The organism is Streptococcus sp. CF8_Ac1-9, assembly GCF_024295565.1.
GTDB classification, from domain to species: domain Bacteria; phylum Bacillota; class Bacilli; order Lactobacillales; family Streptococcaceae; genus Streptococcus; species Streptococcus parasanguinis_X.
This window is the reverse complement of record NZ_JANCOY010000006.1, coordinates 1-57,671: the sequence shown is the minus strand read 5'-3', so window position 1 is coordinate 57,671 and position 57,671 is coordinate 1. Positions and strand designations below refer to the sequence as shown.

Below are 57,671 nucleotides of genomic sequence, written 5' to 3'. Positions count from 1 at the left end.
AACTTCTTGGCCAGCAATCGCACCGTCTCCGACTGCTGTCGTCACTTGACGCAAATCTTTTTGACGAACATCGCCAACCGCAAAAATACCTGGGACTGTGGTTCTCATATGATCATCCGTGACCACCCAGCCATTTTCATCTAAAATACCAAGTTCTGTCGCAAAATCACTGACAGGATCTAAACCGACATAGATAAAGACACCACCGAAGGCTTGCTCTCTAACCTCTCCTGTCTTCACATCTTTTAAAAGGACAGACGTTACTTTTTGTTCACCCTTAATTTCTTCAACAACCGTATTCCAAGCAAAGTGAATTTTATCATTGGCAAAGGCACGATCTTGAAGAACTTTTTGAGCACGCAATTGATCACGACGATGGGCAATGGTCACTGTTTTTGCAAACTGAGTCAAAAAGACAGCTTCTTCTACCGCAGAATCACCACCACCAACGACCAAGAGATCCTCATCTCTAAAGAAAGCTCCATCACAAACAGCACAGTAGGAAACCCCTCTACTATTTAGCTCCTCTTCACCAGGGACATTCAATGAACGGTGGTTAGACCCTGTTGCAATCACCACGGTTTTAGCTTCAAATTCCCCATCATCTGTGACAATCTTTTTGGTTGCTCCGTGGTCTTCGATGCGCTCTACCTGTCCAAACAAATGTTCCACACCAAGATTCTCTAAAGGCTCGAACATTTTTTCAGCCAAGTCTGGGCCACTAATATTCGCATAGCCAGGATAGTTTTCAATGTCAGACGTATTGTTCATTTGACCGCCTGGAATCCCTCTCTCAATTAATGCGACCTTTAAATTGCTTCGTGCTGCATAAAGGGCAGCAGTCATCCCTGCAGGACCTGCTCCAATAATCACTGTATCAAACATACTCAACCTCTTTCTGTTTTGTTGTAACCATTATAATTCTAACACGGTCTTTTTGCAATTATCGTGCTTGAAAGATAAACAAAATCCCTATGACCGCAAAGGTTAAAATAGGAATCGTCATGATATCAATTAAGAGGATATCATACAAATGGGCTTGTCGTTGCTTGGCTGTTTTATCTTTCTTCTTAAGGGCACGGTAGCCAATCCAAATACAAGAAGCGATCCCAACTAAAATCGTTGTCGTCACTAAACTTTGTAAATATAAGGACAATAATTTATTTAACATCACGACTCCAAATATTTTTACATTTTCAGAAAACAAACCCAGCTAGCATCGCCAGCTGAGTCTTACCTCTCCTCTATTATATCAAACATAGGTCCGTTTGTAACTAGCAAAGAATTCTTTTGTCCGTTCTTCTTTTGGATGTTGCATGATTTCCTCTGGTGTTCCAGATTCAATAATCCGTCCTTTATCCAAAAATAGGACCTTATCTGCTACTTGCGCTACAAAAGACATATCATGGCTGACCAGTACCATGGTTTGTCCTGATTTTGCTGCATTGGCAATGGATTTTTCAACTTCTCCAACCAATTCTGGATCCAAGGCCGAAGTCGGTTCATCCAGCAAAAGAACCTCTGGTTTCATGGCCAAGGCACGGGCCAAAGCCACCCGTTGTTTTTGTCCACCTGAGAGGTGACGAGGATAGTGATTTTCACGATCCGATAAGCCGACTTTTGCCAGTTCTTCTCGAGCAATTTTCGTTGCTTCTTGGTCGGATAAGCCCTTCACAACAATGAGCCCTTCTTTCACATTTTCAAGAGCTGTTTTTCTACCAAACAAATTAAACTGTTGGAACACCATGGCCAATTTTCTTCTTAAGGTCAAGATTTGATCTTGGGTAATGTGCTCAAAATCAACCTCGAAATCATCAATCTTAATTCTACCACTGTCTGGAGCTTCCAAATAGTTTAAACTGCGTAAGAAGGTTGATTTACCAGCTCCCGAAGACCCGATTAAGGCCACGACTTCCCCTTTTTGAATTTCCAAACTGAGATTATTTAAAACCTTTTGACCTGAAAATGTCTTTGATAATTCTGAAATATAAATCATTAGATCCGGACCTCCTGATCTGGTAAATCAATTGCTACGGGAGTCTCAATATCCAGTCGACGTTCAATGTGACGGCCTAGTATTTCAATGAGAATGTTCACAATCCAGTAAACAATCGATACCGTGATAAAGCGTTCAAAGTACTTCAAATCGCTCCCCCCAATAATCCGTGCTTGGGCAAAAATTTCAACTACACTGGCACTAAAGGCTAGCGAGGTCCCCTTGGTCAAGCCAATGAGAGAGTTGATTAAAGTAGGAGTTGCAACGACTGCTGCATTGGGAATAATAATCCGGCGATAAACTTGACGGTTGGTCATTCCAAGACTACGCGCTGCCTCAATTTCACCAGGATCCACTGATAAAATGGCTGCCCGGATGGTCTCACTCGCATAAGCCGCCTCATTAAAGGCAAGAGCCACAATTGCAAATAACTCAGCTGGAATGGCATTAATATTAAAAGCTGTTCCATAAGACTGATTGATCGCTTTTAAAATAAGAGGAATCCCATAATAGGTCAACATCAACTGAACCAACAAAGGAGTCCCCCGTAAAAAACTGACAAAAACAGCTTGAATCGGGTAAAGAATTCGTACACGATTAATTTTGACCAAAGCAAAAATCATGGCAAAAATAATTCCAAAAAATGCGCCTCCTAGGGCTAATAAAATCGTCACAGGCAATTTTCCTATGACAGCCGGAAATGCATCCAATACGGCTCTCAAACTAAACAGCTTGCTATCTGGAACGTGTTTTAAAAAGTCAGCATACCAGTTGGCAGCTAAAAGATTAGTTGTAAACATTTTTGTTACTTCCTTTCTCGAACATAAACATTCTATCACATTCACTATCGGAATTCCAAAAATTGCTACAGAAATAGAAAAATGATAGACTACTCAAATTTAGTCTATCATAATTTTAGACAAGTTCCTAATAGTTTTTCTTTATGGAGTTCATAAAGAAAATCTATGTTTTCTTCTGAACATGTGAAAGAAGGGGTTAGAAAGTTTGACGTTTGGCCTTTCGTTCCGCCCGACCACGCGCACGGTTTTCAGCTCGCTTAGCTTTTCTCCTCTTTTCATCAACTGCCCATTTGATTTTTTTCTTGTAGCCTGGTTTGATTTTTTTCTTTTTCTTCTTCACCAGACCAATCATTTCGATATCGAGTTTCTCTTGCTTTTTCTCACGATTGGCCCGTCTATCCCGATCATAAGTATCTTCAATAACCCCATTTTTCAACACTTTCGGTACGAAACGAATGCCCATTTTTTCTAGTTCACGGATATCTGAATCATCACTCGGTTGATAAAGAGTAATAGCGACACCTGGTAGACCATTGCGCCCTGTCCGACCGACACGGTGGACAAAGAAAGAAAGATCTTGTGGAATAGCATCGTTGATGACATGACTCACCCCTTCGATATCAATTCCACGAGCCGCTAAATCTGTGGCCACAATATACTCAAAATCAAGATTTTTAACCTGATTCATGATCCGTTTCCGTTCACGTGGTGGGATATCTCCGTGAATCTTTGCCACTTTCAATCCCTGAGCCACCAAATAGGCATGGAGATCATCTGCTCTCGTTTTGGTATTAACGAAAATCATGGCCAAATAAGGTTGCAAGGTCTTGGTCAATTGGTAAATTTGCTCATTTTTATCCCGACCCTTGGTGGAAACCAGCCAATTATCGATGGTATCTGAAATCACCGTCTTAGTCTTAATTTGCTCCATGACTGGGTTTGAGAGATATTTTTTCAAGAAAGGCTGCAATTTTTGCGGAATGGTGGCTGAAAAAACTAAAAATTGCAGTTGTTGCGGAAGACTTGAAGCAATCTTATCCACAGTAGACAAGAATCCCATGTCCAGTGTCATATCTGCCTCATCCACCACAAAAGTATGGGCCTTATGAATAGCCAGATCACCCGATGCAACCAGATCATAAATCCGGCCTGGAGTTCCAATCACGATATGTGGTTGTTTGACCTGCAGTTTTTCAATCTGACGGCTTTTATCCGTTCCTCCAACATAATTTACAATCCGAATCTCTTTTTCAGAATGACTAGCGATTTGACGAGCAGCTTGGTAAATTTGCGTCGCCAACTCCCGACTAGGAGCCGTGATGACCGCTTCTACTTGTTGGCTGTCTTCATTTAAGGTTTGAAAAATCGGCAAGAGGAAAGTATGGGTTTTCCCAGAACCTGTCTTTGACTCTCCTACCAAATCATTTCCAGCTAGGACAATCGGAATTAGTTTTTCCTGTACTTCGGTTGCTTCTCTAAAATTGATTTCTTTCAGTGCCTCTTGAATATAGGGCTTAAAATTAAACTCTGTAAATTTCATTTTCTCAGTTCCTTTCATGATCTCTATTATTATATCAGAAAAGCTGTCTTCTTGCCTCTCTTATGGGTCATTTTTCCTAACCAGCGAAGTCTCTCTGAGTCAGCAAAAAAACGATGGGCAAGCCCACCGTCGTTTTATAGGTAGAGAAGGACTAGAGTCACGACACTTGTCACCAAGGCAATGCTCCACATAAAGGCATCCACTTTCCATTCTGACCAGTTTTGCCCATTGCCAGAAAGGCCACCCAGTTCTAAATGATGGTGGAAAGGAGTCATTCGGAAAATCCGACGTCCTTCCCCGTAACGTTTCTTGGTCCATTTGAAATAGGTCACTTGTAGCATCACTGAACCTGTTTCAATGACATAGACCAGACCAATCAAGAGCAGCGTCCACTCGACATGCAAAGCCATTGACAAGGCTGCAAGCATCCCTCCAAGAGCTAGACTACCGACATCTCCCATAAAGATTTTAGCCGGCTTGTGGTTGAAGACAAAGAATCCTAGCAAGGCCCCAATCATACTCAAGGTGACAAAGAGAATGTCCCATTTCCCTTGCATATAGGCAATAAAGGAATAGGCACTCAGGCTAATGGCAACGGAGATGCTGGCTAATCCATCGATCCCATCTGTCAAATTGACAGCATTTGAGAAACCAACCAACCAAAATAAAGCAAAGAGAATGTAGAAATGGCCCAAGTAAAGTTCATATCCGAAAACATTCAAAAGGCTTCCTGCACCGTGGCGTTCAGAAAAAATATAGAAGATGATTCCACCAACAAGTTGAAGGGCCAATTTTTGTTTTGGGTTAAGACCTTCATTAATCTTACGAAAAACTTTTAAAAAGTCATCCAAAAATCCAACAATTCCATAAAGAATCAAGATAAATAGAATCAGTTGAACAGGGCGCGTGAAATTTCCAGTCAATACGGTAACGACAAAACTAACTAGAACGGCTGTAATGAGAAATACAACTCCACCCATTGTCGGAGTGCCAGCTTTCGCTTTGTGTTGTTTCACATCTTCGTGCATTTGTTGCCCAGAAATATGAGCACGATGGTAAAATCGAATAAAGGCTGGAATAGCAGCCACTGTTAATAGAAACGATACAAGGATCGTAGCAATATACATCTTAGTCTCCTAATGTTAACGTAATCTTTTTAGTTTTATTGAGTGAGGTGTTCATTTTGACACTTTGTTTAGTTACTTTCTTTCCACTACCTTTATAGGTAATCTCAATTCCAGTCCATTCTCCAAAGATGTCTGCATTTTTCTTGGTCCAACCATACATATCTGGAACCGCATCAAAGTCTTCTGTCAATAACAATACTTGTTGATTGGCTTTGACTTTAGAGCCAACATCCACAGACATCTTGCGGATATTTTTCCCAGTTCCTAGGACAATTGGTTGCACCAAATTGCGACGCAATTCCTCTGAATAAGCACCTGGGCTCAGATTTTGTTTCAGATTCAACTCCTTAGAGAGAGTTTCTACTGAAGGAATTTTGTAGGTCGTTTCTTTGGTCACATCATCCAACGTTGGTGCCTCTGATGTCAAATGCAATTCGTCTTTTAAAGCAACTGCATCTTCCAAAATAGGATTGACCAGTTCTTCCCAGCTGGTGGCTGAGAATTTCACTTCTGGTTGTTGGACCGTCACATACATGATGAATTCAGGATCTTCTGCAGGTGTCATGGCTACAACCGAGTTGATATAATCATTTTCTCCTTGCAAGTATCCTTGATCTGTCGCCATTTGGGCAGTCCCTGATTTCACCGCAACGATTTGACCGGGTACCTGAATGATGGGTCCATCACTGTACAAGGTTCCATACTCTGGATCTGTTCCGACGGTGATCATATAGTTCCGTGTCTGTTGCGCAGCTGATCCTGAAACTGGTTTTCCAACAACTTCTTTTTTTGATTTGCGGGCTGTGTCTGATTTTTTATCGTAAATGGCACTAATAAACTTCGGCTCTAACATTTGCCCATCATTAGCGATGGCACTAAAGGCCCGTAACATTTGAGTTTGACTGACGGAAATCCCTTGACCAAAGGCAGACATAGCTTGAGTAACATAGTTATCACCCGGAAGGCTTCCAAAACTCTCATCGCCCATGCCAAAACGGGTAGGGAGACCAAATTTGAAGCGGTGGAGGTAATTCATCCAGACGTTATTTCCCATCTTCTGCTCTAGCTTGGTCATCCCAATATTACTAGAATAGGCAAAGCCCTGTGCGATATTCATATAGCGACCTTCAGCCAGCCCCATATTGACATCCCAGTCACGGATGGTCGCATCTTTTACTTGTAGTTCGTTACTGTAGTATACTTCATTATAGGCTGGGAAAGTTCCATGATCAATCGCCGAAGCTAATAACATGACCTTCATCGTTGAACCCGGTTCATATTGATCTTGATAAAGGATGGTATTCCAGGTTTTCAAGTTTTTCAGATCCAGCCCTTGTTTGGTATCCGCATTATAGGAAGGACGTTGCGTTGTCGCAAGGATTTCACCTGTTTTTGCACTCACAAGAGTCGCACTAACATACTTTCCTTTTACTTTTTCTTGGAAAACATCCATACGTGTCTCAAGGTAGGTCTGCAATTCTGCTGAAATAGTCGTATAAACATCTTTTCCATCTTCTGTTTTGACAGAAACCTTATCTGAACCAGGAACGATATTGCCGTTTCGGTCTTTGTCATAGGTGATGACTCCATTTTGACCAGCGAGAATTCGATCGAGGGATTTCTCCATTCCTGATTGCCCCTTCAAGGTTTTATTCCCCTCTTTATCTTCTTGAAGAGAGGCCTGCCCTATAAATTGAGAGGCAAAAACTCCATTTTTATAGCTTCGATTTGGACTGGTTGTAAAGGCAACCCCTTCAATCTTCGCTGCTTCCATGGCCTCACGGATAGCTGTCATATTACTATAAGTAATGCCGTTTCCGTTCGATCCAAAAGAAACTTGTTTCAATTTCTTTTGCGACAACTGTTGAATGACGTAATCCTCATCCATCCCTAAGTACTGCTTAAAGATTTCTGCTACTTTTTTAAATTGGCTCTCTTCTACATAGAGGACTTTCCCAGTTGCTGATTTGTACTTTTTATCAATAACAGCATAAACGTTATAGGTCGTAGCATCTTCAGCAATTACTGCTCCATTTCGATCATAGATCGTTCCACGTTTTGCAGGAACAATAACCGTCTCCTCATGGACTTTTTTGGCTTGATCCGATAAGGTCACACCGAATTTTTTGTCAGTCCCAATAATCATTGCAAAATTAATCAGAAAGAGAAAAAAGAGGAAAATCGCCAGTACACTGAGATTTTTCCCAACTTGTTTTCGATTCTGATCCGGCAAGCGACGTTTCTTTATCGAATACCTGATTAAAAATTTTTTAAATTTATTCATCACTACTTGCACTCACTGTTTTTCGATTTTCTTTTTGCAGCTTCATTCCTTGGGAGCTAGCCAACTGTGATAAGCGGTCATAACGTGTTAATTCATTGACCTCTTGACGAACATCTGCCAATTCCGTCTTTTTGGCTTCTAGTTCCGTATTCAAATCAGTCAACTCACTCTGTACTTGTAAAATTCGTGTCTGCATAAAGACGATACTAATGGCTAAAATCACAGCTGTTAGGACAATCGACCCATAAAAAGCCTTTTCTACTCTAGAGAAACGGCGAAAGCGGTCTTGTAGTACCTGTGTTCTTGTTCTCTCATTTCTTGCTACCATATCAATTCCTCTTACTTGTGTATTTTTCGAGCAACCCGTAATTTTGCTGAATGAGATCGATTATTTTCCTCAAGCTCTTCTTCACTTGGCAAAATAGGTTTCCGGTTGACCAACTCCATCTTTGGTTTCAAATCATCTGGAATAAAGGGAAGCCCCTTTGGAACCTCAACTGTCGAAGCTTCTTTAAACAATTGTTTGGTCAATCGATCCTCTAACGAATGAAAGGTAATCACAGAAATACGACCATCGAGGGCCAACAAATCCATGGCTTGCTGAATTGATTCATCTGCAGCTCCCAGTTCATCATTGACTTCGATACGAATGGCTTGGAAAATCTGTTTAGCAGGATGGCCCTTTTTCTTGAGCTCCTTAGCTGGTTTAGCAGATTTAATAATCTCTGCTAATTCAGTCGTTGTTTCAATCGGTTTAATTGCTCGTGCTTGCTCAATTTTCCGCGCAATTTGCTTGGAAAATTTGTCCTCTCCATATTTGAAAAAAATACGGACTAGATCATGGTAATCGTAACTATTTACAACCTCATAGGCGGTCAAAGAAGCTTCTTGATTCATCCGCATGTCCAGTGGCGCATCTTTCTTGTAAGAAAATCCGCGTTCCCGTTCATCTAACTGAGGACTAGAGACACCTAGGTCATAACAGATTCCATCAATTTCAGTCACACCCAATTCATTTAGACGTTCCTTCAAATGACGAAAGTTATCCTTAATGAAGGTCACCATGCCTTTCTCGATGAATGGAGCTAAACGAATCTTAGCATTCTCAATTGCATGCTGATCTTGGTCAAAGGCATAAAGATGGCCCGATTCATTTAATTTTGTTAACAAATATTCGCTGTGGCCTGCCCCACCCAATGTGGCGTCTACATAGATCCCATCTGGCTTAACATCCAGCATATCGATCGTTTCATGAAGCAAAACCGTTACATGATGAAATTCTTTACTCATATCTTTACTATTTTACCACAAATGGGACCAAGATGCACTCCTGAAAGAAAATTCACTAACTAACCCTATCGGACCTTTTCAGATCCTACAAAATACTTAGAAAGGCTTGATTTCATTTGTTTCCTCTAGAATTTATGATACAATATTCTTATGAAAATAAGAAAACAGATTCTCATCCCACTTTTATTGGTCGATGCTATCGCTCTCTACTTTTTTCTAACCACTATTGAGGCTTGGATTTTTTGGCTTGCTGCCCTGATCCTAGTCGGTTCACTTTGGTGGTTCAAAAAAGCCATTCAAGGACAAAAAACAGAGATGGAAGAAAAATAATTTCTTCCATCTCTGTTTTTCTTTTAATCACTCCAAGAAATTTCTTAAAAAAAGCAAACTAGCTCTGAAATAAAAACTCACCTAAGGGTGAGTTTTGCGGTTTATTTACTATGTTTCCAATTGCTGTAAATCCCAAAAAGAATGATCCAGATGGTTGCTCCAATCGCTCCAATGTATGTTGATTCTTGCAAGAAGAGACAAACGAATACAAAGAGGAAGAAAACAATGGTCAATGGATTCAACACTTTATAGGCTGGCATGACAAAACCATCTGGCATAAATTCTTTCGATTTACGGTACTTAAGATGGGCAAGCATGGTCAAAATGTAAATAGCAATGTAGACACCAGAAGAAGAGGCCGTAATCAAGGCAAAGGCATCTGAGACACCTGGCAAGACATTGATAAAGGCAGAAACAGCAACCACAATCGCAGAAAAAATAATCGCGCGACTTGGAATCCCCATACGAGATAAGCTATTCAGTTTCAAACGATTCATCACTTTGCTGTTTGGTGTTTCTTTTGCAATCTGGTACAAGTGACGCCCTGTTGAATAGAGGGTGGAATTCAAGGAAGATGCAGCAGCTGTCAGTACAACAAAATTAATCAATCCTGCTGCCCACTTGATTCCAACCATCTGAAAGACCGTTACAAATGGTGATTTATTGACGGGAAGCTGTTGCCAAGGGAAAATAGCCATAATCGCCAACAAAGCCCCTACATAAAAGATTACAATTCGGATTGGAATTTCTTTAATGGCTTTTGGCAATACTTGGCGGGGATTAGCTGTTTCAGAAGTAGTAATTCCAACAAACTCGATCGCTTGATAAGCAAAGAAGACCATTTGGAAGGCCATGACGAACTTGACCCAACCATTTGGAAACATTTGAAAACCACTAGTAATATTGGTTAAACTAGCGTGTCCAGCTGGTGTTTCAAAATTCGTCGTCACCATAAAGATCCCTGTTGCGATCAAGGCTAAAATCGTGACAATCTTGATCATTCCAAACCAGAATTCAACCTCTCCAAAAACCTTCACAGCGATCAAGTTTACACAACTCAAAAGCGCTAAAAAGATAATTTGAATCTGCCAGGCTGGCCAATTTGGAAACCAAAGCTGGACATAGTTGGAAACAGCGGTGATCTCTGCCATTCCCAAAAATACCAAGGAGACCCAATAGGACCATCCTGAAAAATAACCCCAACCTTTTCCTAGATACTTGGTGATAAAGTTGATAAAGGTGTGTTGATCAGGGTCCATATAGAGCATTTCTCCGATCGCCCGCATCATCAAGTACATGAAGGCGCCAGTCAGCATATAGACTAAAATAATAGAGGGACCTGTCAAAGAAAGGGAACGACCAGCTCCAAGAAAGAGCCCTGTCCCGATGGTTCCTGCAATAGCGATCAGCTGAACATGCCGATTTTGCAGACCACGAACCATCCCATTTTCGGTTTCTTGACTAGGATGATGTTTTTTTGACATATGATTACTCCAATTCTTTTTCTGTACATTTTCAGAAAAGTATACTTCAAATTTTCACACAATCTACTATACCATGTTTTTAAAAATTGGTCAATCTGGTCCAGAATATTCTGAATTTTAAAGATACAAAAGAGTGCTGGAGTCTATTCCAGCACTCTTTTGATTATGAATTAGGATCATCGAGACTACGGCCATGCAAACCTTTTTCACGTTGCACTTGGCGTAGCTTCTCAGGTGTTACATCGTTACCTTCTTCATCCACAATTTTGATCCCTTCGATGTGGTGACGAACCGAACGACGATAACCTTCAATGTATTCTTCACGAAGTTTTGCTTGTTCCTCTGCTTCTTCAGGAGTCAAACCTTCTGTTTTTTTCTTTTTAGCCAGCTCATTGATCCGAGCGATTTTTTCAGGTGTCATAATAAAACCTACTTTCTACCTGTCATCAGGTACTTATTTTGTGTTCAATTGGTTGAAGGCTGCAACATTATTAGCTTTCGCTACAAGACCTGCAAGAAGGGCCAAACGGTTGTTTTTAACAGCCTCATCTTCTGCCATCACCATGGTATTGTCAAAGAAAGCATCAATGACTGGGCTCAGAGCAAAGAGTTGAGCCAATTTGTCGCTAGCTGAACCGGTCAATTCAAGCTCTTCAATCGCTTTAGCAAGGGCTTTTTCTTGATCATTTTCAAAGAGACTGGCATCGACTGCTACTGAAGCCTCTGCTTTTTCTGCCAAGTTGAAAGCACGTGAGAGGGATTCAACAGCTGCCTTGTAACCATCGGTCTTCGCAGCTTCTGAAAGAGCTTCAGCTGCTTCCAGCATATCAGCCACGACAAAGTTTGAACCAGCAAGAACAGCGTCTTTGATATCTTTTGGTGTGCGTCCCATCATCTTGTCCACACGCGCCTTGATGAAGTTGATGACTTCTACTTGATTGTCATAGGAAAGGCTATCAAATGAAAGTCCGTAAAGGCTGTCAATCAACTCATCCATAGGGATGTGCCAACCAAAGGCATCCAAGATACGAACAATCCCTTGTGTTGCACGACGAAGTGCATAAGGGTCATTGGAACCTGATGGAATCAAGCCAACTGAGAAGAAGGAAAGAAGGGTATCCAATTTATCTGCAAGGGCAAGAATGGCACCAACCTTAGTCTCTGGAAGGGCTCCGTCTGCTGAATCAGGAAGGTAGTGCTCACGGATAGCTCTCGCAACCGCAGCATCTTCACCAGCGAGAAGGGCGTATTTTTCACCCATGATTCCTTGCAATTCATCAAACTCACCGACCATACCCGTCAAGAGGTCAAATTTGTAGATTTCAGCTGCACGAGCGACGGCTGCCGTTTCTTCTGCAGTCAAACCAGCTTGCTCAGCTAGTGACGCTGCAATAACACCCGCACGCGCCATGTGTTCTGAAAGAGAACCAATTTTTTCATGGAAGGTCACGTTCGCCAATTTAGCAACGAGGTCTTCAATCTTCAATTTTTGGTCTTCACGCCAGAAGAATTCACCATCTTCAAGACGTGCCACCAAGACTTTTTCATTTCCTCGGATGACATTTTCCAAGTGCTCAGCGTTCCCATTACGGACGGAGATGAAGTTTGGTTTGAGCTGACCATCAAGGTCACGTACAACAAAGTACCGTTGGTGCGTTTCCATTGAGGTCACCAAAACTTCTTCTGGAACGTCCAAATATTTGGTGTCAAAACTTCCCATAAAGGCAGTTGGGTATTCGACCAAGTTCAAAACTTCATTCAAAAGTCCTTCTTCGATTTGGACCTGAACACCTTGATCTGCCTCGATAGCTTTGATTTGCTCACGAATCATGTTTTCACGTTCTTTGCTATCCGCAATCACGTAAACGGTACGAAGGTCTTCTTCATAAGAATCCGCATTAGTAATTTCTACTTCATGTCCAAGGAAACGGTGTCCACGGCTCACACGACCTGAGTGGATATCCAAGAAATCAAGGTCAAGCGCTTCGTCGCCCAAAAGAACGATCAAGGTGTGAACTGGGCGAATGTATTCAAATGTGTTGTTAGCCCAGTGCATGCTGACAGGGAAGGTCAATGAAGCAAGCACTTCTGGAACGCCAGCCAAGACTTCTTTAGCTGGTTTTCCAGCTTCGTGCTTCGTAACATAAACGTACTCTTCACCTTTGACTTCACGGAATTCGATATCGTCAACCGTCAAGCCTTTTCCACGGACGAATCCTTGAGCCGCTTTTGAGAAGTTTCCATCTGCATCCAAGGCGATTTTCTTAGAAGGTCCTTTAAAATCTTCAGTCAAATCAGATTGTTGATCTGCTAAACCAATCACACGGACAGCCAAACGGCGTGGTGTTGAGAAGGTTTGAATGCTTTCGTATGAAAGTCGGTTGTCATCCAAGAAGGCTGCCATTTTCTCACCGAGTTGTTTTTCACTTGGTGTGACAACGTAGGCTGGCAACTCTTCAAGTCCAAGTTCTACTAATAAGTTTTTTGTCATGTTTTTTCCTTTACAAAATTCTTCTTTTTGATAGGCACCTTAGGTACCAGGGACGTCGCTAACTAACTTTGTGAGGCTGTAGGGAAATCTTCTGTCTTCTTGACATCGATTTCCAACGGTCTCATCAAAGTGGATTTAGCCAACTGATTTTTGAACCTCACGTTTCAAAAATCCCCATATAGCAGTACGGCGGTGCCTATCCCTTTAGCAAGTCTCCGACTTGCCTCTGGGTTCCATATGGGCTCACTTTGTTTGCCCATTTTCCATTCTTGTAACTCTTTTTATTCTTCCTCTTCTGCTAGGAGTTTTGCGCGTGTGGCTTCGTCGAGAAGTGGGTAACCGAGTTTCTTGCGTTCTGCGACGAAGGTTTTGGCTACGACACGGGCCAAGTTACGGATGCGGGCAATGTAGCCGGCACGTTCTGTAACAGAAACAGCACCACGAGCGTCAAGCAAGTTAAAGGTATGCGAACATTTCAAAACGTAGTCATAGGCAGGGTGAACAAGACCCAATTCCAAAGCACGTCCTGCTTCTTTTTCAAATTTTTCGAAATTTTCAAGAAGCATATCTTGGTCAGAAACTTCAAAGCTGTATTTTGAGTGCTCGTATTCTGGTTGAAGGAAGATTTCTCCGTATTTAACACCTGGAGCCCACTCAATATCGTAAACAGAATCTACTTCTTGGATGTAAGAAGCCAAACGTTCCAAACCATAAGTAACCTCAGAAGTTACCGGACCAGTTGTCAAGCCACCAACTTGTTGGAAGTAGGTGAACTGAGTGATTTCCATACCGTCCAACCAAACTTCCCAACCAAGACCAGCTGAACCAGTTGATGGGTTTTCCCAGTTATCTTCAACGAAACGAATATCGTGTTCCAAAGGATTGATCCCCAATTTTTCCAATGATTCAAGGTAGAGCTCTTGGATGTTTGATGGTGATGGTTTCATCACCACTTGGAATTGGTGGTGTTGGTAAAGACGGTTTGGGTTTTCCCCGTAACGTCCATCTGCTGGACGACGTGATGGCTCTACATAAGCCGCATTCCATGGCTCAGGACCAATGGCACGAAGGAAGGTGTAAGGACTCATGGTTCCCGCACCTTTTTCATTATCATAAGCCTGCATCAGCATACAACCCTGGTCATTCCAGTATTGTTGCAAAGTCAAAATAATTTCTTGAAAGGTTAATTTCTTAGACATTAAATACTCCTTGATTTAAATGATTTCTTGCGACACGAGTCTGCCCCGTCGATTACACGAAGCAAGACGAGTTAGTACTGCGTCTAGCTCAGGCACCCTAGTGCTGAGCGTGTGGCAGTCCGACTGTAAGGAGATCTCTGCCACTGACGCAGTGGAAAGTCAATTTTTTAGACATGTTTTACTCCTTATTCATAAAGTTTCTTGTGACTTAGGACACAAAAAGAACCGTGTCTCTGCTCCTAAGTCTATGACCTAGGGGCGTCAGAAACGCGGTTCCACCCTAATTTATTACTTCATTTTATTTTACTTTACTCAGCTTTTTACTGAGAGAAAGCGCCACTTGCTTACTTTGCTCTACTTGGCTCTCACTATCCCAAGCTCGCTAGAAAAACGCCGTAAGCCCTTCTTTCTTGACTAGTATTATAACAGATTTTTAGTGACTTGTAAATTAAAATCCGCATGAAACAATCGTTTCATACGGATTTTAGGCTAACAAACAAGGTTGTTTTTCTTATGGACGTCTCGCAGCTTTTGGTTTTTTACCATGAAGTTTTTTCTTGGCATTCTTCAAGGCTGTCAAAGCATCTTTCACATCTTGTTGGCTTGCTCCTGGATTTGAAAGGATAGTTTGCGCATCCTTGAAGGCTGCTAGGTAAGCTTCTTTTTCTTCATTTCCAGCATAGATGAATTTAGCATTCTTTTCTTGGAACTTCAATTCTTCCTTGATGTATTTTTCAAGGCTTGAAAAATCAGTTGCTTTCCCGTTTAATTTTCCTTCCGCACGGCTAAGCTCAGCAAGTGCTTGATTGATTTGTTCTTGTTTCACAGTTGGATCAACTGCAAGCAAGGCAACTGTTTGGAAAGCACGATCGTAGTCGCGACGTACTTTTTCTTTGGCATTAGCATAACGACCCGTTTTAGTCGTAGCATCATAAGCTTGCATGGCTTCTTTCAAAGCCGCAACGTTTGAATCTTTCCCATCCAAAGCTTGGCTAGCAGCTTCAAGACTAGCTAGAGCTTGGTTGACTTGCTCTTGACTGACCTTGTTGGTCAAGGCTGCTTGGGCAGCTTGCAAGGCTTGATCATAGGCTTCCTTCTTATCCACACTGGCATTGAAGTATTGCGCTGTCTTTGTAACATCTGCTTGGTTGTTCAAAGCAGCTAAGAGATCCACTTTTGAGATCACTCCAATACGATAATTGTTGTTACGCCCTGCGACAACTGAGATCACTGGTGCTTCCTCAGCTAGTTCATAGCCTGTAGGAAGAGTTGCAACCAAGGTATATTGACCAGTCGCTACAGATTTACCAAAGCCATTTTTACCATATTTTTCAGCAGGCAAGACAAAGTTTTCACCATCTGCCCCTTTTAATACGATCGTAGCTGCTTTTGAAACCGGTTGATCAAAGCTGATGCTAACTGGTGCATATTCTAAAGTATTGGCAAGAAAAGCGATCGTTTGGAAACTATTATCTTCTGTCAAATCAAATTCTTGCGTCAAGCTGCTGACAAATTTCACTTCTGTACGATCATAAGTAAAGATTTCTGCAGTGTAATGACCAAAGTTCAAGAAGTTAATATCTTTTGTCTTGTCAACTGATACATATTGACCATTGCTATCTTTGATTCGGTAAACATACATAGTATCCAAAGCTTTGTTCGTTTTAGCGTCACGAACTGCGATTTGAATCCGACCACTATTTTGATCCCGAACTAAATCAGCTAGTGAAACATAATCTACGTTCCCCGCAAAGTCTTCTACATAGTAGTAGATATTCTTCTTATCGATGTTTTCAGGAAGATCGAAGCTACCATCTGTATTCGCTTTAATGACATGGTAATTTTCAAGGGCACGTGTCCCATTCTTATCATCACTAGTTTGGACCATCGTTCCTTGTTCATCAAATGGTGTGACATAAACTAGTTTTTCTGTCAAAATACCGCCTTCACCAACATCTTTGGCTTTACGTGCAACAAACTGTTGTGCTCCGTCTTTAAAGCGAATATAGCCAGATGTAATCACTGGTTTTTGAGTATCAACCCGAACCTTGAAGGTCGTTGATTGCTCCTCAGCTCCAGGAACCATTGGGGTATAATGGATGACATAATCATATAGACCATCTGCTACTGCATTCCCATTCGCATCAATACCATTCCAAGCAGTATTATCTAATGTGTAGCTGCGTGGATTCTTTTGGTCACCGTTGAAGAAGTTCTTACGATGGTCAGATGGAGTTCCTTCCCACAATGGATTTTTATGTTCCGTATCACTTGCTGCATAAACAGTTGCACGAAGGTTTTCAATGTTTCTAAGGGCAACTGTCTTGTATTCGACGAAATCTTTATTTCCATCTTCATTTGGTGAAATGGCAATGCGAACATTTCCGTTTTCATCTAGTTGAAGGGTGTGAGTTCCTTCTGCATTTTCGTCAATACCAAGGACTGTAATCCGACGACCGTCTCGTTTTCCTTGAGTGAGAAGGAAGTCATTTTGCTGGGTGACGAGTGCAGAAACATTCGCACTAGAAGAGATATTCAAATCTTTTGGAATATGGTAGTAGAATCCATCTTTTCCTTCACGAACCAAATCATAGACTGGCTTTTCAACAGCGGGAAGATTTTGGAATTCTCCCTTGAATCCCATAAATGGCAAGCTGACCACATCTCCATCATCAGCCGGATCAACAAAGCGAACAAATCCTTCAAGGAAATAGCCGTTTGGCATTTCTTTGCTCAATTCTTCTGTGAATTTACTTGTATCGACTTTCACCGTAACCGTTTCAGAGCTATGAGCTTTCACAGTTACTTCAGGCCAAGCTGTTTCAGTCAATTTACGTGGACGGAGGGTAAATTTACCATCCTTCACTTCATCTGTGTCAGTATTCACCAACATTTTCAAGGTACGATCGGTATCTGAAATATTGTGAACCGTAACATCAAAGGTAAAGCTATCTCCAACATTACCAAGAGTGACGCTTGGATAGTTGTTTTCACCGGTCACATACAAGTCTGTTGAAACGGCAGCTGCTGTGTCAACAACCCCTGCTCCCTGTTGACGAGGAGAAGTATAAGCACCCGTTTCTTTATTAACGTGTGGTTTAGCCGTAGACATGATCAAGGCTTTCACTGTTTCAGAAACTTGTTCTGGAGTTAATTCTGGATGGTTCTTCACAAGGTATTCTTTAACCAAGGCTGCAACACCTGCTACGTGAGGTGAGGCCATACTAGTACCACTCATATCCCCATAGGTATTGTCATTTAAAGAAGAGAAGATGTTCCCACCAGGTGCAGTGACATCTGGTTTCAACTGACCATCTGTTGTTACACCCCAGCTTGAGAAATCAGACAATTGGTCTGCTTCTGGAGATGGACGGTTGGCCATAGTATTGTTAAAGACAATTTTGTAGGAACCTGCCTTAAGAGCTTCCCCATAGCGTTTTGAAATAAAGACAGATGGAATTTTCTTAGCATCCCCATCAATTGACATTCCAAGGTTTGATCCTTCCACATTATTGTAGACCAAAGCCCCTACTGCACCATGATGGAGGGCATTAGCAATTTTTTCTGTGAATGGAATTTCTCCACGTTGAATAAGCGCTAATTTACCAGTAAGATCTAGATCTTTGAAATCATCTTCTTTCCCAAGACCAACAGATACATACTCATATTCTTTGCCTTTTTCAAAATCAGCATCTGCAGCAGATTTACTGTAATCAAATTTTCCGTTATCCGCTTCTGCATTGCCTTCCAAACCTTTGACTTCAAAAACTTCTGTTGTAATGATGTTGTTATTGATAGAAGCAACAGAGATAGAGTCCTCTACCGTTGATGGATTTCCAACCAAACCGTAATCTGGATTTTCTGCAGCTGGTCTTGAATAACCATTCCCAAAAGTATTGCTATTTCCTGCAGAAATTAAGACAGATACGCCTTTAGCGCGCGCTCGTTTAATGGCATCTACAATATCTGAATCCGCATTGACCGTAGAACCAGTCGTAGAGCCAAGACTCATGTTGATAGTATCTGCACCAAGAGCTACAGCATCATCAATTGCTTTTACATAAAGAGCAGATCCTGTTGTTTTTTGACGATCTGAAAAGACACGCATAAACATAACTTGCGCTTCTGGTGCTACACCATAGATCTTTTCACCGTTTCCTGCTTCTTTATCAGGATTCCCTGTTGCAATCCCTGTAACGTGCATCCCGTGAGAATCTCTTTCGGCCTCTTTGATATTGTCGGTACCATCAAAGTAGTCATAAGCGTAGACAACCTTGTCGTTGTACCATTTACCATAATCAATTCCTGCCGCTTTCTTAGCAGCTTCGATTTCTCCTTGGTTTTTAAACTTAGCTTTTGAAGGATCGGTAATCCGAAGAACCTCGTGGTTCACATCCAAGCCAGAGTCGATAACGGCGACAACCATCCCTTCCCCTTTATAACCTTGCTTCCAGGTTTGGGGAACAGTAATAATTTCGTCACTTTCGATGCTTTGAGGTTTTTCAGCTGCCTCATGGCGATTCGTTGTTTCTGAACTTGTCGCAGTAGCCACTGCTGTTGCTTTTTCTACAGGTTTTTCCGCTACTTCCGGTTTTGTTTCTGGAACAGTAGCTGCCTCTTTCGGAGCTTCTGTTTTTTCAACAAGAGCTGCTTCTGTTGCATTCGTTGTCTTTGCAGCAACTGTTGCTTCTTTTGCAACTTCTACTTTCTCACTAGCAACTGCTGTACTTGCTTCTGTTGCTTGTGAATGCTCTTCTTCAGCAGGTGCCTGTTGAGTAGTGGCTACAAGCTGTGTTCCAGCACTCGTTTGGCTGGCCGCTTGTTCTTCTGCACTCGCTTGTGCAGATCCAAATACCAAAACAGCCCCTAATAAAACTGAGGCTACACCAAATTTGTATTTTCTTAATGAAAAACGTTCTTGTCTATTCATAGAAACTCCCCTTTTATTTTAATAGTAACTATTATAACGCAAAATTATCTGAAAATTCATTCAAAAAACAAATTGTAACACAAATGTAACATTTACGAATATTACTAGCTATTAATTTATTTTCGTTCGGAAAATTGTAAATTAGAATGGGAAAGTATTATAGAACATCTGTTTTTGTTGTTGTTTTAAAATTATTTAATCATTGAAAGGATTTTAAAAACCGAGAACGAAACTGTCCTCGGTTTTTATTAATGAATAGAAATTCCCTTTTAAAAATCTTTGGTGTCCGGATCTGGTGCACCTGCTTCAACCGGAAGATGGCGAAGGAGTTCCACATCATCTGCTGTCAATTCAAAATCAAAGCAATTTAAATTACTCGCAATCCGCTCAGGTGTAACCGATTTGGGCAATGGAAGGAAACCTTCTTGCAAACTCCAAGCCAAGGCTAGTTGAGCGACGGTCTTTCCATATTTAGTAGCCATTTCTTTTACTTGTTCATTTTGGAACAATTCTCCTTGGCCAAAAGGTCCCCAAGCCTCTAGTAAAATGCCATGCTTGCGACTTGCTGCAATGGCTTCACTTTGGTAAACCCCAGGTGCTAGACGAATTTGGTTCACAGCCGGAATGACCCGAGCTGTTCCAAGGAGGGCTTCCAAATGATGAGGCAGAAAATTGCTAATACCAATAGCCCGAACCTTGCCAGCAGCTAGCATATCTTCCATTGCTCGCCAAACCTCAGCATTTCGTTGTTTCCAAGCATCATTTTCTCGAAGTGATTTTGGATTTGGCCAATGAATCAAATAAAGATCCACATAGTCCAAGCCTAGTTTCTCAAGAGACTCTTCCAAAGCAGCTTGAGCGTCTTCATAGGTGTGATGAGTATTCCAAAGTTTGGTGGTAATAAACAGGTCTTCGCGCGCAAGACCACTGTCTTTAATGGCCCGACCCACACTCTCTTCATTCTGATAAATCGCAGCTGTATCGATATGGCGATAACCTGCTTTTAAAGCAGCTAAGACAGCTTGATAGGCTTCTTCTCCATCCGCTGCTTTCCACGTCCCAAATCCCAATACAGGAATCTCCACCCCATTATTTAAACGATAATGATTCATTTTTTCTTTCCTTTCTTCGATTTCGGTTTCTTAGGCCCTCGAAGCTTAAGCTCTGGCTTAAAAATATTCTTCTTGGTTGGCTCCATCTTCTTGCTATAAAAACTATAGAGTAAAAATGCCCCACCAACGATCACAATAAAGATATTTTTTCTTACAATCCCATAGAGCAAGAAAAAAATTCCCATCAATAAAAAACGTATATCAATTGCCTTCATAAGCTACCTCACATTTCAATTCCCATTATAGCATGAAAAGACAGCATTCACAAAATTGCACTACCATCGGTAAACAAAAAGCCCCTCAAGACTGTTTAACCCCATGAATACGTCACAAAAACCTCTCTAGGTATGACCTAGAGAGGAAGTATTCTATCTTCGTTTCTTGAATCTAGTTAGTCGCCTGGTAACGTTTGACCCCATCGAGATAGGTCGCAACCAGATCCAAATTTTGATCAAGCACGATGAAGTCAGCATCATACCCTTCGCGAATTTGACCACAAACATCATCAATATGGACTGATTTTGCCGGATTGAGGCTGGCCATCATCACTGCTTCGTGAGGGTTAGCAATCCCCCACTCTACAACATTTTTTAATCCATCTTTCAATTTCAAGATTGAGCCAGCTAGATTACCAGTTGATTTCAAGCGAGCCGTCCCTTCAGCGACCACAACCGGGAATTCCCCAAGCATGTAGTCCCCGTCTTCTAAGCCCCCAGCTGTCATACAGTCAGTAATCAAGGCAACATTTTCTTTTCCTTTTTGTTTCATCAGGATATCACACGCTAGCGGATCCACGTGATGGCCATCACAGATCAACTCTGCTGTTGTATGAGGCAACTCATACATAGCACCAACCATACCGAGTTCACGGTGCGTCAAACCACGCATACCATTGTAGGCATGCACCCAGACACTCGCACCTGCATCTACCGCTTTTTTAGCTTCTTCAAAAGTTGCATTGGAGTGTCCCAAAGCAACAGTCACCCCTTCTCCTGTAATGGTCCGAACAAAGTCTTCTACACCTTCACGCTCAGGAGCAAGGGCAATCTTATTCAACAGACCATTGGCAGCTTTTTGCCAAGCCCGGAATTCTTCCATACTTGGATCCTTCATATAAGATGGGTTTTGAGCTCCCTTGTATTTTTCTGTAAAATAAGGTCCTTCAAAATAAATCCCGCGAATCTTGGCTCCTGTTGCTTCTTTGTATCGTGCACCGATATTTTCCGTTACTGCCAAAAGTTGTTCGTAAGAGGAAGTCAAGGTCGTAGGCAAAAAACTCGTAACCCCTGTACTCAAGAGACCTTCACTCATGGTATGGAGAGTGCCTTCGATATTGTTATCCATCACATCTACCCCACCAAATCCGTGAATATGGGTATCTACGAGGCCAGGCGCAATGCTGTAACCAGAATAATCCAGCACATCCGCACCTTCTGACAAGCTTTCCACATGTTTTCCAAACTTGCCATCAACGAGTTCCAAATAGCCTCCGCGGCGAACCCCATGTGGGTAATAAAATTGATCTGCTTTAATATATGTAGACATAAAATCGTCCTTTCCATTGTAGGAACTGTGTTCCATTTATATTCATACATATTATAACGCTTTCACTTCCATTTGTAAATGGTCTAGACCTATTTTTGAATAGAATCCAACAAAAAACAGAGTAAGCTTCCTACTTACTCTGTTTGACGTTCCTTAAATTTGCTCGATTTGTACTTTTTCAGCTAGATTCATGGCATGGTCTGCAACACGTGTATAGTGAGAAATGATATCAATAAAGTTCACTCCGGCTTGTGGCGTACATTCACCTTGGTTCAAACGACGAATATGAGTTTTCCGAAGTCTTTTCTCCAATTTTTCAATTGCCTCGTGACGTGCTACCAATTGGTTTGCAAGACTCACATCATTGTGCTCGATAGCTTTCAAAGCATCCTCTACAAATTGATGGGTTTGGTTGTAAATATCTTCCAATTCAGCCAAGGCCGCTTCTGAAAAGACCACTTTCTTACGAATTAAATAATCGGTCAGATTGATCAAGGCTTCCGCGTGATCTCCAATCCGCTCCAAATCCCGTGAAGAATCCAAGATATTGGTGAGAACTTCACTTTCTCTCGGACTCAAGGCTTCACTTGACAAACGAATCAGGTAGCGAGTCAAATCATCATCGATGGTATTGATGGCTTCTTCTGTCTTATGACCCTTTTCAGCTGTTTTCTCATTTTGATGAACAATATAATCATAAGAGAGGCTAAAGGCTTTATCTGCATATCCACCTAAATGAAGCAACTCTTTTTTCGCATTTCCAAGAGCAATCGAAGGCGCTTGGGTGATCAAGTTTTCATCCAAGTAGAGCGGTTCATATTTGACAACCTCATCCTCACCAGGAATCAGCTTGGTCACAAAGTATGCCAAAGCTCCAATGAATGGGAACTGGATGATGGTATTGGTTATATTAAAGGTTCCGTGAGCAAAGGCTATGGTCATTTCTGGGGATAAATGAAGAGTCGTTTCAAACCATTGAATCAAAGAGGTAAACGGAACAAGGAAGACAAGACAGATAATGGTTCCGATAACATTAAAGGCTACATGGGCACCTGCCACACGTTTGGCCGCAATATTAGCTCCCAAGGAAGCAATGATAGCTGTAATGGTCGTTCCGATATTATCACCAAAGAGAACTGGGAGGGCTCCTTTCAGGTCAATCAAATGACTAGCATAGAGATTTTGCAAGATACCAATGGTTGCAGAAGAGGCCTGAATCAAAAGTGTTAAGCCTGATCCAACAAAGACACCCAAGATAGGACTTTTACTTAACTGCACCATATAGTCACGAAAGACTTGCAAATCTTTAAGAGGTTCCATAGCCCCACTCATCAAGTTGAGGGCAAAGAAGATACCACCGACACCAAAAACGATTCGTCCAACATTATTAACCAAACGATTTTTGGTAAAGAAGAGACAAACCGCTCCGATAAAGAGCATGGGAAGAGCGTAGTCTCCTAATTTAAAACCAATGATAAAGGAGGTAATAGTCGTTCCAATATTGGCCCCCATAACAATACCAATAGCTTGACGGAGGGTTAGAAGTCCTGCACTCACCAGACCGACCGTAATCACTGTAACCCCTGAACTCGACTGAATCAAGGCAGTCATCCCAATCCCTACTAGAACCCCTAGAAAGGGATTGCTGGTATATTTATCAATATAGTAGCGAAGACGGTCCCCTGCGGCTTGTTGCAGTCCTTCTCCCATGGTTTTAATACTATAGAGAAAGAGACCCAACCCTCCCAAAAAGTTAAACACAATTTCCTGCCAGTTAATGGACATGATCATTCCTCCAAATATGAGATCATAAATAAAACTCCTCTCCTATTGTAAAGGATAATTTCCAATCACACAAGAGATTTCTGTAAATTTCTATTATTTTTTGAAACCGTTTTTTTCTTTCTGTTTTATTTTCCTCATTTTAAGAGTCAAAAAAAGAAGTTGGAAATTTCCAACTCGAGACTGTAGACAAACTATTCTTTTTTATAAATCTAATAAATTCTATAAAAAGAAATGTTACTCGTTAGAGTGATTCAATCATCTACTGAAACTTTTCGTCGTGAGAAAAGTACCTGAAACTTAATAGTTTCAGGTACTCGGAATTATTGAGACCTTAGGCTCAATAATTAGTCTTGGAACTTCGTAGAAGTTCGCTGACGTCCGTACTCACCTAAGGAAAGTTTCTGAGAAGACTTTGTCTTTCAATCTGGGCGTGGAAATTTCCAACCTCTCTAGTCTTTGTTCAAATTGCGCAACATCTCATCGATCTTATTCCCGTATTCGATGGATTCGTCTTTCACAAAAGTAAGATCTGGAATCTTGTACAATTTCAGATTCCGACCTAATTCACGCTTGATGGTTCCTGTTGCTTTTTCAAGGCCTGTCTGAGCCTTTTGATTGTCTGAAGCCAAATCACTCATAATTGAATAATACACTTTGGCCATAGACAAATCACCTAGCATTTGAACATCCGTAATGGTGACACCTTGAACACGCGGGTCACGGACTTTCTTTTGTAAAATCTCATTGACTTCACGCTTGATTTCCATCCCTACTCGGTCTGTCCGAAAATGACTTGCCATAGGAACTCCTTTCTACTCTGTGTTTAAAAACTAGGAAATCTGAGGAGAGTCCTCTTTTTTCCTAGTCAGCATCTTATTTTTTAATTTCTTCCATGATGTAGGCTTCGATGGTATCATCTGTCTTGATATCATTGTAGCCTTCAATCATCAATCCACCTTCACGACCATTTGTGATCTCTTTGACATCATCTTTGAAGTGTTTCAAGCTTGCAAGAGCTCCGTCATAGATCACGACACCGTCACGAATGACACGGACTTTGGAATCACGTGTAACCTTACCACTAAGGACCATAAATCCACCAATGGTACCCACTTTAGAGACCTTAAAGGTTTCACGAATAACTGCTTCCCCGATGACTTTCTCTTCGAACTCAGGATCCAACATACCTTTCATGGCATCTTCCATTTCTTCAATCACTTTGTAGATGATTGAGTGAAGACGGATTTCTACCTCATCAGCTTCAGCTTGTTGACGTGCTTGTGGAGTAGGACGGACGTTAAATCCGATGATGAAGGCATTTGAAGCTTCTGCAAGGGTCACGTCTGATTCGTTGATGGCACCAACTGCTGAGTGAACGATGGTCACTTTCACACCTTCCACTTCAATCTTTTGAAGGGAAGCAGCAAGAGCTTCAACCGAACCTTGTACATCGGCCTTGATGATGACATTAACGGATTTCACTTCTCCAGCCTTCAAGGTATCAAAGAGATTTTCAAGGCTGACGCGGTTGGTTGCTTGACGTTGTTTCATCAGAGCACGTTTGGCACGTTCTTCACCAGCTGCACGCGCTGATTTTTCATCTTCATAAACCGCGAAGTGGTCACCTGCCATTGGCGCTTCGTTCAAACCAGTGATAGAAACCGGAGTAGATGGTCCTGCAACCTTCACACGACGTCCAAGGTCATTGGTCATGGCACGGACACGTCCAAAGGTATTTCCGACAACGATTGGGTCTTGGACATTCAAGGTACCTTGTTGAACAAGGAGGGTTGCGACCGCACCTTTTCCTTTATCCAAGCGCGCTTCGATAACAGTACCGATGGCACGAACAGTTGGATCTGCTTTAAGTTCTTGGATTTCAGCCACAAGAAGGACCGTTTCCAAGAGTTCATCGATATTTTGGTTGAACTTAGCTGAGATTTCTACAAACTCAGAATCACCACCCCAAGCTGTTGACATAACTCCATGCTCTGCCAATTCACCGATGACACGCTCTGGATTAGCTCCTGGTTTATCAATCTTGTTAATAGCCACAATGATTGGAACATTAGCCGCTTTTGAGTGGTTGATGGCTTCGATAGTCTGTGGCATCACCCCGTCATCTGCCGCTACGACCAAGATGGTAATATCGGTAACAGATGCACCACGCGCCCGCATAGAAGTAAAGGCCGCGTGTCCAGGTGTATCCAAGAAGGTAATCTTCTTGCCATTTTCCACGATTTGATAAGCCCCGATGTGCTGAGTGATTCCTCCCGCTTCACCTGTTGCTACACGTGAATTACGAAGGGTATCCAAAAGGGTAGTTTTACCGTGGTCAACGTGTCCCATGATGGTGACAACTGGTGGACGCTCTACCAACTCATCTGGATTCAAATAACCATCTTCAACGAAGAAGCGTTCGATATCGGCATTGTCCACTTCAACCTTTTTCTTGGCTTCAATTCCATAATCCACCATCAAGAGTTCAATCGTATCTCCATCCAGCGATTGATTTTGAGTCGCCATGACTCCCATCATAAAGAGTTTCTTGACGATTTCAGCCGGTTCACGCTTGATGCGTTTTGCGATTTCGGCAACCGTCATTCCATCCGTATACTCAAATTCACTTGGTAATTCATGGAATTTACGCTCTGTTACTGGTTTTGGAGCATCATTACGGTTGTTCTTTCCTTTTTTATTTTTCTTATTGTTATTCCAGTTACTATTTCTCTGATTTCTCACTTGATTTTGACTATTTCGATTCCTTTGTTGTTTTCTTGGACCATCTTCTTCACGATCAAAATCATCGCGTTTCTTATCTGGTCGCGCTTGTTTCTTCCGACGTGTATCGACTTGAGCTGGAGCAGCAGCAACAGCTGGTTTTGTATGGTTCTCAACAGCTGGCTCCTGTACAGGTGCTTTCACTTCTGGTGCTTCTACCCGTTTCCGGCGCTGTTGACGTTCTTGTTCTGCTTTTGCAGCTTGTTGTTTGTAGCGATCTTCACTTCCACGTGCGTACTCAGCATTTTGTTCAGCCTTCAGTGCTGCTGCACGCGCTTTGAAATCAACTTTTGGTGCTACTTGGGGTTGTGCACTACGTCTTTGATCTGGTCGGTTATTGCGACGCTCAGAACCTTGATTTCGTTGTTCATTTCGCTCTTGTGGTCGTTGATTTCGGTTGTCACCATGACGCTGATTGTCTTTGCGATCACGTTTTGGACGATTATCTTGTTGTTTCCTACGTTCAGCCTGCTCTTTTGCACGCGCTTCTCGTTCCGCTTTAAAGTTACGACTCTTTGGTTTAGCAGCTGGCGTTACTGATTTGGTCTCAGTTGCTCCTTCTTTTTTGATGGGCGCTGCTTCTTTTTTCTCTGCGACAGCCGTTGTCTTGGCAGCCACTTCTGCTACTTTCTTTTCGACTGTTTCTTTTTTCGCTGAAAAGCTCTTGATCAACTTTTCAGCAACATCAGTATCGACACTAGATGCATGACTCTTGACGTCAAAACCTAATTCTTTCGCACGAGTGACGACTTCCTTACTTTCCTTGCCCAATTCTTTGGCAATTTCGTATAATCTTTTCTTAGACAATTGCTGTCCTCCTCTTCTATTCCATAAGAGACCTCATTTTCTTTGAAAATCCAGCATCTACAACAGCGACGACCTTACGGGCACGTCCAATTGCAGTGCTTAATTCTAGTGTTGAAAACACGGTAGATACTTGAACCTCATAATAGTGACCCTTATCTGTCACCTTTTTTGTCAGGTTACTAGCTGCATCATTTGCCAGAAAAACTAATTGTGCTTTTTCTTCCTGGATGGCTTTGATCACGAGTTCTTCTCCAGAAATGAGTTTTCCTGCTCTTTGCGCCAAGCCCAACAAATTACTTATCTTTTGCTTATTCAAGGCCTAACTCTCTTCTCTTCACCTTATGATCTACATAAGCGATCAATTCATCATAGAAAGCTTCTTCCACTTCCATATTAAAGCTACGATTAAAAACTTTCTTTTTCTTAGCAAGTGCCGCTTCTTCATTGTCTAGCTTGATGTAAGCACCTCGACCATTGGCTTTGCCAGTTGGATCGATAAAGACTTGTCCTTCTTTATTTTTGACAATGCGGAGCAAATCGCGCTTATCAATAATTTCATTTGAAACGACAGATTTTCTTAAAGGGATTTTTCTTGTTTTTACCATTTTCCCTCCCTCTCTTAATCGACTTGCTCTTCGCCACTTTCTACTTGGTCTTCAAAAGTTTCTTGAGCTGCTTCCATTTCTTCGAACTCACTAGCAGATTTGATATCGATGCGGTAACCAGTCAAATGAGCTGCCAAACGAACGTTTTGACCACGACGACCGATGGCAAGAGATAGTTTATTATCTGGAACCACAACGAGAGCATGTTTGCTATCTTCATCATCAAAAATAACTTGGTCCACTTCTGCAGGAGCGATCGCATTGTAGATGAATTCAGCTGGATCTGGAACCCATTCAATGACATCGATGTTTTCTTCTGTCGGAACCATACGGTCTAATTTTTGATCGTATCGAGCTGGGTGGAACTTGCTGGTAATCTTTTTAATATTCGATCCACCACGACCAACGATCGTCCCAATCGCATCTACGTTTGGATTATGGCTACGAACCGCAACTTTTGTACGATCTCCAGCTTCACGCGCTACACTCATAATCTCAACAGTTCCATCATAGACTTCAGGAATTTCCTGTTCCATCAAACGTTTGATCATTTCAGGATGGCTTCGACTAACAAAGACATTGACACCACGTGGATTATCTTCTACCTTGTAAACAAAAACTTCGATCCGGTCATGGGATTGGAAGACTTCTCCTGGAATTTGGTCTTGCTTAGACAATTGAGCTTCGATCGAACCAAGATTGACATAGATAAAACGATTGTCAAAGCGCTCCACTGTTCCACTCATGATTTCATTTTCATGTTCTTTATAAGTGTTATAGGTGATGGTGCGCGTTTGCTTACGCATTTTTTCCATGATGGTTTGTTTGGCAGATTGAGCTGCTACACGACCAAATTCAGCTGGTGCTTCTTCAAACTTGATCTTATCCCCCAACTCATAAGCAGAGCTAATGGCCAAGGCATCCTTCAAGCTGATTTCTAAACGGCTATCAAAGACTTCATCCACCACTTCACGAACTGTATAAACACGGAAATCTCCAGTTTTTTCATTGAATTCAATCGCTGCACTTTCTGATTGTCCATAACGACGGCGATAAGCTGAACGCAATGATTCTGTGACGGCTTCGATGATATCTTCTTTTTTGATCCCTTTGTCTTCTTCCAAAATGCGGAAGGCTTCTAGCATTTCTTTACTCATGTTTTTCTTGCCTTTACTATTAAGGCATCCTTTCTTTCATTCTGTTACAATTTTACAGCCAACCTTGCTTTGGACACAAGGTTATAAGGAATTTCTACAGTTTTCTTTCGTGTTTTATCCATATACTCAATGGTCAAAACATCCTCTTCAAAACCTACCAAGTTCCCCTCAAAGACCTTTTGCTTTTCAACAGCCTTATACAAGCTGATATTGACATACTTGCCAACAGCTCCCCCGAGTGCTTCCTTGGTTTTCAAAGGTCTCTCCAAGCCAGGACTGGTAACTTCTAAAAAGTACTGTTCTGGAAATGGGTCTGGTTTGATTTGATCCAATAGCGGGCTAATGATTTCTGTCAAATCCGCTGTATCATTCAGTGTGATCCCTTCTGGTTTGTCTACGAAAATGCTTAAGACGTAGTCACCACCCATTTTGCCATATTCAACATCGACCAATTCAAATGGTTCCTTTATAGCTGGCTGAATCACTTCTGTTACTAAGTCAACAATCGTTGCGATGGTTGCCACCTCCTCATAGATAAGAGGCGAAGATATTTCCCCGCCTCTCCTTTTCTATTCATTTAAGGTATTATAACACGATTCCCCAATGATTGCAAGGAATATGCTAAAACTGTGCTTCTACACGGTAAATGACCTGTCCTTTACTTGAGAACTTTTTCTCATATTCCGTCATGACATTCCCCTCAAAATCACTAGCATGAAGGTCCAACCAGACTCCCTTCAAAGTCATTCCGTATTGAGAAAAGCTCACCAAACTGTATTCAAACAGACCTCGATTATCTGTTTTAAAGTGAATCTCCCCATGTTCTGGAAGAATTTGCTTGAAGGTATCCAAGAAAGTCTTGTAAGTCAAGCGACGCTTCTCATGACGTTTCTTAGGCCAAGGATCTGAAAAATTCAGATAGAGTTGATCAATTTCCCCATCTTCAAAATAGTTGGTCAAGCTATCTCCGTCTACCCAAAGCAATTTAATGTTAGGAACATCAGCTTCTAAGACCTTATCTAAAGCATAACTCAAGACCGATTTTTGAATATCAATTCCGATGTAGTTGATCTCTGGATTGGCCTTGGCCATCCCAGTAATAAAGGCCCCTTTCCCGCTACCCACTTCGATATGAATAGGATGGTCATTCCCGAAAATTTCATGCCACTTTCCCTTGGCATCTTCTGGATTTAGGACCACATATTGCGGGTTCGCTTCTAATAATTCAGTCGCTCCCTTGCGATTTCTAACTCTCATATTTCCTTTCCATATTTCAACCGGAAATTGCGCAGAGCATAGATCTCGCGATTGACATTTTCTAAATCATTATTTTCATAGTATTTAGCAATTTGGCACAAGAAAGAGTATTGACCAAACCAATAGAGTTTATCAAATACTTTTTGATTGTACTTGTAGCCATAATAGCCTAACCAATCGCGCCAATTAGAATCTGGGATATAGTGACTCAAGATATGCGCCACATCCAACATCCGGTCTGTCAAACGAACAGAGTCCCAATCGACTAGATAAATCAAGCCGCTCTCTGTTTCAATCCAGTTACTATGACGAACATCCCCGTGGACGATCGTCGCATAATCCTCCCGAAAGGCAGGCACTGTCTTACGTAAATTCTTTACGACTGATTGGATATAGTGGTTCTGACGTAGGGCAATTGGCAACCGATTGCTCCAAGAATTGAGCAATTCTAATGGAGATTCCACAGGATAGCCAAGTTTTTTCAATTGGGTCATCAAAGGTCTAGAACGGTGCAATCTCGTTAAAATATTGACGACTTGTTTTTTCGACATCCCATTTGGCGTGAGAATTTCCCCATTCAACCATTCTTGGGCACTCATCACATTTCCATCTGGCAATCGTCGACTCCATAATAATTGAGGAGCAATCTGTTCTTTTGCTAGACCCGCAAGGATTGGGGTCGTATTCATTTTTACAAAAACGCGCCCACCATCTGGGTAGGTCCCCATGTAGGCCTTCCCACTCTTCCCAGGAATTGGGGTGAGGCTTAGCTCTTTTTCATTCGAGTCCATCTTTTCCTCCGTAAAAAGTTTCCAATCTATTTTACTAATTTTAACGACTTTCGTCAACCAAGCGCGCCATCTTAAATGGAAGATAGAGTAGGATTAAAGCAACTGTGTAAGCCAGTAAGCCTAACAACAGGACTTTATCTGAAATAAAGACCAGACCAATCCCCCCTTCTATCACCGTTATCATCCCCATGACCAGCTGAATCGTTTTGTTCAACCCTGCCTTTTTACTGCCCTTTTTCATCGGGAAAAGGAGGGTCAAGGGTTGGTAATCAAAAGCACTGTAAAGCCCCAGTAATTGAAAAATAACCAAGTAATTGAGCAAGGCTACAAGGGCAATCACTACGAGAGGCTGGGGAATAAAGATGATAGCGAGAATGGAAAGAGCCAAGAGTCGGAGAGTCATAGAGAAAAGATCTCCATTCCGTAGGAAAGAGCGCATATATAAGTGAAGCCACGTATTGCCATGTATTTTAGGAAGAAGCCCTAAGAAACCATCCAAGTATGCTCTTCTTTTAACACTGTTAGTAATACCTTTCACCGTTGTAAACAAGGCAAAGAAACGAAGAATCAATTGTTTCCTTGCATTCTCACGAGCAATGGCCAAGTTCCAATTCAAATTTCCATCCTGGTAGAAGCGCGCTTCCTTCCAGCTAAAAACAGCCCCTTTAGCCACTCCTAAGACAAGGATATAAGCTACAATAGCAAGTTTATCCAGCCCCGTTGCCAGAAGAAGAGGCACAAATAATAGAAGGACAAAACTTTGAATCAAAAACCAAAACACAAAAGACTTCTTGGCCTGCCCTTTGATATAACGTTTCACTTCCTCTTCCTTTACCAAAAGGAATAAAGCATCGGGCTTCTCTAAGTAGGTCGCAATAGAGCCTATCGGAACCAAGAGGAGCAAACCAATCATGAGACTCCAACGGATCAGGCTTGTATCTTTGGGTAGATCTTGCAAGAATTGACTGTATTGAACCGCCAAAAATCCTATAAAAATCAACATAAAGAGGACGAAATGATCATTGAGAACATAGCGGCTATATTTTACACATTGAGTTCGAAACGTTTGTTGCCGTTTTTTCATCAACTCTTTCATGCTGTTTCCTCTTCTGTCAAGGTCATGTAGATATCATTTAGACTTGCTTTCTCATCCCCAAAAGTTGAACGCAGCTCGTCCAAGGTCCCTTTTGCTCGGATCTGACCCTTATGGAGGATCACAAAACCATCACACATCTTTTCAGCCGAATCCAGAACGTGAGTACTCATCAAAATCGATTTTCCTTTTGCTTTCTCATCTGCCAATAACTGAATCAAATCTGCAATCGCAACAGGATCCAATCCCAAAAAGGGTTCATCGACAATATAAAGACTTGGATCCACTGCATAGGCGCAAATAATCATGACCTTTTGCTTCATCCCTTTTGAAAACTGGGTCGGGAACCAATCTAATTTTTCAGCCAAACGAAATCGTTCCAACAAAGGCTGGACGCGCACCAGGACCTGATCCATGTCTAAATCATAGGCCATAGCTACGGTCTCGATATGCTCTCTCAAGGTTAATTCTTCATATAGGCTAGGAGTTTCTGGAATATAGCCGATTTTTTTACGATAGTCTGTTGGAGCTTCTGGAAGACTCAAGCCGTCAATCCGTACTTCCCCAGCATAAGGATGCAAAAGACCAATAATTTCATTAATTGTGGTTGACTTCCCAGCTCCATTTAGTCCAATCAAACCAATCAGTTGGCCATCCGGAACTGAAAAACTCACCTCTTTCAGGACAGGGATGTTGACATAGCCCCCTGTCAACTTGTTGATTTCTAACATATTTTCTCCGATTTCTGGTATAATGTTCTTATATTATAACAAAATTTAGTCTAAATGAGGTGTATTTATGGTTGACGATTGTATTTTTTGTAAGATTATAGCTGGCGACATTCCTTCCTCCAAAGTCTATGAGGACGAGGAAGTCCTCGCATTTTTGGACATCTCTCAGGTTACACCAGGTCATACGTTAGTGGTTCCAAAAAAACACACCCGCAATCTATTAGAGATGGACGAAACCGCTACAGCTCAACTGTTTGCACGTGTCTCTAAAGTTGCAAAAAAAGTAGAAGCTGCTACCCAAGCTAAGGGAATGAATATCATCAGCAACATGGAAGAAGTTTCTGGACAAACCGTATTTCACACACATGTCCACATTATCCCTCGCTATTCCGATCAAGATGAGCTTGCCATTTCATTTACTGAACACGAGCCTAATTTTGAACAACTAGCAGTTCTCGCAGAAACCATCAAAAACAGTTAAAAAGGAGGCCATATGAAACTCAAAAATCTCTTTTGGTTTGCAACAGGAGCTAGCATTAGCTACCACCTAGTAAAAAACCGCAAAGAAATTAAAACAGAGGTGACTGAATCCAGCCAATTGGTCAAGGGAATTCAAGATAACCTAGCAAAAATCCAACGCAATCTGGATATTATCCAAGACCAAAAGACCAATCTTCAAGAATTGGTAACGGATTTCCAATACAAGACCAAACTATTTAGTCAACAAGCAACAGCCTCTCTAAAAGAAATTCAAGACATCTGGCAACCAAGTAAAAACGATTGAGAAAACTCAATCGTTTTTTTCTTATTCTGAAGGTACCGTAGGTGTCACACTGCTCGACTCTGTAGCTGCAGGAGCAACTGGTGTCACTGGTGCAACAGAACTTTGAGGCGTCACCACTCCCGTATCCTGGGTTGATGGTACAACTGGTAATTGATTAAAATCTTGGTAAACAGGCGCTTCCCCAGATGCTGGAGCTGGATTTTCAGTTTGAGAAGAAGAAGACTTCAAATCTTCATCCCCATCCAGTAGATAAGCATTGGTTTTCAATGTTTTAATTTCTTTCAGACCCAAAGCTTTGCGGATGATATTTTGAATTTTCAAGAGATGTTTTGAAGTAACGATCTGATAACTTCCGCCATCTGCTAAGGTAGCATCTTCTCCTTTCAGCTGGTACTGATGAATCGTTGAAAGGGCATCTTTATATCCTAACAATTGAAGAAGACTGTTGCTATCAAGTGAAATGTTGGTTTGCATATTGTCACTAACAGACTCAATGATTCCTTTGTAGTGACTCAAACTATTGAGGCTTAAAACTTTCTCAACAATCTTTTTGATCACTTCACGTTGGCGTTTTTGACGTCCGTAGTCTCCTTCTGGGTCTTGGTAGCGCATGCGTGAATAAACGAGAGCTTGGTCCCCATTAATCTCCTGACGTCCTGGTGCGATCTTAGCCGTATATTCTGGCTCATTTTCCTCGATCGAGATATCGAAGTCAAATGGATTGTTAACCGTGATACCACCAACCTTATCCACTAATTGAACCAATCCCTTCATATTGATCATGACATAGCGGTCAATATGGATATTCAAAAGATCTTGAATGGTCTTAATGGCTAACTTGGCACCACCTTGAGCATAAGCCGAATTCAATTTTGCTTGGACCGTTTCGCCATCTGAAGTAATATTGGTTAGAATATCTCTTTCCAAGCTCGTCATGGTTGTTTCTTTTGTTTGAGGATTGACAGTCACCAAAATCATGGTATCACTATTTCCGGCCCAAGGATCTTCCCGAGAACCGCTACCTGTATCAACCCCCATCAAAAGGATGGTCATCGGCTTGTTTTCTGCAATGACATTGGTCTCATTTCCAAAGCCTTTATAGGTCTTACTGAGGGTCCCTGTCGTTTGATTGAGGATAGTGAGGCCATAGGCCCCGATCCCAATCACTGTTACCGTCAATAAGCTCAAAAACATCAAAATAATTTTTTTAACCATGTATACTCTCTCTAATCTATCAGTTTCCCCATAAGGTAAACATCTAAGAATTCTCCTTCAGCTGAACAAGCTCCACGAGCTTGACAACCTTCGATCTCAAAACCTAACTTTTTATACAGGTGAACTGCTCGTTCATTGCGCACTTGGACATTCAAGACTAGTTTGCGAAGAACACCGGTCGAGTGCGCCCACTCAATTCCTTCTTCCAACAAGATCTGTCCAAGTCCTTGATTCCAATAAGCTTTTTGAACCACAATAAAGACGTCACCAATATGCCGAATGGACCGTTGAAAAGCTGCAGTGATATTTAACAAAGCTGCCAGTTCCTGATCTAGAAATAGCAAGAGGCAAATCCGATTTTCCGCCATTTCTTGCACCATCAGAAATTGCTCCATGTCTGCTGGAGACATGCCAATTCCAGCTTCATCTAGCGTCATGTAATCTGACTCTTTCCCAACTTGATTTAAGAAATCAACGACAAGAGCCGCGTCTGCACTGTCAGCTTGCCGAATTTCTACTGTCACTTCCTTTTCCTTAGTCATCCGTTTTTTCCACCTGCTCAAAGGATGTCAGTAAAGCTTCTGCACGCGCTCCATGAGCTTCAAAAGCTAACTCTCGCCCATCTTCTAATTTTCGGATAAAAATTTTAAGATAAGCATCCGAGAGACTCGGCTCAATCAGCTCTCCCCATTCAATAATGGTCGCACCATTTCCAAATAGAAAATCATCTAAATCAATAGAATCTGGATCATTCCCAATCCGGTAAACATCCAAATGGTATAAAGGCAAGCGACCTTCGTATTCACGAACAATGGTATAGGTCGGGCTTTTAATCATCTGATCAATCCCTAACCCCTTTGCAATTCCTTTGGTAAAGGTCGTTTTTCCTGCCCCTAGATCACCTGATAAGATAATCACGTCTTGCTTTTCTAAGAGTTTTCCTAACTGTTTTCCTAGAGCGATCAGCTCCGTTTCATTGTGACTAATCATTTCTCTATTATACCAAACTTTTTAAAAATCTGCTCTTTCTTTTAGAAATTGTTCGACTCCGGTTTGATTTTTAGATAGATAGACAAACTATTTTAAAGTAATATAAGTTAAGTGATTCTGCAAAAAAATAAATTTGAGTTCCAATTTTTAAATCGATTTAAGAAAATACTGAAACTTTCCGCTGTGAGAAAAGTGCCTGAAACAATAACGTTTCAGGCACTCGGAATTATTGAGACCTTAGGCTCAATAATTAGTCATGGAACTTCAAAGAAGTTCGCTGACGTCCGTACTCACCTAAGGAATGTTTTTAGTATAACTTTGTCTTCAATCTGAAAGGAATGGAAGACAACTCCCATTCCTTTTTGGCACTTTCTTGATGCTTAATTCAAGGCCATGCTAACGTAGTTTAAAATAAAGAGAACATCTAGGATCCAAATCATGCTGTGCACTTCTTTGGCTTCTCCTTTAACCACTTTCACCAAGCTATAGGTGATAAATCCAGCAGCGATCCCTTGAGTAATTGAGTAGCTGAAGCCCATAAAGATAGAAGTGAAGAAGGCAGGAACGGCTTCTGACATATCTTCCCAATGGATATTTTTCAAACCACTCAACATCATGATCCCAACAACAATCAAAATTGGGGCTGTGGCAGCGGTCGGTACAATCGCCAACAAAGGACTAAAGAGACTTGAAATAGCAAAACAGATCGCTACAACCAAGGCTGTCAGACCAGTTCGTCCACCAGCTCCAATACCGGCTGCAGATTCAACATAAGTCGTTACGTTCGAAGTTCCTGCAATAGCTCCGACTGAAGTCGCTACGAGGTCTGAATAGAGGGCTTTATCTAATTTCGCTGATTGATGGTTTTCCCCATTTGTCGCAACAATCCCAACTTTTTCACCCGTACCGATTAAAGTTCCAATTGTATCAAAAATATCAGTCAAGGAGAAGGCTAAAATTGCCATTAAGGTCTCAGGCAAACGAGACGTATTGGAAATCAAAGAACCCAATCCTTTTGATCCCAAAGCTTGACCAAAGATCGTGCCTAAATCATTAAAGGCAGCTCCTAGATGGTTACTTGCAAAGTCAATTTTAGTGATATCAACCACATGGATGAGAATTCCAAGCACAGTCGTTGCTAAGATAGAAAGGATAATCCCTCCCTTAATCCCTTTGACAACAAAGAAAATAGTAATCGCAAGACCAACAAGAGCCAAGAGGACAGCCGGATTGTTAAAATCAACCAATCCAGGAACAGCAGATGCATTGGCTGAGATCGTTGCATTCGCCTTATCTGCTCCTTCCCCGACCACTGTATAGGAATGAGGGTCAATCGTGAATTTCAAAAATCCTGCATTCTTAATCCCAACATAGGCCAAGAAAATCCCGATCCCCGCTGAAATAGCAGACCGAAGAGCAGTCGGAATCGATTCGATGATCATCTTCCGAACATTTGTCAATGTGATAATTAATGAAATCACACCACAAATGAAGACCATTCCTAAAGCCTCTTGCCATGAGTAGCCCATACCAAATACAACGGTAAAGGTAAAGAAAGCGTTCAAGCCCATCCCTGGTGCTTGTGCATAAGGCAAATTGGCATAAAAAGCCATCATCAAGGTCCCGACAACGGATCCAATAATCGTTGCAAGGAAGACTCCTTGAGCTGGCATACCTGTTTGTGACAACATTTGAGGGTTTACGAAGAGGATATAACTCATCGCAAAAAAGGTTGTCAAACCAGCAAGGACCTCTGTTCGAACAGTGGTTCCATGTTCTGAAAGTTTAAAAAACTTATCCATTTCAGAATAAACTCCTTTTTCATCATTCTCGCTCCCAATCAATTTGCGAACGTTATTTCTATTTTACCAAAAGATCTTTCGCCTTTCAAGAAATCCTACTTCTCTTCTCGATTTTTGAGCGCTTTTCCGATTTTTCTGATATAATGGTCTCATTCTTCTCGAAAGGAACTGAAATATGCATAAAAAGATGATCGCTCTAGATCTAGACGGCACTCTCTTAAATTCCGAAAGCAAATTGAGCGACTTTACCATTGATACGATTAAAAAAATTAGTGCTCTTGGCCATAAAGTCATTATTACAACAGGCCGCCCCTACCGTATGGCACATACCTACTACAAACAACTAGAGCTAGATACTCCGATGATCAATTTTAACGGCTCCCTTACGCACTTACCTGAGAAAAAATGGGCGGATGAACAATGTTTGACTTTAGATAAAAAATACCTGCTAGATATGGTCGCCAACCGAGACACCATCCAAGCGGACTTTATAGCAGGCGAATACCGCAATAAATTCTTTATTACCGATCCAAATGAGCACGTCGCAGATCCTAAATTATTCGGTATTGAATCTTTCCAACCAGAAAATCAATTCAATCCAGAGCGGGTAACGAGCGACCCAAACTGTATCCTCTTTCAAACGAAAGCGGAAGACAAATATGCTCTGGCAGATGAAATGAATCGCCATTATGATTACAATCTGTCTATCAATACTTGGGGTGGTCCCTTAAATATTCTGGAATGCAATCCAAAAAATGTGACCAAAGCTTCTGCTCTGACCTACCTTCTAGATAAACTCAATATGGATCAGAAGGATTTGATTGCCTTTGGAGACGAGCACAACGATACCGACATGCTAGCTCTCGCTGGTCATGGATACGCCATGAAAAACGCGAGCTCTGTCCTACTTCCTTACGCGGATTCCGTCACAGATTTTACCAATAATGAGGACGGTGTCGCGCGCCAACTCATTCAATTATTCTTATAATAGGAACAGACATGAGCTATCCCTCATGTCTTTTTCTATCCTAAATACTTAATCGGTTAATCAATACCCTCCTATTTTTCCATTTTTTTCATTGCCTTGCCATCTAGTTTGTGATATTATTAACATAGTTATTAAAGAAGCGCTTTCAAAAATTCTAAACCGCTTCTCGTTCACTTAAGGAGGAACAAAATGAAAGCTGTTGTTGTAAATCCAGAAGGTACTGGTGTTGAAATCGTTGCAAACAAAGACATGCGTCCACTTGAAACAGGGGAAGCTCTTGTTCAAATCGAATACTGTGGTGTCTGCCACACTGACTTGCACGTTGCTCACGGAGACTTTGGTAAAGTTCCAGGCCGTGTTCTTGGACACGAAGGAATCGGTATTGTTAAAGAAGTTGCTCCAGATGTTAAGAGCCTAAAGGTTGGGGATCGTGTCAGTGTCGCATGGTTCTTCGAAGGATGTGGAACTTGTGAATACTGTACAACTGGTCGCGAAACTCTTTGCCGTACTGTAAAAAATGCTGGTTACTCTGTTGATGGAGGAATGGCTGAAAAATGTATCGTTACTGCAGATTACGCAGTGAAAGTACCTGAAGGATTAGATCCAGCCCAAGCTTCTTCTATTACCTGTGCAGGTGTTACAACTTACAAAGCCATCAAAGAAGCCAAAGCTGAACCAGGACAATGGATCGTTATCTATGGAGCTGGTGGACTAGGAAACTTGGCTGTTCAATATGCTAAGAAAGTCTTCAACGCACATGTCATCGCTGTCGATATCAACAATGATAAACTAGAATTGGCGAAAGAAGTTGGTGCAGACTTTGTCATCAACGGTCGCGAAGTTGATGATGTCCCAGGATTGATCAAAGAAAAAACAAATGGTGGAGCTCACTCTGCTGTCGTAACAGCTGTTTCTAAAGTAGCTTTCAACCAAGCAGTAGATTCTGTTCGTGCAGGTGGCCGCGTGGTCGCAGTTGGTCTTCCTTCTGAAATGATGGACCTCAGCATTGTGAAAACTGTATTAGATGGTATCCAAGTCATTGGTTCTCTTGTAGGAACTCGTAAAGACTTGGAAGAAGCTTTCCAATTTGGAGCAGAAGGCTTGGTAGTCCCTATCGTTCAAAAACGTCCAGTAGAAGATGCTGTCAAAGTCTTTGACGAAATGGAAGCTGGAACCATTCAAGGACGTATGGTACTTGACTTTACAAACTAAACAACTGAACCTACAGGACTAGCCCAACTGGGCTAGTCTTTTTGAGTGCTCTCAATCACTCTATTTTACAATTTATTATATATTTATTTTTTATTTTTGCGGATATAGATCGATTGTTGGAATATTTTTATTGAAATTCAAATCCTATGAAACCTACATATCATTGCTTTCTTCTGCCATCATCAACTAATAAACAAGAGCCATTCAAGAGCATTCTTTTTCTATCTAACGATAATTTAATATAATAAATCAATGTTTTTACATCGAGATTTTGATAGAAAAATTGACTTAAGTGTGGAAACGATTTATAATAAAGTAGCTTAAAGTTTTCTTAAACTGAAAGTCAAACAAATTTTATAAGGAGGAATGTCAATAATGAGTATTGGTATCATTATTGCTAGCCACGGTGAATTTGCAGCTGGAATCCACCAATCCGGCTCGATGATCTTTGGGGATCAAGAGAAAGTTCAAGTGGTTACGTTCATGCCAAGTGAAGGCCCGGATGATCTCTATGCTAAATTTAATGCAGCTGTTGCCGCATTTGATGCAGAAGATGAAGTCTTGGTTTTGGCTGACCTTTGGAGTGGTTCTCCATTTAACCAAGCAAGTCGCGTCATGGGAGAAAATCCAGATCGTAAATTTGCGATCATTACAGGATTAAACCTTCCGATGTTGATTCAAGCTTATACAGAACGTTTGATGGATGCAAATGCCGGCGTTGATAAAGTCGCTGCAAACATCATTAAGGAAGCAAAAGACGGTGTCAAAGCTCTTCCAGAAGAATTGAATCCTGTTGAAGAAGCTAGTACAGCCGCTGCTGCTCCTGTAGCCCAAGCTGCTATTCCAGAAGGAACAGTTATCGGAGATGGAAAACTCAAGATTAACCTTGCCCGCTTAGATACACGTCTTCTTCATGGACAAGTCGCAACTGCTTGGACACCTGATTCAAAAGCCGATCGGATCATTGTTGCTTCAGATTCTGTTGCCAAAGATGAACTCCGTAAGGAATTGATCAAACAAGCGGCACCAAATGGTGTGAAAGCAAACGTTGTCCCAATTCAAAAATTGATCGACGTTGCAAAAGATCCACGTTTTGGAAATACCCATGCTTTGATCTTATTTGAAACACCTCAAGATGCTCTTCGCGCCATCGAAGGTGGTGTTCCGATTAAAACCTTGAACGTTGGTTCAATGGCCCACTCAACTGGTAAAACCATGGTGAACAATGTGTTGTCAATGGATAAAGATGACGTGGCTACATTTGAAAAAATGCGTGATCTTGGAGTTGAATTTGACGTCCGTAAAGTGCCAAATGACTCTAAGAAAGATTTGTTTGACTTAATTAACAAAGCTAACGTTCAATAATCGATTACTTACGAAAGGATTTTAAACATGTCTATTATTTCTATGGTATTAGTGGTCGTTGTTGCCTTCTTAGCAGGTCTTGAAGGTATCCTTGACCAATTCCAATTCCACCAACCCCTTGTTGCTTGTACCTTAATCGGTTTGGTAACAGGTAACTTGACTGCTGGCATTATGCTTGGTGGTTCACTTCAATTTATTGCACTTGGCTGGGCAAACATTGGTGCCGCAGTTGCACCCGATGCTGCCCTTGCATCTGTCGCTGCTGCCATCATCATGGTACTTGGGGGAGACTTCAGTACAAAAGGAATCGCTGTCGCTCAAGGTGTCGCTATTCCACTTGCAGTTGCTGGTCTTTTCTTGACCATGATCGTCCGTACCCTTTCCGTTGGTTTGGTTCACACTGCCGACGCTGCTGCTAGAAAAGGGGATATCAAAGGTGTAGAACGCGCTCACTTTGTGGCCCTTCTTCTTCAAGGTCTTCGTATCGCCATTCCTGCAGCCCTCTTGTTGATGATTCCTGCTGAAACTGTCAAAACTGCTCTTGAACAAATGCCAAAATGGCTCTCTGATGGAATGCAAATCGGTGGTGGTATGGTTGTAGCCGTTGGTTATGCCATGGTTATCAACATGATGGCGAGCCGTGAAGTATGGCCATTCTTTGCCATCGGTTTTGCTCTTGCAGCTGTTAGCCAATTGACCTTGATCGCCCTTGGAGCAATTGGTGTTTCCCTTGCCTTGATCTACCTTACTCTTTCTAAGAAAGGTGGCAATGGAGGTGGCGGTGCCGCTACTTCTAACGATCCAATTGGCGACATTCTCGAAGACTATTAAGAAAGGTGTGACACTATCATGACTGAAAAATTACAATTATCTAAATCAGATCGTCAAAAAGTTTGGTGGCGTTCAACCTTCTTGCAAGGTTCTTGGAACTATGAACGGATGCAAAACTTGGGTTGGGCTTACTCATTGATCCCAGCTATCAAAAAACTCTACACGAAGAAAGAAGACCAAGCGGCTGCTCTTGAACGTCACATGGAATTCTTTAACACTCATCCATACGTTGCCGCTCCTATCATCGGGGTAACGCTTGCTCTTGAAGAAGAAAGAGCAAACGGTGCCGCTATTGACGATGCTGCCATCCAAGGGGTTAAAATTGGTATGATGGGTCCTTTGGCGGGTATCGGAGATCCAGTCTTCTGGTTCACTGTCCGTCCAATTCTTGGGGCTCTTGGTGCATCACTTGCTGCGTCTGGTAATATCCTTGGTCCACTCATCTTCTTTATCGCATGGAATGCGATTCGTATGGCCTTCTTGTGGTACACGCAAGAACTTGGCTACAAAGCAGGTTCTGAAATTACCAAAGATATGTCTGGTGGGATCTTGCAAGACATCACTAAAGGGGCTTCTATCCTTGGGATGTTCATCCTCGCTGTCTTGGTAGAACGTTGGGTATCTATTAAATTCGTCTTCAATGTTTCTTCTGTCAAATTAGACGACAAAGCTTATATCCATTGGGATAAACTTCCTGAAGGTTTCAAAGGAATTCAAGAAGCCTTCGCTCAAGTTGGTTCAGGCCTATCTCAAACACCTGAAAAAGTTACAACTTTCCAACAAAACTTGGATTCATTGATTCCTGGTTTGATGGGATTGCTTCTTACTTTTGCTTGTATGTGGTTGTTGAAGAAAAAAGTATCTCCAATCACTATCATCATCGCTCTCTTTGTAATCGGTGTATTAGCACACGTTGCTGGCTTGATGTAAGCAAAGATCAACTAAAAAGAAGGTTTCGGCCTTCTTTTTATTATGATATAATGGAGTGAACAGCAATACAGGAGGATCTCATGGCTCAATCATTGAATAAAACCGTTGAATTCCATACTACAGGGGTTTCTTACCTTGGAGTGGGGGGAAAGGTTGGAAAAATCCTAGTCGGGAATGCCGCTTTTGAATTTTATGCGGATGCAAATGTAGAAGACTACATCCAAATTCCCTGGCAAGAAATCGAGCGAATCGGAGCCAATGTATCCGGACGTAAAATTAGCCGCCATTTTGAAATCTATACCAGAGAATCAAAATTTCTCTTTGCTTCAAAAGACTCTGGAAAAATTTTAAAGATTGCTCGGGAACATCTAGGGAATGATAAAATTGTCAAACTTCCTACGTTGATCCAAATCATCACGGCTAAAATTAAAAATCTATTTGCAAAATAGGATCTTTTCTTGTATAATAGACGCAAACGGATAAGTAAGTTAAGAGTCTCTTTCAGAAAGTCTGCGGTTGCTGCGAGCAGATAGGAATCTTAATTGAAATTCTACCGTTTCTTTAAAATACAATATCGAATCAAGTGCACACCTGTGAAGTTGGATGGAACCGTGGCTCTGCCACTCCAACACTCTAACAGGTGTGTTTTTTGTTAAAGGAGAAGCTATGTTAGATATTAAACGAATTCGTACAGACTTTGATACGGTTGCTAAAAAATTGGCAACACGTGGCGTAGATGCAGCTATTTTGAATGAAATGAAAGAAATCGATGCCAAACGTCGAGATATCTTAGTCAAAGTAGAAAATCTCAAAGCAGAGCGTAACACTGTATCTGCTGAAATCGCACAAGCTAAACGCAACAAGGAAAATGCAGATGATAAGATTGCTGCCATGCAAACCCTCTCTGCAGAGGTCAAAGCATTGGATACAGAATTAGCTGAAATCGATGCAAAATTAACTGAATTCACTACTACCCTTCCAAACATCCCTGCTGACAGTGTCCCTGTTGGAGCGGATGAGGATGACAACGTTGAGGTTCGCCGTTGGGGAACACCTCGCGAATTTGGCTTCGAACCAAAAGCTCACTGGGATTTAGGTGAAGACCTTGGTATCCTTGACTGGGAACGCGGGGCTAAAGTCACTGGTGCTCGTTTCCTCTTCTACAAAGGACTTGGAGCTCGCTTAGAACGTGCTATCTACAACTTCATGTTGGATGAACATGGTAAGGAAGGCTACACTGAAGTCATCCCTCCTTACATGGTCAATCATGATTCTATGTTTGGTACTGGTCAGTATCCAAAATTCAAGGAAGATACTTTTGAACTTAGCGATACCAATTATGTCCTCATTCCAACAGCTGAAGTTCCCTTGACAAACTACTACCGCGATGAAATTCTTGATGGGAAAGATCTTCCAATCTACTTCACCGCTATGAGTCCATCTTTCCGTTCAGAAGCTGGTTCAGCTGGTCGTGATACTCGTGGCTTGATCCGTTTGCACCAATTCCATAAGGTTGAAATGGTAAAATTTGCTAAACCAGAAGAATCATATGATGAATTGGAAAAAATGGTTGTCAATGCTGAAAATATCCTTCAAAAACTGAACCTTCCATACCGTGTGGTAGCTCTCTCCACTGGAGACATGGGCTTCTCAGCGGCCAAGACTTATGACTTGGAAGTATGGATTCCAGCGCAAAACACCTACCGTGAAATCTCAAGCTGTTCCAATACAGAAGATTTCCAAGCTCGCCGTGCGCAAATCCGCTACCGTGACGAAGCAGATGGCAAGGTAAAACTCCTTCACACTTTGAACGGTTCTGGATTGGCTGTCGGACGTACCGTCGCTGCTATTCTTGAAAACTACCAAAACGAAGACGGTTCTGTGACCATTCCAGAAGTCCTTCGCCCATACATGGGTGGCGCAGAAGTCATCGCACCAAAATAAAGTTTAAAAAAACTGAGTCTTGCAAATTGCAAGCTCAGTTTTTTAATATTTACGAAAACGTTGGTAGCGTTGCTCCAGAAGCTCTTCGAGAGGTAAAGCTTGTAAAACCTTTAACTCTTCCTGTAATTCCTTCTTCACTTGAGCCAGTAGTTCTCCATTTGAAAATCCATGCTCGGGAATCACCTTATCGACAATTTCCATATTTAACAATTCGTGAGAAGTAATCTTCATCAACTCTGCTGCTTCCATAGCACGACTTCCATCTTTCCAAAGAATAGAGGCAAAACCTTCTGGACTCAAGACTGCATAGATGGAGTTCTCAAGCATCCAGACCTTATCTGCCACAGCAAGAGCCAAGGCACCACCAGAGCCACCTTCTCCGATGATAATCGCGATAATTGGAACTTTTAGATCACTCATTTCCATGAGGTTACGGGCAATGGCTTCACCTTGTCCTCGTTCTTCAGCACCAACACCAGGATAAGCACCCGCTGTATTGATAAAGGTCACAACTGGACGACCAAATTTCTCCGCTTGCTTCATGAGGCGCAAAGCTTTTCGATAGCCTTCTGGATGGGGTTGCCCAAAATTACGTTTTAGATTATCTTGAAGATTTTTTCCTTTTTGGATTCCAACGACTGTAACCGTTTGATCGCCTAAGCGTCCAATCCCACCAATCACCGCACCATCATCACGGAAGTTTCGATCTCCATGTAATTCGATAAAATCATCAAAAATTCCTTGAGCAAAATCAAGCGCAGTCAATCTTCCTTGGTCACGTGCTTCTTTAATAATCTGTGTTATTTTACTCATGTTTACCTCCATGAAGGGCTAATAATTGTCCAACTGTCGCTCGGATTTGACTTCTCTCCACGATCAAGTCTACAAATCCATGTTCTTGTAGAAATTCTGCTTTTTGGAAATCATCAGGCAATTTTTCACGCACAGTTGATTCGATCACGCGTCGACCAGCAAACCCGACCAAGGCTTGACTCTCTGCCATGATAATATCACCTTCCATAGCAAATGAGGCTGTCACCCCACCAGTTGTCGGATCTGTCAATACCGTCAAATAGAATAATTTTTCTTTGGAATGGCGTTGAACAGCCGCAGAAATTTTTGCCATTTGCATCAAACTCACGATTCCTTCTTGCATCCGAGCACCACCGGAAGCGGTAAAAAGAACAACTGGCAATTTTTCTTTTGTCGCAAATTCAAATAAACGAGTAATTTTTTCGCCTACTACAGAACCCATTGAAGCCATGATAAAGTTGGAATCCATGATCCCAAGCGCAACTTTTTGACCTTTAATCAAGGCAGTTCCAGTCAGGACAGCTTCATCCAGTCCTGTCATTTCCCGCACTGCTGCTAGTTTCTTCTTATAATTTGGGAAATTCAAAGGATCTGTCGTTTCGATTCCTGTAAACATTTCTTCAAAGCTAGCTGGATCCACTGTCAGCGCCAAGCGTTCTTTAGCAGAAATACGGAAGGTATAGCCACAATTCGGGCAGACACGCTCACTACCTAAATCCTTTTGGTAAATGGTATGTTTACAACCTGGGCATTGTGAAAATAGTTCATCAGGAACTTCAGGTTTTGGCTGAGGTTCCTTCCAGGCTGACCTATTCGGATTGATCCGAATATATTTATCTTTTTTAGAAAATAATGCCATTACTTACTCCTTATAATATGCTACTGCATCTGTAGCATTACTATAAAAGCCTGCAACTGTGAGGATGATGTTCATACTTCCCTCACAAGTCCAGGCTTTTTCATCATTCCTTATTATAATTTGGAAGGAATTGTTCCATCAAAAATGCAGTATCATAATCACCAGCGATTACATGTGAATCTGAAATCAAATCCAACTGGAAACTGCTATTGGTTGTGACACCATCGATTTCCAACTCATAAAGAGCTCTCTGCATTTTCATCAGTGCATCAAAGCGATTTTCACCATGGACAATGATCTTAGCAATCATACTATCATAGTATGGTGGAATCGTATAACCAGGATACACAGCAGAATCCACACGCAAGCCAACCCCACCACTTGGAAGATAGAGATTCGTGATCTTACCTGGGCTTGGTGCAAAGTTAAAGGAAGGATTTTCCGCATTGATCCGGCATTCAATCGCATGGCCTTTAAAGACAATATCCTCTTGAGTAACGGATAATTCTTGTCCAGCTGCAATTTTAATCTGTTCCTTAACGATATCAACTCCTGTTACAAATTCTGTAACAGGATGCTCTACTTGCACACGGGTATTCATTTCCATAAAGTAGAACTCACCCTTGCCTTCATCATACAAGAATTCAATCGTTCCAGCATTCTCATATCCAACTGATTCAGCTGCCCGAACAGCAGCAGATCCAATGCGATTGCGAAGCGTTTTTCCGATGGCAATCGAAGGGGATTCCTCTAGAACTTTTTGGTTATTTCGTTGAAGAGAACAATCGCGTTCACCTAAGTGAATGACATGTCCATGCTGATCCGCTAAAATTTGTACTTCAATGTGGCGTGCAGGATAAATCACCCGCTCCATGTACATGGCACCATTCCCAAAAGCAGCTTGAGCTTCTGAGGAAGCTGATTCAAAAGCAGCAACCAGATCTTCTGATTTTTCAACCTTCCGAATTCCTTTACCACCGCCTCCCGCAGATGCTTTCAACATCACAGGATAACCGATGCGTTCGGCAATCTCGAGGGCTTCTTCAGCAGTATACACTTCACCATCTGATCCAGGAATAACAGGTACTCCTGCTTTGATCATCTGTTTACGAGCATTAATCTTATCCCCCATCATATCCATGACTTTAGCAGATGGACCGATAAATTTAATGCCTACTTCCTCACACATGGTTGCAAATTTTGAGTTTTCACTTAAAAATCCAAAACCAGGATGGATGGCTTCTGCACCTGTTAATACAGCAGCAGACAAGACAGCACTCATATTTAAATAAGATTCTGTTGATTTAGCAGGTCCAATACAGACTGCTTCGTCCGCTAGTAAGGTATGCAAGGCTTCTTTATCAGCAGTAGAATACACCGCAACCGTCTCGATGCCAAGTTCACGAGCTGCACGAATAATGCGAACTGCAATCTCACCACGATTGGCGATTAAGATCTTACGAAACATAGATAGGCCTTTCTTAATTTCCAATTGCAAAAGTAAGTGTTCCTGAAGCTGCAAGCTTACCGTCTACCTCTGCTTTCGCTTCAACAACAGCAATTGTTCCACGACGTTTGACAAAAGTAGCTGTCATCACCAGTTGATCTCCTGGAACAACTTGTTTTTTAAACTTCACCTTGTCCATCCCCGCATAAAAGACTAATTTCCCTTTATTTTCAGGTTTTGACAACTCTAGTACACCTGCTGTTTGTGCCAAAGCTTCCATGATGAGAACACCTGGCATAACAGGATACTGTGGAAAATGTCCATTAAAAAATGGTTCATTAATTGTCACGTTTTTAATGGCAACAATCGTATCTTCGCTTGTTTCTAAAACGCGATCCACCAAAAGCATTGGGTAACGATGCGGCAAAGCCTCACGAATAGCATTTATATCAATTGTCATTTAATTCGAACCAATCCTTTTCCAAATTCAACCATTTCTTCATTCGTTACCAAAATTTCAGTGACCACCCCATCTTTAGGTGCTGGGACTTCATTCATCACTTTCATGGCTTCGATAATTAAGAGTGTTTGACCCTTAGTGACCTTGTCTCCTACAGATACGAAGGCTGGTTTATCCGGAGCTGGTGACAAGTAAGCCACACCAACCAATGGACTTTCAACGACATCACCTTCAGCCTCTTGAGCTGGAGCAGCAACTGTTTCAGCCGCTACAGCTGGAGTTGCTGGTGCTTCAACAACAGGGACTACTGCAGGAGTTTGAGGGGCCGATACCACTTCAACCGCAGGGGCTACCGGTGTAGCCGCAACTGAACTAGTTTGGTTTTTACTCAAATTCAATTCTTCGCCGTTATTTTTATATGAGAATTCACGCAAAGTTGACGCATCAAATTGAGCCAACAAATCTTTGATTTCAGAAATATTCATGAATTAACCCTCCCAACGTTTAAAGGCCAGAACAGCATTGTGTCCTCCAAAACCAAAGGTATTTGAGATAGCGTACTGAATATCCGCTTCTTGGCCTTCACCATAAACAACGTTTGCTTCTATATAGTCAGATAATTCTTTAGTCCCAGCAGTTTTTGGTACAAAACTGTGACGAATCGCTTCGATGGTAGCAATCGCTTCAACCGCACCAGCAGCACCAAGCAAGTGTCCTGTAAATGATTTAGTCGAAGATACAGGAACTTCTTTACCAAGTACAGAAACAATAGCTCCGCTTTCACCTTTCTCATTGGCAGGTGTAGAGGTACCATGGGCATTGACATAGTCAACATCTTCAGGCTTGATACCTGCTTCATTGATCGCTAATTTAATCGCTTTAGCAGCTCCTGAACCATCTGGAGTTGGTGTTGTCATGTGGTAAGCATCACAGTTTGATCCGTAACCAACAATCTCAGCTAAAATATTAGCACCACGTTTTTGGGCATGTTCCAAACTTTCGATGACAAGAACCCCTGCACCTTCCCCCATCACAAAACCATTACGGTCTTTGTCAAATGGAATAGAGGAACGTTCTGGGTCTTCCGTTGTAGAAAGAGCTGTAAGGGCATTAAAACCACCAATACCAATCTTGGTAATAGAAGCTTCAGCACCACCTGCCAAAACAACATCATGCATACCAAATTTAATTTCACGGAAAGCTTCACCAATTGCATCATTGGCAGAAGCACAAGCAGTTGTCACTGATTTACATACCCCTTGAGCCCCAATCTTAAGTGCGATGTTTCCAGCACCCATGTTTGAAAGAGCTTTTGGAATAAACATTGGTTGGATTCTCTTCATCCCACGTTCATGCATCCGGATAATTTGATCTTCCAATTCTTGCAAACCACCGATACCAGATGATACAATCACGCCTACTCGATCACGGTCTTCTTCTTCCATATTCAAGCCTGAATTTTCAATAGCTTCCATCGCAGCATAGATTGCATACAATGAGTAAGTATCCATACGATTTTGATCTTTTTTCACAAAATATTTATCGAATGGGAAATCTTGAATTTCACCAGCATTAAAGACTGGAATTTCAGAAGCATCAAATTTCGTAATGGGCTTGATTCCAATTTTTCCTTCATGAAGGCTATTCCAGAACTCCTCTGGTGTATTTCCGATTGGTGAGGTTACACCGTAACCTGTAACAACAACACGATTTGTAGACATATATATTCTCCTTTTGTCGGATGGATATTTAAGTAAGTGATTTTCGATCAGTAAGCATTCATTATTGCATAGTCATGCCGCCATCAATGGCAATTGTTTGACCAGTTAAATATTCTTGACCTGCCAAGAAAGCCGCAACTTCTGCCACTTCTTCAGCTTGACCAATTCGTTTCATTGGCACTTGAGCTAGCATGGCATCTTTCATTTTCTCTGGAATAGCGTCTGTCATATCTGATTCAATGAAACCAGGTGCAATGGCATTCACACGAACGCCACGAGCCGCAACTTCACGCGCAACGGATTTGGTAAAACCAATCAATCCAGCTTTTGAAGCTGCATAGTTCGCTTGACCAATATTCCCCATTAGACCAACAACAGAGGACATGTTGATAATGGCACCTTGACGAGCCTTAGACATAGGTTTTAAGACAGCTTGAGTCATATTAAAGGCACCGGTCAAGTTGATTTTCAAGACCCGTTCAAAATCTTCTTCAGTCATTTTCAACATCAACTTGTCGTTTGTAATGCCAGCGTTATTGACCAAAACATCAACACTTCCAAGCTTTTCAATTGCTTCAGCCACCATACGTTGCGCATCTTCGCCATTAGAAATATCTCCAGAAATACCAACAACAGTCACACCATAGTCAGCAAACTGTGCAAGCAAGTCCTCAGAAATTTCAGAACGTCCATTTAGGACAACATTGGCACCGAGACTCGCAAATTTATGAGCCACAGCCAATCCAATTCCGCGTGTTGAACCTGTTACAAAAACATTTTTATTTTTAAGTTCCATCTTTACCTCGTTTTAAGCATTCAGAAGTGCATCTAGACTAGCCTGATCTTCGACGTTATGAGTTGGAAGAGTTTTATCAATTTTCTTCAAGAATCCTGACAAGACTTTTCCAGGTCCGATCTCGATGACTTCATCTACACCAAAGTCTTGAATCGTAGCAATTGAATCATAGAAACGAACCGGTTCTTTTACTTGACGGGCCAAAAGTGCTTTCACATCTTCTGACTTCATGATAGTAGCTTCTGTATTCCCAACTAAAGGAAGATCAAAATCATTAAATGATACTTTTTCTAGTTCAGCCGCCAATTTTTGACTAGCAGATTCCAGTAAGGCTGTGTGGAATGGACCTGACACATTCAAAGGGATCAAGCGTTTGGCACCTGCTTCCTGCAATAGTTCCACAGCATAGTCCACAGCCGCAACCTCACCACCAATCACAATTTGTGCTGGCGTATTGTAGTTAGCTGGTGTTACTACACCCTTTTCGGATGCTTGTTGACAAATCTCCTCGATCAAACTTGGGTCTGTATTCATAACAGCAACCATTTTCCCACTTCCAGCGGGAGCTGCCGTTTCCATGAATTCACCTCGTTTCGCAACCAAAGCTACTGCATCTTCAAACGAAAGAGCTCCAGCCGCAACCAGGGCAGAATATTCCCCCAAAGAGAGACCGGCAACAATATCAGGAGTGATACCATTTTCTACTAAGAGACGATAAATGGCTACTGACGTTGTCAAAATAGCTGGTTGAGTATAGCGTGTCTGATTCAGTTTTTCTTCGTTAGAATCAATCAATTCACGCAAATCATAGCCTAGAATACGACTAGCCGTATCAAATGTCTCTTTAACAACGGGATAAGCCGCATACAAATCGCTCGCCATGCCCAATTTCTGAGCCCCTTGACCAGCAAATAAGAACGCACGTTTTGTCACTATCCTAATCCTTTCGACGTTTTTAGACGTTTACATCTGCCCAACGAGCAGCTTCTTCTTTAATCACCTTGGCAGCACCTGTGTAAAGGTCTTCCAAGATTTCTGCACATGTTTCTTCTTTACGAACAAGACCTGCAATTTGTCCAGCCATAACTGAACCATATTCCACATCTCCATCAACAACAGCGTTACGAAGGGCACCTGCACCAAGCTCTTCAATTTCCTCTTGAGTCTTCTTACCAGCCAAGAAATCTTTTTCAGCTTGGTTATATTCTGTAGCCAATTTATTCTTAATCGCACGAACTGGGTGTCCAACAACTGAGGCTGAAATAACAGTATCAATATCTTTAGCCTTCAAAATCTTATCTTTGAAGTTTTGGTGTGCATTAGATTCCTTAGCAACAGCGAAACGAGTACCAACCTGAACAGCTTCTGCTCCAAGCATAAGAACAGCAGCCATACCACGTCCATCTGCAACACCACCAGCACCAATAACTGGGATAGATACCGCATCCGCAACCTGGCGAACAAGTGCCATGGTTGTCAATTTACCAATGTGACCACCAGCTTCCATACCTTCTGCGACAACAGCATCAGCTCCAAGTTTTTCCATACGTTTAGCAAGTGCTACCGATGGAATAACTGGGATTACTGTAATTCCAGCTTCGTGGAAACGCTCCATATATTTACCTGGGTTTCCGGCACCTGTTGTAACAACCTTAACACCCTCTTCGATAACGAGGTCGACGATGTCATCTGCAAATGGTGACAAAAGCATGATATTAACACCGAATGGTTTGTCAGTGATTTGTTTTACTCTATCAATATTAGCTTTTACCACTTCTTTAGGGGCATTACCACCACCAATAATTCCGAGTCCACCAGCATTTGAAACGGCTCCAGCCAAGTCTCCATCAGCAACCCAGGCCATACCACCTTGGAAGATTGGATATTTAATATTCAATAGTTCAGTAATTCGTGTTTGCATTATACCTACCTCTTTTTTCACTTAAGTAATAGTTTGAGTTTAAAAGATTGTTTCTTTGAGCCTCAAACTATTACCTAAATAAGAGAGAATATCTTTCGATACTCTCATCTATCATTATTTTGTTTTTTCTTCTACGTAAGCGACAAGGTCACCAACTGTAGACAATCCTTCTTCAGTTTCGATTTGGATGTCAAAAGCATCTTCAATTTCAGAGATAACTTGGAACAAATCCAATGAATCTGCTTCTAAATCTTCGAATGTAGATTCAAGAGTTACTTCTGATGGTTCTTTACCAAGTTCTTCAACGATAATTTCTTGTACTTTTTCAAATACTGCCATGACAGGCCTCCTTAAAAAAAATATATAAATTTTTAAAATGTGTTTCCACATGTTTAACTAGATTGTAACAAGAAGTGTGCCCCATGTCAAACCTCCACCGAATCCTGTAAGAAGAATTTTTTGACTTCCATCCATCTTGATTCGATGATTCTCGACACACTCCGATAATAGAATGGGGATACTAGCAGCACTAGTGTTCCCATATTCCATCATATTTGCTGGGATCTTCTCTCTAGAGACACCCAGTTTTTTTGACATCTTATCTAACATTCGGTCATTCGCCTGATGTAAAAGAAAATAGTCAATCTCTTCTGCTTCCATAGAGGCGTCTGCTATAATCTTTTGAATGCTTTTCGTGACATCACGAATAGCAAAATCAAAAACTGCCCGCCCATCCATCGTCAGATATCTTCGATCGGTAACTTCCTCTGAATAAGGAGAAGACAGACCCAAATAGCAAGATTCAAGACTAGAACCACGGCTACCATCCGTAAAAAGACTTTCAGCTAAAAACGATTTTTGATCGCTCGCTTCAAGCAAGACACCGCCAGCTCCATCTCCAAAAAGTACTGAAGTAGAGCGATCTGACCAGTCTAATACTTTTGAAAGCGTCTCACTACCGATCACAATCCCTCGCTGGTACATCCCTGAAGAAATGTATTTTTCAGCAGTGGCTAATGCAAATACAAATCCGCTACATGCTGCAGTCAGGTCAAAAGCAAAGGCTCGAGAAGCTCCAATATTAGCTTGTACCCGGGCTGCGGTCGATGGCATTAAGCTGTCTGGAGTAATTGTAGCGACAACGATAAAATCAATTTCTTCAGCGTCTAAGTTTGCTTTTGCTAATAATCTTTGTGCGACAACTGTTGCAAGATCACTGGTCGTCTCATCTCTTGAAATGTGACGACGAAGAATGCCTGTCCGACTACTGATCCATTCATCACTTGTATCCATAATCTCAGCTAAATCATCATTCGATACGACTTGGTCAGGTACATAATGAGCGACTTGACTAATTTTAGCAAAGACCATTATTTAATTTCCTCCAAGAAACGATACAGATTTTGCAATCCTTTTTGCATCACTTTCTTCTCTTCAGGACTCATATCTCCAATAATCTGGTTGACCATCCGTTTATGGAATTGTTGATGAAGTCGATAAAGTAGACGACCATTCTTTGTTAAACTCAAGTGTACAACCCGGCGATCAACTTCAGATCTTCTTCTTTCGATATACCCTTTGCGCTCAAGATTATTCAAACTTGTCGTGACAGTCCCCAAAGTCACCATCAACTCCCGTGAAATATCACTCGGGGTTGCATTCGGTGTCGAACCAATCACGTCGATCGTATGCATTTCTTTAATAGAAACATCTTTAAATCGACTTGCTCTTAGGCTCGTCTCCTCGATAACCAAAACATTATTAAAGATGGATGTTAAATAGTCATTAACTAATTGGTAATTCAAAACTCCACCTCCTAATTTTACTTTGATAGTCAAATTTTATCAAAAATGAAAATAATTTGCAAGCTTTTTTCACAAAACATAGAAAAAATACAAATTTATTTTCCTTTAAATTGTGGCCGACGTTTTTCAGAGTAGGCAATAACCCCCTCTTTAAAATCTTCTGTAAATGCTAGTTTCTTTTGCAAATTTAATTCAAGATTCGCATATTGATCCCATTCTTTCAAGAAGGCTTCCCAAACCATTTCTTTCATGGCAGCATAAGAATTTGAAGATCCTCTTCTTAATTTTTTAAGCAATTGATCAACCGTTTTCTCAAGTTTTTCAGATTCACAAACACGGTAAGCTAGGCCATATTCCAATGCTTTTTCTGCGGTCAAAGCTTCACCCGTCATTACTAAATGAGTAGCCCGAGACATACCAATAGCTTTTCCTAATAAGAATAACCCACCCGCATCTGGTGCTAAACCAACCCCAACAAAGGCTTGAATAAATTTAGTACGATCACTAATAATACAAAAATCAACAGCTACTGCTATGTTGGCCGCCGCTCCTGCGACCGCTCCATCAGCTACCATAATAACCGGCTTAGGTAATTGCTTAATCTTCTTAGAAATCGTATTAACTAATTCGGCAATTAAAACAAGAGACTCGATGTCATCCGCATCGACTGCGCGTTTCATTTCGCTCAAATCTCCACCAACTGAAAAGATTTTCCCTTCTGCTGATAGAATAATGAATTTTACTTCCTCATTTTTTTCTGCATCTTCCAAGGCAGCTAAAATTTCCTGACACATTGGAATGTTAAAACCATTGGAAACTTCAGGACGATTTAAAGAAATTGACGCGAGATCGTTTTCGACAGAATAGAAAATTGTTTCAAACATCACAGACTCCTTTTGTTTAAATATAAAATATTTTGATATTAAAACTTTTTAATTATAACATATCATACCATAAAAAATAAGAATAGTAAAATATATCTATAAGATGTAACAAAATTGTAAAATTTAAATCATGACAATTTCTAGCCTCATAAGATCCACCTATTCTATGCCCTATTTATAAATACATTGTATCAACAACTGAAGTTTGGTATAATGTACTAATGAAACTATTAAGGAGAAAATATGAAAGTAACTAAATTCGGTGGAAGTTCTCTAGCATCAGCTCCACAATTAAAAAAAGTACTTAATATCATTAAAGATGATCCAGAAAGAAAATTTGTAGTTGTATCAGCTCCTGGTAAGCGAAATGCAGAAGATACAAAAGTAACAGATGCACTGATCCGTTATTATAAAGAATTCACTTCAGATAAAGATGTTACGCAAACACAACAGTGGATTATTGAGCGTTATCGTGCCATTACAGAAGAATTGGGTCTCAAAGATTCTATCATTCAAGAAATTGCTGAAGATATCTATGATCTGACAAATTTGCCTAAAAAAGGAAATCCATTTACATACGATGCATTCTTAGCAGCAGGTGAAAATAACAATGCTAAACTCATTGCTGCCTATTTCAATCAGAATGGATTAGAAGCAAGATATATCCATCCAAAAGAGGCAGGAATCACGGTCACTGCAGAACCTTCTAACGCTCGTATTTTACCATCTAGTTACGATAAAATTGAAGAACTAAAAGATTCAAGTGAAGTGATTGTCATTCCAGGATTCTTTGGTGTTACCCAAGATGGGGATATTTGTACATTTTCTCGTGGTGGATCCGACATTACAGGATCGATCATTGCAGCAGGTGTAAAAGCAGACTTATACGAAAACTTTACAGACGTAAATGGTATTTTTGCAGCACATCCAGGTATCATTAAACACCCACATTCTATTCCTGAATTAACTTACAAAGAGATGCGTGAATTAGCCTATGCTGGCTTTTCAGTTTTACATGATGAAGCTCTTGTGCCAGCCTACAGAGGTAAAATTCCATTAGTCATTAAAAATACAAACAATCCGGACCACCCAGGGACCCGAATTGTTTTGGAACATTCAAATGATCATGTAACTGTCGTAGGAATCGCTGGAGATTCAGGGTTTGTAAGTATCAATATGACCAAATACCTCATGAACCGTGAAGTTGGGTTTGGTCGAAAAGTTTTACAAGTACTAGAAGATCTTAATATTAGTTGGGAACATATGCCAACTGGTATCGACGACCTGTCCATTATCTTACGTTCACGTGAGCTTACTCCAATTAAAGAACAAGAAATTTTAAAACAATTAACGCAAAAGCTAGAAGTAGACACCGCCGAAATCGAACACGATCTTTCAATCATTATGATCGTCGGTGAAAAAATGAAAAGTCAAGTAGGGGTTACCGCAACTGCAGCTAAAGCACTATCAGAAAACGAAGTGAATATTCAAATGATCTCACAAGGTTCTAGTGAAGTCTCTATTATGTTCGTTGTAAGTAAGGATCAAGAAGAAAAAGCTATTAAAGCTTTATATCAAGCATTCTTTCCAAATAACTAGTTAACTAAAGGCTCCGTATAAAAACGGAGCCTTTAGTTTTATAAGATAAAAATAAAAAGATCAATAAAAATTGATCTTCACTTTCTTATGTACTCCGCCAGTAGGACTCGAACCTACGACATCATGATTAACAGTCATGCGCTACTACCAACTGAGCTATGGCGGAATAA

The 57,671-nt window shown here is 41.4% G+C and carries 56 protein-coding genes and 1 tRNA gene (1 of these 57 running past the window's edge); 11 read left to right on the top strand and 46 right to left on the bottom strand.

Going from position 1 to position 57,671, the window contains the following annotated elements; all coding sequences use genetic code 11:
- The 9 genes from trxB to rsmH form a co-directional block, all read right to left on the bottom strand.
- Nucleotides 1-885, bottom strand: partial view of a thioredoxin-disulfide reductase gene (trxB, locus tag NML76_RS09140; RefSeq protein ID WP_049474369.1) — the 5' portion only. Its footprint begins 27 nt before the window's first position; the window shows 885 of its 912 coding nt (coding positions 1-885); it begins with the start codon at nt 883-885; the stop codon falls past the left edge of the window.
- 58 nt (nt 886-943) lie between these two features.
- Nucleotides 944-1,171, bottom strand: coding sequence for a DUF4059 family protein (locus NML76_RS09135; protein ID WP_003003995.1), 228 nt, complete (start codon nt 1,169-1,171; stop codon nt 944-946).
- Nucleotides 1,172-1,252: 81 nt separating this feature from the next.
- Entirely contained in the window at nt 1,253-1,996 is a 744-nt protein-coding gene (locus NML76_RS09130) for an amino acid ABC transporter ATP-binding protein (RefSeq protein ID WP_003003991.1), read from the bottom strand.
- Nucleotides 1,996-2,796 carry an amino acid ABC transporter permease gene (locus NML76_RS09125; RefSeq protein ID WP_024054761.1) on the bottom strand — a complete coding sequence of 267 codons (801 nt, stop codon included), beginning with the start codon at nt 2,794-2,796 and terminating at the stop codon, nt 1,996-1,998. Before NML76_RS09125 ends, NML76_RS09130 begins: the two co-directional genes overlap by 1 nt.
- A 196-nt stretch (nt 2,797-2,992) precedes the next feature.
- Nucleotides 2,993-4,336, bottom strand: coding sequence for a DEAD/DEAH box helicase (locus tag NML76_RS09120; RefSeq protein WP_037608303.1), 1,344 nt, complete (start codon nt 4,334-4,336; stop codon nt 2,993-2,995).
- 134 nt (nt 4,337-4,470) lie between these two features.
- On the bottom strand, nt 4,471-5,463 hold the full coding sequence (gene mraY / locus NML76_RS09115; RefSeq protein WP_003010371.1) for a phospho-N-acetylmuramoyl-pentapeptide-transferase: 993 nt from the start codon (nt 5,461-5,463) through the stop codon (nt 4,471-4,473).
- A 1-nt stretch (nt 5,464) separates the two neighbouring features.
- Nucleotides 5,465-7,747: a penicillin-binding protein PBP2X gene (gene pbp2X, locus NML76_RS09110; RefSeq protein ID WP_254733345.1), complete on the bottom strand. Its 2,283-nt coding sequence runs from the start codon at nt 7,745-7,747 to the stop codon at nt 5,465-5,467.
- Nucleotides 7,740-8,075, bottom strand: coding sequence for a cell division protein FtsL (ftsL, locus tag NML76_RS09105; protein WP_254733344.1), 336 nt, complete (start codon nt 8,073-8,075; stop codon nt 7,740-7,742). Before ftsL ends, pbp2X begins: the two co-directional genes overlap by 8 nt.
- Before the next feature lie 11 nt (nt 8,076-8,086).
- Nucleotides 8,087-9,037, bottom strand: a complete 951-nt coding sequence (gene rsmH / locus NML76_RS09100; RefSeq protein WP_003010377.1) for a 16S rRNA (cytosine(1402)-N(4))-methyltransferase RsmH — start codon at nt 9,035-9,037, stop codon at nt 8,087-8,089.
- A 150-nt stretch (nt 9,038-9,187) separates the two neighbouring features.
- Here rsmH and NML76_RS09095 point away from each other — a divergent pair, with 150 nt between their 5' ends.
- A complete protein-coding gene (locus NML76_RS09095) occupies nt 9,188-9,367 on the top strand; it encodes a hypothetical protein (RefSeq protein WP_042759811.1) in 180 nt (59 codons plus the stop codon).
- Between the two features lie 101 nt (nt 9,368-9,468).
- On the opposite strand, the gene NML76_RS09090 is transcribed toward NML76_RS09095, so the two are convergent.
- The 19 genes from NML76_RS09090 to NML76_RS09000 all read right to left on the bottom strand — a co-directional run bounded on the left by NML76_RS09090 (nt 9,469) and on the right by NML76_RS09000 (nt 33,135).
- Nucleotides 9,469-10,851 (bottom strand): amino acid permease, encoded by a 1,383-nt coding sequence (locus tag NML76_RS09090; protein ID WP_021154532.1) that lies wholly within the window; start codon nt 10,849-10,851, stop codon nt 9,469-9,471.
- Between the two features lie 163 nt (nt 10,852-11,014).
- Nucleotides 11,015-11,272 carry a DUF896 family protein gene (locus NML76_RS09085; RefSeq protein WP_254733343.1) on the bottom strand — a complete coding sequence of 86 codons (258 nt, stop codon included), beginning with the start codon at nt 11,270-11,272 and terminating at the stop codon, nt 11,015-11,017.
- Nucleotides 11,273-11,305: 33 nt separating this feature from the next.
- A complete protein-coding gene (gene glyS, locus NML76_RS09080; protein ID WP_254733342.1) occupies nt 11,306-13,342 on the bottom strand; it encodes a glycine--tRNA ligase subunit beta in 2,037 nt (678 codons plus the stop codon).
- 281 nt (nt 13,343-13,623) lie between these two features.
- Entirely contained in the window at nt 13,624-14,541 is a 918-nt protein-coding gene (gene glyQ / locus NML76_RS09075; RefSeq protein ID WP_023920271.1) for a glycine--tRNA ligase subunit alpha, read from the bottom strand.
- A 511-nt stretch (nt 14,542-15,052) separates the two neighbouring features.
- A complete protein-coding gene (locus NML76_RS09070) occupies nt 15,053-19,471 on the bottom strand; it encodes a S8 family serine peptidase (RefSeq protein ID WP_254733341.1) in 4,419 nt (1,472 codons plus the stop codon).
- Nucleotides 19,472-19,740: 269 nt separating this feature from the next.
- Complete coding sequence (locus NML76_RS09065; RefSeq protein WP_254733340.1) at nt 19,741-20,583, bottom strand: aldo/keto reductase; 843 nt, start codon at nt 20,581-20,583, stop codon at nt 19,741-19,743.
- The gene (locus tag NML76_RS09060; protein WP_003018530.1) at nt 20,580-20,798 is read right to left on the bottom strand and encodes a hypothetical protein; all 219 of its coding nucleotides are present in this window, start codon (nt 20,796-20,798) and stop codon (nt 20,580-20,582) included. The genes NML76_RS09065 and NML76_RS09060 overlap by 4 nt, the downstream gene beginning before the upstream one ends.
- Nucleotides 20,799-20,970: 172 nt before the next feature.
- Nucleotides 20,971-22,128 (bottom strand): N-acetylglucosamine-6-phosphate deacetylase, encoded by a 1,158-nt coding sequence (gene nagA / locus NML76_RS09055; RefSeq protein WP_201087892.1) that lies wholly within the window; start codon nt 22,126-22,128, stop codon nt 20,971-20,973.
- Between the two features lie 153 nt (nt 22,129-22,281).
- On the bottom strand, nt 22,282-23,913 hold the full coding sequence (locus tag NML76_RS09050; protein ID WP_049498095.1) for a Na/Pi cotransporter family protein: 1,632 nt from the start codon (nt 23,911-23,913) through the stop codon (nt 22,282-22,284).
- Nucleotides 23,914-24,362: 449 nt separating this feature from the next.
- Nucleotides 24,363-24,713, bottom strand: a complete 351-nt coding sequence (rbfA, locus tag NML76_RS09045) for a 30S ribosome-binding factor RbfA (protein ID WP_003003976.1) — start codon at nt 24,711-24,713, stop codon at nt 24,363-24,365.
- 73 nt (nt 24,714-24,786) lie between these two features.
- Nucleotides 24,787-27,501: a translation initiation factor IF-2 gene (infB, locus tag NML76_RS09040; protein WP_254733338.1), complete on the bottom strand. Its 2,715-nt coding sequence runs from the start codon at nt 27,499-27,501 to the stop codon at nt 24,787-24,789.
- 16 nt (nt 27,502-27,517) lie between these two features.
- Entirely contained in the window at nt 27,518-27,817 is a 300-nt protein-coding gene (locus tag NML76_RS09035; RefSeq protein ID WP_023920256.1) for a YlxQ-related RNA-binding protein, read from the bottom strand.
- A complete protein-coding gene (locus NML76_RS09030) occupies nt 27,810-28,106 on the bottom strand; it encodes a YlxR family protein (RefSeq protein WP_003010401.1) in 297 nt (98 codons plus the stop codon). Before NML76_RS09030 ends, NML76_RS09035 begins: the two co-directional genes overlap by 8 nt.
- 14 nt (nt 28,107-28,120) lie before the next feature.
- Nucleotides 28,121-29,263, bottom strand: coding sequence for a transcription termination factor NusA (gene nusA, locus NML76_RS09025; protein ID WP_003010402.1), 1,143 nt, complete (start codon nt 29,261-29,263; stop codon nt 28,121-28,123).
- A 44-nt stretch (nt 29,264-29,307) separates the two neighbouring features.
- Nucleotides 29,308-29,787, bottom strand: coding sequence for a ribosome maturation factor RimP (gene rimP / locus NML76_RS09020; RefSeq protein WP_254733336.1), 480 nt, complete (start codon nt 29,785-29,787; stop codon nt 29,308-29,310).
- Nucleotides 29,788-29,884: 97 nt separating this feature from the next.
- Nucleotides 29,885-30,520, bottom strand: a complete 636-nt coding sequence (trmB, locus tag NML76_RS09015; protein ID WP_024056398.1) for a tRNA (guanosine(46)-N7)-methyltransferase TrmB — start codon at nt 30,518-30,520, stop codon at nt 29,885-29,887.
- Complete coding sequence (ccrZ, locus tag NML76_RS09010; RefSeq protein WP_003003852.1) at nt 30,517-31,311, bottom strand: cell cycle regulator CcrZ; 795 nt, start codon at nt 31,309-31,311, stop codon at nt 30,517-30,519. Before ccrZ ends, trmB begins: the two co-directional genes overlap by 4 nt.
- Before the next feature lie 40 nt (nt 31,312-31,351).
- Nucleotides 31,352-32,407 (bottom strand): ABC transporter permease, encoded by a 1,056-nt coding sequence (locus NML76_RS09005; RefSeq protein WP_254733334.1) that lies wholly within the window; start codon nt 32,405-32,407, stop codon nt 31,352-31,354.
- Nucleotides 32,404-33,135: an ABC transporter ATP-binding protein gene (locus tag NML76_RS09000; RefSeq protein WP_254733332.1), complete on the bottom strand. Its 732-nt coding sequence runs from the start codon at nt 33,133-33,135 to the stop codon at nt 32,404-32,406. Before NML76_RS09000 ends, NML76_RS09005 begins: the two co-directional genes overlap by 4 nt.
- 67 nt (nt 33,136-33,202) lie before the next feature.
- On the opposite strand from NML76_RS09000, the gene NML76_RS08995 reads away from it, so the two are divergent.
- Nucleotides 33,203-33,616, top strand: a complete 414-nt coding sequence (locus tag NML76_RS08995) for an HIT family protein (RefSeq protein ID WP_254733330.1) — start codon at nt 33,203-33,205, stop codon at nt 33,614-33,616.
- 12 nt (nt 33,617-33,628) lie between these two features.
- The gene (locus NML76_RS08990; RefSeq protein WP_003012641.1) at nt 33,629-33,919 is read left to right on the top strand and encodes a hypothetical protein; all 291 of its coding nucleotides are present in this window, start codon (nt 33,629-33,631) and stop codon (nt 33,917-33,919) included.
- Nucleotides 33,920-33,940: 21 nt separating this feature from the next.
- Here NML76_RS08990 and NML76_RS08985 read toward each other — a convergent pair whose 3' ends face one another.
- The 4 genes from NML76_RS08985 to NML76_RS08970 form a co-directional block, all read right to left on the bottom strand.
- Nucleotides 33,941-35,134 (bottom strand): LCP family protein, encoded by a 1,194-nt coding sequence (locus NML76_RS08985; RefSeq protein WP_254733328.1) that lies wholly within the window; start codon nt 35,132-35,134, stop codon nt 33,941-33,943.
- Nucleotides 35,135-35,145: 11 nt separating this feature from the next.
- Nucleotides 35,146-35,676: a GNAT family N-acetyltransferase gene (locus tag NML76_RS08980; protein WP_118228681.1), complete on the bottom strand. Its 531-nt coding sequence runs from the start codon at nt 35,674-35,676 to the stop codon at nt 35,146-35,148.
- The gene (tsaE, locus tag NML76_RS08975; RefSeq protein ID WP_129824748.1) at nt 35,669-36,124 is read right to left on the bottom strand and encodes a tRNA (adenosine(37)-N6)-threonylcarbamoyltransferase complex ATPase subunit type 1 TsaE; all 456 of its coding nucleotides are present in this window, start codon (nt 36,122-36,124) and stop codon (nt 35,669-35,671) included. Before tsaE ends, NML76_RS08980 begins: the two co-directional genes overlap by 8 nt.
- Before the next feature lie 380 nt (nt 36,125-36,504).
- Nucleotides 36,505-37,926 (bottom strand): NCS2 family permease, encoded by a 1,422-nt coding sequence (locus tag NML76_RS08970; protein ID WP_254733327.1) that lies wholly within the window; start codon nt 37,924-37,926, stop codon nt 36,505-36,507.
- A gap of 175 nt (nt 37,927-38,101) precedes the next feature.
- Between NML76_RS08970 and NML76_RS08965 the strand changes: the two genes are divergently transcribed.
- The 7 genes from NML76_RS08965 to serS all read left to right on the top strand — a co-directional run bounded on the left by NML76_RS08965 (nt 38,102) and on the right by serS (nt 45,196).
- The gene (locus tag NML76_RS08965) at nt 38,102-38,914 is read left to right on the top strand and encodes a Cof-type HAD-IIB family hydrolase (protein ID WP_049471729.1); all 813 of its coding nucleotides are present in this window, start codon (nt 38,102-38,104) and stop codon (nt 38,912-38,914) included.
- 189 nt (nt 38,915-39,103) lie between these two features.
- Nucleotides 39,104-40,126: an alcohol dehydrogenase AdhP gene (gene adhP, locus NML76_RS08960; protein WP_227038450.1), complete on the top strand. Its 1,023-nt coding sequence runs from the start codon at nt 39,104-39,106 to the stop codon at nt 40,124-40,126.
- Between the two features lie 375 nt (nt 40,127-40,501).
- A complete protein-coding gene (locus NML76_RS08955; RefSeq protein ID WP_031575194.1) occupies nt 40,502-41,491 on the top strand; it encodes a PTS sugar transporter subunit IIB in 990 nt (329 codons plus the stop codon).
- 27 nt (nt 41,492-41,518) lie between these two features.
- Nucleotides 41,519-42,322 (top strand): PTS mannose/fructose/sorbose transporter subunit IIC, encoded by an 804-nt coding sequence (locus NML76_RS08950; RefSeq protein ID WP_195190088.1) that lies wholly within the window; start codon nt 41,519-41,521, stop codon nt 42,320-42,322.
- Nucleotides 42,323-42,340: 18 nt separating this feature from the next.
- A complete protein-coding gene (locus NML76_RS08945) occupies nt 42,341-43,252 on the top strand; it encodes a PTS system mannose/fructose/sorbose family transporter subunit IID (RefSeq protein WP_031575187.1) in 912 nt (303 codons plus the stop codon).
- Between the two features lie 80 nt (nt 43,253-43,332).
- Complete coding sequence (locus NML76_RS08940; RefSeq protein ID WP_023920226.1) at nt 43,333-43,701, top strand: DUF956 family protein; 369 nt, start codon at nt 43,333-43,335, stop codon at nt 43,699-43,701.
- A 217-nt stretch (nt 43,702-43,918) separates the two neighbouring features.
- Nucleotides 43,919-45,196 carry a serine--tRNA ligase gene (gene serS, locus NML76_RS08935; RefSeq protein WP_195623607.1) on the top strand — a complete coding sequence of 426 codons (1,278 nt, stop codon included), beginning with the start codon at nt 43,919-43,921 and terminating at the stop codon, nt 45,194-45,196.
- Between the two features lie 42 nt (nt 45,197-45,238).
- Here the strand turns inward: serS and NML76_RS08930 are convergent, their stop codons facing one another.
- From NML76_RS08930 to NML76_RS08870, 13 genes are all read right to left on the bottom strand, one after another.
- A complete protein-coding gene (locus tag NML76_RS08930; RefSeq protein ID WP_021154504.1) occupies nt 45,239-46,009 on the bottom strand; it encodes an acetyl-CoA carboxylase carboxyl transferase subunit alpha in 771 nt (256 codons plus the stop codon).
- The gene (accD, locus tag NML76_RS08925; protein WP_003003810.1) at nt 46,002-46,868 is read right to left on the bottom strand and encodes an acetyl-CoA carboxylase, carboxyltransferase subunit beta; all 867 of its coding nucleotides are present in this window, start codon (nt 46,866-46,868) and stop codon (nt 46,002-46,004) included. The genes NML76_RS08930 and accD overlap by 8 nt, the downstream gene beginning before the upstream one ends.
- A gap of 103 nt (nt 46,869-46,971) precedes the next feature.
- Nucleotides 46,972-48,336: an acetyl-CoA carboxylase biotin carboxylase subunit gene (locus NML76_RS08920; protein ID WP_254733325.1), complete on the bottom strand. Its 1,365-nt coding sequence runs from the start codon at nt 48,334-48,336 to the stop codon at nt 46,972-46,974.
- A 13-nt stretch (nt 48,337-48,349) separates the two neighbouring features.
- On the bottom strand, nt 48,350-48,775 hold the full coding sequence (fabZ, locus tag NML76_RS08915) for a 3-hydroxyacyl-ACP dehydratase FabZ (RefSeq protein WP_003004019.1): 426 nt from the start codon (nt 48,773-48,775) through the stop codon (nt 48,350-48,352).
- A complete protein-coding gene (gene accB / locus NML76_RS08910) occupies nt 48,772-49,260 on the bottom strand; it encodes an acetyl-CoA carboxylase biotin carboxyl carrier protein (RefSeq protein WP_254733323.1) in 489 nt (162 codons plus the stop codon). Before accB ends, fabZ begins: the two co-directional genes overlap by 4 nt.
- Nucleotides 49,261-49,263: 3 nt before the next feature.
- Entirely contained in the window at nt 49,264-50,496 is a 1,233-nt protein-coding gene (gene fabF, locus NML76_RS08905) for a beta-ketoacyl-ACP synthase II (protein ID WP_003010454.1), read from the bottom strand.
- A gap of 61 nt (nt 50,497-50,557) precedes the next feature.
- On the bottom strand, nt 50,558-51,292 hold the full coding sequence (gene fabG, locus NML76_RS08900) for a 3-oxoacyl-[acyl-carrier-protein] reductase (RefSeq protein WP_003010456.1): 735 nt from the start codon (nt 51,290-51,292) through the stop codon (nt 50,558-50,560).
- 12 nt (nt 51,293-51,304) lie between these two features.
- On the bottom strand, nt 51,305-52,225 hold the full coding sequence (fabD, locus tag NML76_RS08895) for an ACP S-malonyltransferase (RefSeq protein ID WP_049522747.1): 921 nt from the start codon (nt 52,223-52,225) through the stop codon (nt 51,305-51,307).
- Nucleotides 52,226-52,247: 22 nt separating this feature from the next.
- Nucleotides 52,248-53,213 carry an enoyl-[acyl-carrier-protein] reductase FabK gene (fabK, locus tag NML76_RS08890; RefSeq protein WP_037608323.1) on the bottom strand — a complete coding sequence of 322 codons (966 nt, stop codon included), beginning with the start codon at nt 53,211-53,213 and terminating at the stop codon, nt 52,248-52,250.
- A gap of 114 nt (nt 53,214-53,327) precedes the next feature.
- Nucleotides 53,328-53,552 (bottom strand): acyl carrier protein, encoded by a 225-nt coding sequence (locus NML76_RS08885; protein ID WP_003003892.1) that lies wholly within the window; start codon nt 53,550-53,552, stop codon nt 53,328-53,330.
- Between the two features lie 57 nt (nt 53,553-53,609).
- Nucleotides 53,610-54,584, bottom strand: a complete 975-nt coding sequence (locus tag NML76_RS08880) for a beta-ketoacyl-ACP synthase III (RefSeq protein ID WP_070659615.1) — start codon at nt 54,582-54,584, stop codon at nt 53,610-53,612.
- Nucleotides 54,584-55,018: a MarR family winged helix-turn-helix transcriptional regulator gene (locus tag NML76_RS08875; protein WP_009732277.1), complete on the bottom strand. Its 435-nt coding sequence runs from the start codon at nt 55,016-55,018 to the stop codon at nt 54,584-54,586. The genes NML76_RS08880 and NML76_RS08875 overlap by 1 nt, the downstream gene beginning before the upstream one ends.
- A gap of 95 nt (nt 55,019-55,113) precedes the next feature.
- Nucleotides 55,114-55,905 (bottom strand): enoyl-CoA hydratase, encoded by a 792-nt coding sequence (locus tag NML76_RS08870; protein ID WP_254733321.1) that lies wholly within the window; start codon nt 55,903-55,905, stop codon nt 55,114-55,116.
- A gap of 240 nt (nt 55,906-56,145) precedes the next feature.
- Between NML76_RS08870 and NML76_RS08865 the strand changes: the two genes are divergently transcribed.
- Nucleotides 56,146-57,501, top strand: coding sequence for an aspartate kinase (locus NML76_RS08865; protein ID WP_254733319.1), 1,356 nt, complete (start codon nt 56,146-56,148; stop codon nt 57,499-57,501).
- Nucleotides 57,502-57,593: 92 nt separating this feature from the next.
- Here the strand turns inward: NML76_RS08865 and NML76_RS08860 are convergent.
- A tRNA-Asn gene (locus tag NML76_RS08860) sits at nt 57,594-57,667 on the bottom strand.
- Between the last annotated feature and the right edge of the window lie 4 nt (nt 57,668-57,671).

Excerpts from the sequence above, each read along its gene's own strand:
- NML76_RS09135 (WP_003003995.1), bottom strand. The coding sequence starts at position 1,171 with ATGTTAAATAAATTATTGTCCTTATATTTACAAAGTTTAGTGACGACA.
- NML76_RS09130 (WP_003003991.1), bottom strand. The coding sequence starts at position 1,996 with ATGATTTATATTTCAGAATTATCAAAGACATTTTCAGGTCAAAAGGTT.
- NML76_RS09125 (WP_024054761.1), bottom strand. The coding sequence starts at position 2,796 with ATGTTTACAACTAATCTTTTAGCTGCCAACTGGTATGCTGACTTTTTA.
- NML76_RS09120 (WP_037608303.1), bottom strand. The coding sequence starts at position 4,336 with ATGAAATTTACAGAGTTTAATTTTAAGCCCTATATTCAAGAGGCACTG.
- mraY (WP_003010371.1), bottom strand. The coding sequence starts at position 5,463 with ATGTATATTGCTACGATCCTTGTATCGTTTCTATTAACAGTGGCTGCT.
- pbp2X (WP_254733345.1), bottom strand. The coding sequence starts at position 7,747 with ATGAATAAATTTAAAAAATTTTTAATCAGGTATTCGATAAAGAAACGT.
- ftsL (WP_254733344.1), bottom strand. The coding sequence starts at position 8,075 with ATGGTAGCAAGAAATGAGAGAACAAGAACACAGGTACTACAAGACCGC.
- rsmH (WP_003010377.1), bottom strand. The coding sequence starts at position 9,037 with ATGAGTAAAGAATTTCATCATGTAACGGTTTTGCTTCATGAAACGATC.
- NML76_RS09095 (WP_042759811.1), top strand. The coding sequence starts at position 9,188 with ATGAAAATAAGAAAACAGATTCTCATCCCACTTTTATTGGTCGATGCT.
- NML76_RS09090 (WP_021154532.1), bottom strand. The coding sequence starts at position 10,851 with ATGTCAAAAAAACATCATCCTAGTCAAGAAACCGAAAATGGGATGGTT.
- NML76_RS09085 (WP_254733343.1), bottom strand. The coding sequence starts at position 11,272 with ATGACACCTGAAAAAATCGCTCGGATCAATGAGCTGGCTAAAAAGAAA.
- glyS (WP_254733342.1), bottom strand. The coding sequence starts at position 13,342 with ATGACAAAAAACTTATTAGTAGAACTTGGACTTGAAGAGTTGCCAGCC.
- glyQ (WP_023920271.1), bottom strand. The coding sequence starts at position 14,541 with ATGTCTAAGAAATTAACCTTTCAAGAAATTATTTTGACTTTGCAACAA.
- NML76_RS09070 (WP_254733341.1), bottom strand. The coding sequence starts at position 19,471 with ATGAATAGACAAGAACGTTTTTCATTAAGAAAATACAAATTTGGTGTA.
- NML76_RS09065 (WP_254733340.1), bottom strand. The coding sequence starts at position 20,583 with ATGAATCATTATCGTTTAAATAATGGGGTGGAGATTCCTGTATTGGGA.
- NML76_RS09060 (WP_003018530.1), bottom strand. The coding sequence starts at position 20,798 with ATGAAGGCAATTGATATACGTTTTTTATTGATGGGAATTTTTTTCTTG.
- nagA (WP_201087892.1), bottom strand. The coding sequence starts at position 22,128 with ATGTCTACATATATTAAAGCAGATCAATTTTATTACCCACATGGGGTT.
- NML76_RS09050 (WP_049498095.1), bottom strand. The coding sequence starts at position 23,913 with ATGTCCATTAACTGGCAGGAAATTGTGTTTAACTTTTTGGGAGGGTTG.
- rbfA (WP_003003976.1), bottom strand. The coding sequence starts at position 24,713 with ATGGCAAGTCATTTTCGGACAGACCGAGTAGGGATGGAAATCAAGCGT.
- NML76_RS09030 (WP_003010401.1), bottom strand. The coding sequence starts at position 28,106 with ATGGTAAAAACAAGAAAAATCCCTTTAAGAAAATCTGTCGTTTCAAAT.
- nusA (WP_003010402.1), bottom strand. The coding sequence starts at position 29,263 with ATGAGTAAAGAAATGCTAGAAGCCTTCCGCATTTTGGAAGAAGACAAA.
- trmB (WP_024056398.1), bottom strand. The coding sequence starts at position 30,520 with ATGAGAGTTAGAAATCGCAAGGGAGCGACTGAATTATTAGAAGCGAAC.
- ccrZ (WP_003003852.1), bottom strand. The coding sequence starts at position 31,311 with ATGGACTCGAATGAAAAAGAGCTAAGCCTCACCCCAATTCCTGGGAAG.
- NML76_RS09005 (WP_254733334.1), bottom strand. The coding sequence starts at position 32,407 with ATGAAAGAGTTGATGAAAAAACGGCAACAAACGTTTCGAACTCAATGT.
- NML76_RS09000 (WP_254733332.1), bottom strand. The coding sequence starts at position 33,135 with ATGTTAGAAATCAACAAGTTGACAGGGGGCTATGTCAACATCCCTGTC.
- NML76_RS08995 (WP_254733330.1), top strand. The coding sequence starts at position 33,203 with ATGGTTGACGATTGTATTTTTTGTAAGATTATAGCTGGCGACATTCCT.
- NML76_RS08990 (WP_003012641.1), top strand. The coding sequence starts at position 33,629 with ATGAAACTCAAAAATCTCTTTTGGTTTGCAACAGGAGCTAGCATTAGC.
- NML76_RS08985 (WP_254733328.1), bottom strand. The coding sequence starts at position 35,134 with ATGGTTAAAAAAATTATTTTGATGTTTTTGAGCTTATTGACGGTAACA.
- NML76_RS08980 (WP_118228681.1), bottom strand. The coding sequence starts at position 35,676 with ATGACTAAGGAAAAGGAAGTGACAGTAGAAATTCGGCAAGCTGACAGT.
- tsaE (WP_129824748.1), bottom strand. The coding sequence starts at position 36,124 with ATGATTAGTCACAATGAAACGGAGCTGATCGCTCTAGGAAAACAGTTA.
- NML76_RS08970 (WP_254733327.1), bottom strand. The coding sequence starts at position 37,926 with ATGGATAAGTTTTTTAAACTTTCAGAACATGGAACCACTGTTCGAACA.
- NML76_RS08965 (WP_049471729.1), top strand. The coding sequence starts at position 38,102 with ATGCATAAAAAGATGATCGCTCTAGATCTAGACGGCACTCTCTTAAAT.
- adhP (WP_227038450.1), top strand. The coding sequence starts at position 39,104 with ATGAAAGCTGTTGTTGTAAATCCAGAAGGTACTGGTGTTGAAATCGTT.
- NML76_RS08955 (WP_031575194.1), top strand. The coding sequence starts at position 40,502 with ATGAGTATTGGTATCATTATTGCTAGCCACGGTGAATTTGCAGCTGGA.
- NML76_RS08950 (WP_195190088.1), top strand. The coding sequence starts at position 41,519 with ATGTCTATTATTTCTATGGTATTAGTGGTCGTTGTTGCCTTCTTAGCA.
- NML76_RS08945 (WP_031575187.1), top strand. The coding sequence starts at position 42,341 with ATGACTGAAAAATTACAATTATCTAAATCAGATCGTCAAAAAGTTTGG.
- NML76_RS08940 (WP_023920226.1), top strand. The coding sequence starts at position 43,333 with ATGGCTCAATCATTGAATAAAACCGTTGAATTCCATACTACAGGGGTT.
- serS (WP_195623607.1), top strand. The coding sequence starts at position 43,919 with ATGTTAGATATTAAACGAATTCGTACAGACTTTGATACGGTTGCTAAA.
- NML76_RS08930 (WP_021154504.1), bottom strand. The coding sequence starts at position 46,009 with ATGAGTAAAATAACACAGATTATTAAAGAAGCACGTGACCAAGGAAGA.
- accD (WP_003003810.1), bottom strand. The coding sequence starts at position 46,868 with ATGGCATTATTTTCTAAAAAAGATAAATATATTCGGATCAATCCGAAT.
- NML76_RS08920 (WP_254733325.1), bottom strand. The coding sequence starts at position 48,336 with ATGTTTCGTAAGATCTTAATCGCCAATCGTGGTGAGATTGCAGTTCGC.
- fabZ (WP_003004019.1), bottom strand. The coding sequence starts at position 48,775 with ATGACAATTGATATAAATGCTATTCGTGAGGCTTTGCCGCATCGTTAC.
- accB (WP_254733323.1), bottom strand. The coding sequence starts at position 49,260 with ATGAATATTTCTGAAATCAAAGATTTGTTGGCTCAATTTGATGCGTCA.
- fabF (WP_003010454.1), bottom strand. The coding sequence starts at position 50,496 with ATGTCTACAAATCGTGTTGTTGTTACAGGTTACGGTGTAACCTCACCA.
- fabG (WP_003010456.1), bottom strand. The coding sequence starts at position 51,292 with ATGGAACTTAAAAATAAAAATGTTTTTGTAACAGGTTCAACACGCGGA.
- fabK (WP_037608323.1), bottom strand. The coding sequence starts at position 53,213 with ATGCAAACACGAATTACTGAACTATTGAATATTAAATATCCAATCTTC.
- NML76_RS08885 (WP_003003892.1), bottom strand. The coding sequence starts at position 53,552 with ATGGCAGTATTTGAAAAAGTACAAGAAATTATCGTTGAAGAACTTGGT.
- NML76_RS08880 (WP_070659615.1), bottom strand. The coding sequence starts at position 54,584 with ATGGTCTTTGCTAAAATTAGTCAAGTCGCTCATTATGTACCTGACCAA.
- NML76_RS08865 (WP_254733319.1), top strand. The coding sequence starts at position 56,146 with ATGAAAGTAACTAAATTCGGTGGAAGTTCTCTAGCATCAGCTCCACAA.